This window comes from Rhodothermales bacterium (genome assembly GCA_017643395.1).
Classification (GTDB): domain Bacteria; phylum Bacteroidota; class Rhodothermia; order Rhodothermales; family UBA10348; genus JABDJZ01.
This window is the reverse complement of the sequence record JAEPNP010000001.1, coordinates 634,387-692,057: the sequence shown is the minus strand read 5'-3', so window position 1 is coordinate 692,057 and position 57,671 is coordinate 634,387. Positions and strand designations below refer to the sequence as shown.

General features: G+C 63.1%; 48 protein-coding genes and 1 tRNA gene (1 of these 49 running past the window's edge). 33 read left to right on the top strand and 16 right to left on the bottom strand.

Annotated features, from left to right (window positions below; translation table 11 throughout):
• Window positions 1-322 precede the first annotated feature (322 nt).
• Window positions 323-395: transfer RNA gene (locus JJ896_02690), tRNA-Ile, on the bottom strand.
• A gap of 312 nt (window positions 396-707) precedes the next feature.
• Between JJ896_02690 and JJ896_02685 the strand changes: the two genes are divergently transcribed.
• Genes JJ896_02685 through JJ896_02670 form a run of 4 tightly spaced genes read left to right on the top strand, consistent with a single transcriptional unit; the run spans window position 708 to window position 12,657 of the window.
• Complete coding sequence (locus JJ896_02685; protein MBO6778538.1) at window positions 708-3,146, top strand: tandem-95 repeat protein; 2,439 nt, start codon at window positions 708-710, stop codon at window positions 3,144-3,146.
• A gap of 22 nt (window positions 3,147-3,168) precedes the next feature.
• Entirely contained in the window at window positions 3,169-10,071 is a 6,903-nt protein-coding gene (locus JJ896_02680) for a T9SS type A sorting domain-containing protein (protein MBO6778537.1), read from the top strand.
• A 1-nt stretch (window position 10,072) separates the two neighbouring features.
• The gene (locus tag JJ896_02675; GenBank protein ID MBO6778536.1) at window positions 10,073-12,187 is read left to right on the top strand and encodes a hypothetical protein; all 2,115 of its coding nucleotides are present in this window, start codon (window positions 10,073-10,075) and stop codon (window positions 12,185-12,187) included.
• On the top strand, window positions 12,187-12,657 hold the full coding sequence (locus JJ896_02670; protein ID MBO6778535.1) for a T9SS type A sorting domain-containing protein: 471 nt from the start codon (window positions 12,187-12,189) through the stop codon (window positions 12,655-12,657). The genes JJ896_02675 and JJ896_02670 overlap by 1 nt, the downstream gene beginning before the upstream one ends.
• A gap of 30 nt (window positions 12,658-12,687) precedes the next feature.
• Here JJ896_02670 and JJ896_02665 read toward each other — a convergent pair whose 3' ends face one another.
• Window positions 12,688-15,642, bottom strand: a complete 2,955-nt coding sequence (locus JJ896_02665) for a right-handed parallel beta-helix repeat-containing protein (GenBank protein MBO6778534.1) — start codon at window positions 15,640-15,642, stop codon at window positions 12,688-12,690.
• Window positions 15,643-16,343: 701 nt separating this feature from the next.
• Here JJ896_02665 and JJ896_02660 point away from each other — a divergent pair.
• From JJ896_02660 to JJ896_02620, 9 genes are all read left to right on the top strand, one after another.
• Window positions 16,344-18,230: a T9SS type A sorting domain-containing protein gene (locus tag JJ896_02660; GenBank protein ID MBO6778533.1), complete on the top strand. Its 1,887-nt coding sequence runs from the start codon at window positions 16,344-16,346 to the stop codon at window positions 18,228-18,230.
• A 162-nt stretch (window positions 18,231-18,392) separates the two neighbouring features.
• Window positions 18,393-20,393 (top strand): S9 family peptidase, encoded by a 2,001-nt coding sequence (locus JJ896_02655; GenBank protein MBO6778532.1) that lies wholly within the window; start codon window positions 18,393-18,395, stop codon window positions 20,391-20,393.
• 263 nt (window positions 20,394-20,656) lie between these two features.
• On the top strand, window positions 20,657-21,151 hold the full coding sequence (locus tag JJ896_02650) for an Lrp/AsnC family transcriptional regulator (GenBank protein MBO6778531.1): 495 nt from the start codon (window positions 20,657-20,659) through the stop codon (window positions 21,149-21,151).
• A 38-nt stretch (window positions 21,152-21,189) separates the two neighbouring features.
• Window positions 21,190-23,361, top strand: a complete 2,172-nt coding sequence (locus JJ896_02645) for a glutamine synthetase III (protein MBO6778530.1) — start codon at window positions 21,190-21,192, stop codon at window positions 23,359-23,361.
• 255 nt (window positions 23,362-23,616) lie between these two features.
• Complete coding sequence (locus JJ896_02640; protein MBO6778529.1) at window positions 23,617-24,099, top strand: hypothetical protein; 483 nt, start codon at window positions 23,617-23,619, stop codon at window positions 24,097-24,099.
• 105 nt (window positions 24,100-24,204) lie between these two features.
• On the top strand, window positions 24,205-24,816 hold the full coding sequence (locus JJ896_02635; GenBank protein ID MBO6778528.1) for a sigma-70 family RNA polymerase sigma factor: 612 nt from the start codon (window positions 24,205-24,207) through the stop codon (window positions 24,814-24,816).
• A 19-nt stretch (window positions 24,817-24,835) separates the two neighbouring features.
• Entirely contained in the window at window positions 24,836-26,131 is a 1,296-nt protein-coding gene (purB, locus tag JJ896_02630) for an adenylosuccinate lyase (GenBank protein MBO6778527.1), read from the top strand.
• 78 nt (window positions 26,132-26,209) lie between these two features.
• Window positions 26,210-26,566 carry a helix-turn-helix transcriptional regulator gene (locus tag JJ896_02625; GenBank protein ID MBO6778526.1) on the top strand — a complete coding sequence of 119 codons (357 nt, stop codon included), beginning with the start codon at window positions 26,210-26,212 and terminating at the stop codon, window positions 26,564-26,566.
• Between the two features lie 3 nt (window positions 26,567-26,569).
• On the top strand, window positions 26,570-29,299 hold the full coding sequence (locus JJ896_02620; GenBank protein MBO6778525.1) for an ABC transporter permease: 2,730 nt from the start codon (window positions 26,570-26,572) through the stop codon (window positions 29,297-29,299).
• Window positions 29,300-29,301: 2 nt separating this feature from the next.
• On the opposite strand, the gene JJ896_02615 is transcribed toward JJ896_02620, so the two are convergent.
• Entirely contained in the window at window positions 29,302-29,799 is a 498-nt protein-coding gene (locus JJ896_02615; protein ID MBO6778524.1) for a dihydrofolate reductase, read from the bottom strand.
• Window positions 29,799-30,593, bottom strand: coding sequence for a thymidylate synthase (locus JJ896_02610; protein ID MBO6778523.1), 795 nt, complete (start codon window positions 30,591-30,593; stop codon window positions 29,799-29,801). The genes JJ896_02615 and JJ896_02610 overlap by 1 nt, the downstream gene beginning before the upstream one ends.
• 56 nt (window positions 30,594-30,649) lie before the next feature.
• On the opposite strand from JJ896_02610, the gene JJ896_02605 reads away from it, so the two are divergent.
• From JJ896_02605 to JJ896_02585, 5 genes are all read left to right on the top strand, one after another.
• On the top strand, window positions 30,650-30,910 hold the full coding sequence (locus JJ896_02605; GenBank protein ID MBO6778522.1) for a hypothetical protein: 261 nt from the start codon (window positions 30,650-30,652) through the stop codon (window positions 30,908-30,910).
• 3 nt (window positions 30,911-30,913) lie between these two features.
• Window positions 30,914-31,957 carry an HlyC/CorC family transporter gene (locus JJ896_02600; protein MBO6778521.1) on the top strand — a complete coding sequence of 348 codons (1,044 nt, stop codon included), beginning with the start codon at window positions 30,914-30,916 and terminating at the stop codon, window positions 31,955-31,957.
• A complete protein-coding gene (locus tag JJ896_02595) occupies window positions 31,954-32,871 on the top strand; it encodes a GNAT family N-acetyltransferase (GenBank protein MBO6778520.1) in 918 nt (305 codons plus the stop codon). Before JJ896_02600 ends, JJ896_02595 begins: the two co-directional genes overlap by 4 nt.
• Before the next feature lie 105 nt (window positions 32,872-32,976).
• Window positions 32,977-33,411, top strand: a complete 435-nt coding sequence (locus JJ896_02590) for a c-type cytochrome (protein MBO6778519.1) — start codon at window positions 32,977-32,979, stop codon at window positions 33,409-33,411.
• A gap of 430 nt (window positions 33,412-33,841) precedes the next feature.
• Complete coding sequence (locus JJ896_02585) at window positions 33,842-34,753, top strand: hypothetical protein (protein MBO6778518.1); 912 nt, start codon at window positions 33,842-33,844, stop codon at window positions 34,751-34,753.
• Here the strand turns inward: JJ896_02585 and JJ896_02580 are convergent.
• A complete protein-coding gene (locus tag JJ896_02580) occupies window positions 34,707-36,176 on the bottom strand; it encodes a hypothetical protein (protein MBO6778517.1) in 1,470 nt (489 codons plus the stop codon). The genes JJ896_02585 and JJ896_02580 overlap by 47 nt on opposite strands.
• A gap of 58 nt (window positions 36,177-36,234) precedes the next feature.
• On the opposite strand from JJ896_02580, the gene JJ896_02575 reads away from it, so the two are divergent.
• A complete protein-coding gene (locus tag JJ896_02575) occupies window positions 36,235-36,657 on the top strand; it encodes a nuclear transport factor 2 family protein (protein MBO6778516.1) in 423 nt (140 codons plus the stop codon).
• Here the strand turns inward: JJ896_02575 and apaG are convergent, their stop codons facing one another.
• From apaG to JJ896_02560, 3 genes are all read right to left on the bottom strand, one after another.
• Window positions 36,658-37,041 (bottom strand): Co2+/Mg2+ efflux protein ApaG, encoded by a 384-nt coding sequence (gene apaG / locus JJ896_02570; protein MBO6778515.1) that lies wholly within the window; start codon window positions 37,039-37,041, stop codon window positions 36,658-36,660.
• Between the two features lie 105 nt (window positions 37,042-37,146).
• The gene (locus JJ896_02565; protein ID MBO6778514.1) at window positions 37,147-37,977 is read right to left on the bottom strand and encodes a BtpA/SgcQ family protein; all 831 of its coding nucleotides are present in this window, start codon (window positions 37,975-37,977) and stop codon (window positions 37,147-37,149) included.
• 82 nt (window positions 37,978-38,059) lie between these two features.
• On the bottom strand, window positions 38,060-38,986 hold the full coding sequence (locus JJ896_02560) for a UbiA family prenyltransferase (GenBank protein ID MBO6778513.1): 927 nt from the start codon (window positions 38,984-38,986) through the stop codon (window positions 38,060-38,062).
• A 124-nt stretch (window positions 38,987-39,110) separates the two neighbouring features.
• On the opposite strand from JJ896_02560, the gene JJ896_02555 reads away from it, so the two are divergent.
• The 9 genes from JJ896_02555 (at window position 39,111) to JJ896_02515 (ending at window position 48,362) form a co-directional block, all read left to right on the top strand.
• Entirely contained in the window at window positions 39,111-40,970 is a 1,860-nt protein-coding gene (locus JJ896_02555) for a 2-oxoacid:acceptor oxidoreductase subunit alpha (GenBank protein MBO6778512.1), read from the top strand.
• Window positions 40,971-40,977: 7 nt separating this feature from the next.
• Window positions 40,978-42,237: a 2-oxoacid:ferredoxin oxidoreductase subunit beta gene (locus tag JJ896_02550; protein MBO6778511.1), complete on the top strand. Its 1,260-nt coding sequence runs from the start codon at window positions 40,978-40,980 to the stop codon at window positions 42,235-42,237.
• A gap of 166 nt (window positions 42,238-42,403) precedes the next feature.
• Window positions 42,404-42,610, top strand: a complete 207-nt coding sequence (gene rpmE, locus JJ896_02545) for a 50S ribosomal protein L31 (GenBank protein ID MBO6778510.1) — start codon at window positions 42,404-42,406, stop codon at window positions 42,608-42,610.
• 141 nt (window positions 42,611-42,751) lie between these two features.
• On the top strand, window positions 42,752-44,077 hold the full coding sequence (locus JJ896_02540; GenBank protein MBO6778509.1) for a thymidine phosphorylase: 1,326 nt from the start codon (window positions 42,752-42,754) through the stop codon (window positions 44,075-44,077).
• Window positions 44,078-44,166: 89 nt separating this feature from the next.
• Complete coding sequence (locus tag JJ896_02535) at window positions 44,167-44,937, top strand: PspA/IM30 family protein (GenBank protein MBO6778508.1); 771 nt, start codon at window positions 44,167-44,169, stop codon at window positions 44,935-44,937.
• A gap of 5 nt (window positions 44,938-44,942) precedes the next feature.
• Window positions 44,943-45,386 carry a hypothetical protein gene (locus JJ896_02530; protein MBO6778507.1) on the top strand — a complete coding sequence of 148 codons (444 nt, stop codon included), beginning with the start codon at window positions 44,943-44,945 and terminating at the stop codon, window positions 45,384-45,386.
• Between the two features lie 35 nt (window positions 45,387-45,421).
• The gene (locus JJ896_02525; protein MBO6778506.1) at window positions 45,422-46,288 is read left to right on the top strand and encodes a hypothetical protein; all 867 of its coding nucleotides are present in this window, start codon (window positions 45,422-45,424) and stop codon (window positions 46,286-46,288) included.
• Between the two features lie 20 nt (window positions 46,289-46,308).
• Window positions 46,309-47,088 (top strand): enoyl-CoA hydratase/isomerase family protein, encoded by a 780-nt coding sequence (locus JJ896_02520; protein MBO6778505.1) that lies wholly within the window; start codon window positions 46,309-46,311, stop codon window positions 47,086-47,088.
• Entirely contained in the window at window positions 47,088-48,362 is a 1,275-nt protein-coding gene (locus JJ896_02515; GenBank protein MBO6778504.1) for an HlyC/CorC family transporter, read from the top strand. Before JJ896_02520 ends, JJ896_02515 begins: the two co-directional genes overlap by 1 nt.
• A 33-nt stretch (window positions 48,363-48,395) precedes the next feature.
• On the opposite strand, the gene JJ896_02510 is transcribed toward JJ896_02515, so the two are convergent.
• From JJ896_02510 to rdgB, 8 genes are all read right to left on the bottom strand, one after another.
• A complete protein-coding gene (locus JJ896_02510; GenBank protein ID MBO6778503.1) occupies window positions 48,396-48,908 on the bottom strand; it encodes a hypothetical protein in 513 nt (170 codons plus the stop codon).
• A gap of 39 nt (window positions 48,909-48,947) precedes the next feature.
• Window positions 48,948-49,145 carry a dodecin domain-containing protein gene (locus tag JJ896_02505; GenBank protein MBO6778502.1) on the bottom strand — a complete coding sequence of 66 codons (198 nt, stop codon included), beginning with the start codon at window positions 49,143-49,145 and terminating at the stop codon, window positions 48,948-48,950.
• Between the two features lies 1 nt (window position 49,146).
• Window positions 49,147-50,136, bottom strand: coding sequence for a flotillin-like protein FloA (floA, locus tag JJ896_02500; protein MBO6778501.1), 990 nt, complete (start codon window positions 50,134-50,136; stop codon window positions 49,147-49,149).
• A gap of 2 nt (window positions 50,137-50,138) precedes the next feature.
• The gene (gene moaC, locus JJ896_02495; GenBank protein ID MBO6778500.1) at window positions 50,139-50,636 is read right to left on the bottom strand and encodes a cyclic pyranopterin monophosphate synthase MoaC; all 498 of its coding nucleotides are present in this window, start codon (window positions 50,634-50,636) and stop codon (window positions 50,139-50,141) included.
• A gap of 78 nt (window positions 50,637-50,714) precedes the next feature.
• Entirely contained in the window at window positions 50,715-51,728 is a 1,014-nt protein-coding gene (moaA, locus tag JJ896_02490) for a GTP 3',8-cyclase MoaA (protein ID MBO6778499.1), read from the bottom strand.
• Entirely contained in the window at window positions 51,725-53,368 is a 1,644-nt protein-coding gene (locus tag JJ896_02485) for an amidohydrolase (GenBank protein MBO6778498.1), read from the bottom strand. Before JJ896_02485 ends, moaA begins: the two co-directional genes overlap by 4 nt.
• Before the next feature lie 113 nt (window positions 53,369-53,481).
• Entirely contained in the window at window positions 53,482-53,937 is a 456-nt protein-coding gene (locus JJ896_02480; protein MBO6778497.1) for a D-tyrosyl-tRNA(Tyr) deacylase, read from the bottom strand.
• On the bottom strand, window positions 53,931-54,506 hold the full coding sequence (gene rdgB, locus JJ896_02475) for an RdgB/HAM1 family non-canonical purine NTP pyrophosphatase (GenBank protein MBO6778496.1): 576 nt from the start codon (window positions 54,504-54,506) through the stop codon (window positions 53,931-53,933). The genes JJ896_02480 and rdgB overlap by 7 nt, the downstream gene beginning before the upstream one ends.
• 174 nt (window positions 54,507-54,680) lie before the next feature.
• On the opposite strand from rdgB, the gene JJ896_02470 reads away from it, so the two are divergent.
• The 5 genes from JJ896_02470 to JJ896_02450 form a co-directional block, all read left to right on the top strand.
• A complete protein-coding gene (locus JJ896_02470; protein MBO6778495.1) occupies window positions 54,681-55,109 on the top strand; it encodes a hypothetical protein in 429 nt (142 codons plus the stop codon).
• Between the two features lie 89 nt (window positions 55,110-55,198).
• Entirely contained in the window at window positions 55,199-55,393 is a 195-nt protein-coding gene (gene rpsU, locus JJ896_02465) for a 30S ribosomal protein S21 (protein MBO6778494.1), read from the top strand.
• 177 nt (window positions 55,394-55,570) lie between these two features.
• Complete coding sequence (locus tag JJ896_02460) at window positions 55,571-56,368, top strand: hypothetical protein (protein MBO6778493.1); 798 nt, start codon at window positions 55,571-55,573, stop codon at window positions 56,366-56,368.
• A 94-nt stretch (window positions 56,369-56,462) separates the two neighbouring features.
• Complete coding sequence (locus tag JJ896_02455) at window positions 56,463-56,729, top strand: hypothetical protein (GenBank protein ID MBO6778492.1); 267 nt, start codon at window positions 56,463-56,465, stop codon at window positions 56,727-56,729.
• Window positions 56,729-57,671: the 5' portion of a hypothetical protein gene (locus JJ896_02450; protein MBO6778491.1), read on the top strand. 56 nt of this gene lie beyond the right edge of the window; 943 of the gene's 999 nt are visible here — the first part of the coding sequence; it begins with the start codon at window positions 56,729-56,731; its stop codon lies beyond the right edge, outside the window. The genes JJ896_02455 and JJ896_02450 overlap by 1 nt, the downstream gene beginning before the upstream one ends.

The window sequence follows — 57,671 nt, the reverse complement described above, 5'->3', positions numbered from 1 at the left end:
CGTTTCTAGCCCACCTCCTGGGGAGGTGTCCATGGGACCCGCTTGTTTTCGGCGTGGGGGCGGGTGCCTTTGTTCACATTTCGGTTTTTGCCAAAGCCGGTCGGGCCATGTGGTTTCATGCGTGGAAGCCCCGAAAGCGTGGTTCCGACGACTAGCTTTTCGGCTCTAATTGGCCTACCCCACAGCCTTAATCTGCATGTGCGAGGGAATCGCGACCTGTCTGCATATCGGGAGGGGACGACAAACCGTGGTGTAGGGGAGGGGTTTGTTGTCCCGTGAAAACGTAAGTCCCTGCCGCTTATTTGCTTACATGGTATTGATGTGGGCCCGGTAGGGTTCGAACCTACGACCAATCGATTATGAGTCGACTGCTCTAACCGCTGAGCTACGGGCCCTCGCGCCGAAAACAACGGCGCGGGCCGGGATGATCCAAGCGAAGCATCGGCGGATGTCGGCTCGCAGGACAAGAACGCGCGAACAACTGCGGTGCACTGACTTGTCACTGGTCCGGTTCGCCTGTGTCCGTTACTATCCGGCCCTTCGAAGCGGCCCTCTGGATAGCGAGGTCCACTCCGAATTATTGCTCTGGGCCCCGACTGAATCGTTGCTTCCCCTGCCTCCGGCGGGTCCTTTTCTTAACAGTTTTGAGTTTTTCGATCCGACTTCCCAGGCCGGGGAGCGCTCGGGCAATATTCCTGCTCGTGGGCATGCTGGTGCTGGGCACGGCTTCCGGGCAAAACACGGACATTCTGCCTCCGGTCCTGACCTCCTATTCGGTCGATCCGTCGACGGCCGATGTGCTGGCCGGTCCTGTCGAGGTTACGATCACCGCGGGCGTGTCGGACTCGGGCACCGGCGTGAAGTTGGTCACGGGCCTGGCAGTGAATCCGGTATTCGCCACACAGGAAACGTGCGTCGGTGAACTGACGGATGGAGACGAGTTCGATGGGACCTATGAGTGCGTGCTCGTCCTTCCAGAGGAATCCGCTCTCGGCGTCTGGGTACTCACGATTCTCCTGACCGACGAGGCAGACAATTTTTCTCTGGCCACGGGCAACGTGCTCACGGCGTTCGGGGCGCCTTCCTCCATTACGGTGATAGCGCTGATTCCGGCGCCCACCGCGACTCCCGACTCCTACTCCACGCCCGAGGATGTGCAGCTGGTGGGCAGCTCGGTCCTTGCCAACGACCAGGACGCGACCGAAGCCATTCTGGCATCGCCTCCGGAGCACGGCACACTCGCATTGTCGGCGGACGGCACCTTCACCTACGATCCGGACCCGGAATTTTCCGGGAGCGACCTCTTTCGCTACGTAGGCAAAGATGATACCCGCACTACCGACACCACCGACGTCTCGATCGATGTGGTTGCGGTAAATGACCTGCCCCTCGCCCCCGACACCTCCCTGGCCGTGCAGGAGGACCAGACGGCGACCCTGACCTTCCCCTCCCAGGATGTCGAGGGGGAGTCCGTTTCCTACCGGGTGACGGGACAGCCCTCCTCCGGGCAAGCCTCATTCGCCGGGGCGGTCTTTTCGTACACGCCGAACGCGGACTTCGAGGGCCAGGATGAAGTCCGCTACGTAGCGAGTGACGGAGTCGAAGACGCCCCCGAAGCCCGCATCGCAATCACAGTCGGTGGCTTGAACGATGGGCCCGCTGCCTCTGTCGACGCCTACACGCTGGATGAAGACACCGCTCTCCTCGTAAGCGCCGGCGAGGGTGTCCTGGCCAACGACACCGACGTGGATGGGGACGCCCTGACGGCCCAGCTGCTGGACAGACCACTATTCGGCGCCCTCGTTCTGAATCCGGATGGTTCGTTCGAGTACCAGCCCCAGCCCGACTTTCACGGCGAGGACGGGTTCACATATAGGGCCACTGACGCAAATACGGAGTCCCCGGCCGTCTCGGTGAGACTAATCATTGCCCCGGTCAATGATGCGCCTGTGGCCAGCGCTGCTCAGGCCTCGGTCGCCGCAGGAGAGTCTGTCACGCTTACACTGACGGCCTCGGACGTAGATGGAGACGCCCTGAGCTACTTCGTTCAGGCCCCCGGACCACAGAAGGGCTCACTTCAGTTGGCCGGAAACCTGGCTACCTACACGGCAACCGCGGGTAGCTCGGGCGAGGATGTTGTCGCCTACCGCGTGTTCGACGGTCAACTGTACAGCACTCCGGCCGAGATTCTCATAACCATCGGCGGCGTCAACCAGGCCCCGGTAACGCAGGCCGACTCGTACGCAACGCGCGAAGATCAGGTGCTGGAGGTCTCCGCAGCATCGGGGGTGCTGGCCAACGACACAGACCCTGACGGACAACCGCTATCAACGTCGCTGGAATCGCGTCCGTCACATGGCTCGCTGATTATCGATGCGGACGGCGGATTTCAGTACACGCCGGCAAAGGACTTCCATGGGCAGGACTCCTTCACCTACGTGGCCACGGATGGCAATGCGAGCGTTGTTGGAACCGTCTCGGTCCAGGTCTTGCCGGTGAACGACCCCCCGCATCCCGGACAGGTGGTGGCCCCAGGCCCGGGCGCGACGCTGATCCTGAGTGGAGATCCGAGCGGAGCAATCGAAATTCGCTGGGCCCGGGCTTTGGATCCGGAAGGCGACCCGGTCGAGTACCGCTGGGTGGTGGCTGACGACGTGCTTAAGGTGCTGTTCGCGTCCCCCTGGCTCACCAGCACATCGTTCGAAACCACGGTGGGAGAACTGGGCGCCGCGCTTACTGCCGGCGGAATCGACCGGGGAAGCGTAGTCCAGGGCTTCCAGTGGCTCGAAGTGTCGGACGGCGAGGCCGAGACGACATCCTCGCCGATTGAAATCACCCTGTTTCGCGGAGCAATCACGGGCGCCGAGTCCGACTCAGAGCTTCCTGCTGACCTGGGAGTGAGCGTCGCGCCGCAGCCGGTCTCGGGGATCGGCAGGGTGGCGCTGGAACTGCCGACCGCCGGCGCGGCGTCGGTGCGTGTTCTGGATCTCCTCGGGCGGTCGGTAGCCCGGATCCATGACGGCTATCTGGCGGCCGGTACCCACTACCTCAACCTGGATCTCTCCTCGCTCGGCGCGGGGGCTTACCTGCTGGTCTTCGACGCCGCCGAGCGCCGTCTGACCAAACCAATTCTGTTGATCAAGTAGCGTCTCCTTCTGGAGCTGGACAATGCATTCTTGTTTCCGATTCCTGGTACTGAGTATCTCCTTCGCCATTGCCGTCGTGCTGCCGGCGGCGGCTGCGGACATTTACGTTTCCTCCACCAATGGAGACGACGCGTTTGACGGGAGCCGCTTCGAGGTGCTCGGCGGAGGTGTCGGCCCCAAGCAGACACTTGAAGGAGCCTTGGACGCCGCGACGACCGGGGATGTGATCTTTGTGGAAGCGGGCACCTACGGCCCCTCTGGAGGGCTGCTGACGGTGGACAAGGCGGTCACGTTTCGTATCGAGGCGCTTGGCTCCGAGGTGATCGCGACCATCTCCGGAGACCTGGTCGTGATGCAGGACATCACGGTTTCCGGCGGAGCGAACGCCCTTGCCGTGGGTGCCGGAGGCAATCTCATTCTCCGGGGCGGCGATCTGACAGTGATTTCGCCAGGCGATCTCGTGCTGCCGGACGGGGTCACGATTACCAGGGAGCACGGGGCGATCCGCGGCAATGCACCATCATTCGGTGCCAATACTTTCGTCGTCTACAACGACGACGATCCGGGCCAGTCGACTACCGCGGGCCTGGAGTTGCCGGCCGACCTGGGCTCCGGAACGATAACCATCGACCAGGCCTCCGGGTCTCTCGACTTCCCGAATCCCATCTCGTTGAGCGGATTGACGGTCGCCCCCGGCACTTCCGTGGACGTCACCCTCTTCTCCACCGTCTCCAGCCGGGGGGACGCCCGCCGGTCCGATGGCGCCACCGGAGACCTGACGTTTACGGATCTCGAGCTCTTCGACAACCACCTGGTCAACGCCGAATCGGGAGGCACTCTTTCGGTGCTCGGCACGCTGTCGTTCACGGCCAATACCAACGATGAGGTCGCAAAGCCGGCCATTGATAACGCCGCGGGCGGCACCATGGCGTTGGGCAACGTGGTCTTCAGCGGCGTCGCGGGACCCAACCCCGGACTGGACCAGATGCGACTTCTCGTGAACGGAGTCGGCGGCTCGGTCACGGTCCGTGAGGAGATCCGCTCGGTGGCCGTGCCGACCACCAACGAGGCCACGACACAGGTCAATGACGTCGATGTGGCCATTTTCCAGAACCGCGGCGAAGTCATTGTGCGCGGCTCGGCTCAGGTGGAGCATGTCTACAACACACACGCGGACGCGCGAGTGGAATTCCATGCGGCCGCCGTCATCCACGCGGCGGTGGCACCAGGACTTTCGCCGAACTCGATCAACAATGTGCTCGGCCGGGTGGAGTTCTATGACGATGCAACCATCGAAGGTGCCCTGATCAACGCGTCCGGGCAACGCATCGTGTTTAACGGCAACGCTGGCATCGATGGGGACGTCAACAATGCCGGGACCATCGAGGTAGGCCCCAGCCTCACCGTTGAGTTGACCTCCAACGGCGACTTTACGGAGATCGGCCTGGTTTCGGGCGCAGATGGATCGGTGGTTGTTTCGGGCGATGGGGCCGTCGGCATGGCGAATGTTGAAGGCAACCTCACCATCTCCGGAAACGGCAACCTGGCCGCCAGCCTGACTGTGGGCGGGAATCTGGTTGTGTCGGGGTCAGGCGCCATCACCTCCGCGCTCGCCGTGGCTGGCAACCTCGAGCTGACAGGAAGCAATTCCTTCGGACCAGGGGCCGCCGGCACCGACGTCGGCGGGAATCTCGTGGTCGATGGGCTGACCGAGATCAGCCTGGGCGCGTCCCCTGACCCGGGCGTCGCGGCGGGCGGCGTGCAGATCCGCTCAGGAGGAGATCTCAGGGTTGCCGAATCCAACACCCTGGTGGTGCGAGGCTCATTCGACGACAGCCAGGGAGGTGCGTTTTCGGCCGCTGGTCCGGGGGCGACCCTTTCTTTTGAGCTGACCGACGACGCGACCTGGACACCGGGCACCAATCGTCAGGTAGATCGCCTAATGGTGGCTGGCCCAACCCACACGCTCACCATGCTGCAGAGCGTGGACGTGCTGTCGGTGTTGATGGTCTCGGCCGACGCAACCGTGGACGTGACCGACAAGCTGATCCGCCTGTCCAGCGTGGATGGTCGGGCCCAGGTGGACGGCACCGTGCTAGCCAGCCGGGTAACGGGTGCCCTGACCTTCAAGGCCAACGACCAGGAGCTCTCTGGCATGGGCCAGGTCACCAACCTGACCGTCAACAACGGAGACGACACTCCGTCGCCGCTTGCGCTGGCCAGCGACATGACCGTGACGAACAAGCTGCAGTTGTTCGACGGCGGACTCGATCTCGCTGGCAACGTGCTCACCCTGGGCGCGCCTCCTGCGCGCATCGAACGAAACATGGCGGGCACCGCCACGGAAATCGTCGATTCCGTAGGCGGAGGCTCGCTGGCAGGCACCTACGACCTCCTCTATTCGGGCGACATCTCCGGGCCGGTTGATGTGGCACGGGAATTCTCGGCTTCCGGCATAAATAGCCTCACGGTCGCCACCTCGGGCGGCGTGGTCCGCGTGGTAGACCCCGGCTCCTGGGGAGCGGCCACCCTCATATCTATCGCGGAGAACATCGAGGTGCTACCGGATGCAACGCTGGATCTGTCGGCCGGTCTGGGGTTCCTGATTGGGGGCGCCGTCGCGATTTCAGACGGGGGAACGCTCACGGGCTCGGACGTCCTCAATCTCGCCGGAAGCGACTCGGTGCACCTGCTGCACGGCGCGGTGCAGTTGACTTCTCCTGTGATTGTCTCCGGTACCAACGCCCGCATCGAAGGACCGGCGAGTGACGGCACGGTTGCGGGGCTGGGCGTCGGCGAATTGCCCGGATTGACGGTCCGGGCCACCGGTGTCAACCTGGTTCAGGTGCATGCCATTCGGGGCGACTTGACCCTGGATGCCGGTTCCGAGCTTGCCCTCGGCCTCGCCGCGGTTGAGGGGAGCGACACGAACAACGGGGTGGTCACGGGCAATCTGGTGATGGGGGGACAGACGCTCACCCTCACCACGGATCTAACCGTCCAGGGATCGGTGCTCCACACTGCGGGGCTGGTCAACATGGCCGACTCCAGGCTTGTCATGGAGACCGACGGCTCTTCCTTCACCGCGGTGCCGGGAGTGACCGGCATTGCCTACCAGGCGGCCGGAGGGCATCTGGATCTGTCGGGTGCCGTCCTGCTGGATGTGTCCGGACGCTCGATTCCCAGGGTTCGCGTCCGAGCTCCCATAACGCTTGCTTCGGATTGGCGGATTGAGCGTTGGCTGGACGCCGACGCCAATATTGCCGGGCCGTTCAGGACCGTGATCGCCGGAGACGCCTGGTTCGCGAGCAGCCTGACCATGGCGGGCATCCTCGAGACCGTTGGAACGACACTGACGCTCGAAGGAGACATGCAGGTGACAAGCCTTGAGATCAACTCGGCGACCACCACGCTCCTGGCTTCTGACAACGGCGACCGGCGCACGCTGTTTGTGGCGCGAGACTTCGTCCTGCGCCGCGGAACGCTGAATCTGGGCGTGCATGACCTCAATCTGAACGCCAATCTGCCCGGTGCCGCTCCGGCGTTAACCTACCATGACGGCGCTGTGACCGGGTCCGGCCGCGTGATCTTTGACGACAATACAGACGGGTCGTTCATTCCGGTGGCCACAGGCGGCGGTGACCTGACCATACCGAACGTGACGTTGCGCGTGGCAGGCGGCGAGGCCGCTGACCTGAACGACGGCATCTCCATCGCTGCAGGAGACGGCATTACCGTCACAGGCACGCTGACCCTGCAGGGTGGTGCGATTGAATTTGACGACACGCTGTCTCCCGCCCTGACGCTTGGGGATGGTGCCACGATTCATCGCATCCTCGGCGCCCTTCTCGACACGCCGACTTTCGGTGCGCTCGTCAACAACGTGTATGACCGCGCCGTCCTTACCGGGACGGAGTTGGCGCTGAGTGGCGGCTTGCTGGACGTAAACGCAAATCTGGTGCTGGCAGCCGGCGCGCGCCCGACGTTTCAAACCGTAGACCTGAATGCACGCCTCGATGCCAGCGTGCAGGATGCCACGTCTGTGGCTTCCTTGAACGTAGCGTCGGGCGGCTCCGTGCTCGTCGGTATCCAGGATCCGCTGACCGAGGCCTACTCGTCCGACGGTCCGATTACCCTCGTGTACGATGGACCCGTCGCCAGTCCGGGCACCACGCTTCGCGAGTGGCCGGCTTCCGTAGAGGTGGCGCGCCTGATTCTGAGGAGCTCCGTCGACCTGGGCGGCGACCACACCGCGCAGCACGTCACCGTGGAAGGGGTGGACCTGGACCTGGCTGGCGATCACGCCCTCAGGGTGACCGGTGATCTCACGCTCTCGGGTGCGGCGAGTCTCTCCAACACCCAGGGTGCGCCCGGATCAACCGGCGTGCTGGAATTTGCGGGCGACAAGCCGCAGCTGGTCACGCTTGCCGGAGCGTTTTCACCGGGCACGACGGCATCGCCCACCGGCTTCCTGCTGTCCGTTGACAACACGGCGGGTGTAACGGTGACTGGCGGTCACCTGGAAATGGATGCCCCCACTGAGCGCGTACGCTTTGTGCAGGGTGCCCTCGACGTCACCGATGCCGGACTGACCCTCTTTCATACCGACTCCGACAATCAGGGCTTTGTCATGGTCCGGGGCGGAGCGATCGGTCCGATTTCGAAGGAGGTGGTCAATGCCAACATTCCGGGATTCCCGCCGGTAAGCAGCCGGATGGAGTACCCCTTCTGCGGTCTCGGGTGCGATGCGCCCCGGTCTCTGGCGCTCACCCTGAATGATCCTTCCCAGGTTGGTGGTACGGGACGCACGGGTATTCTGCTGACAGCGACGCACGTAGAGTCCAGCCCGGGTGGAGAGTCCGGGCTGCCGATCGCGACGACGGATCCGGCCGGCAATGCGCTGACGGTGACCCGGTACCCCGACTTCCACTGGACGGTGGCCGCCAACGTGCTGCTTCCGTTGATCGACTACGATGTGGAGATGCGGGCCGGGGGATACGCCGACTTCGCGGCCGAACAGATTGATCGTGTGGTCGGGATCCGACGCGAGGCGCCCGCGACCTCTGCGTGGGAATTGCTGGGCGCACCGGATACCTACGGGAATTATCAGCTTTCGCCGACCGACCCTGTCGTCGTCGCCCGTTCCAGTATCGGCGACTTCGACATGAGTCCCGGCGCGCTGTTCACGCTCGGATTGGAGTCCACCATTACCGTGACGCATCCGGGCGCCGTCAACATGCAGGTTGGGGAATCGGCCCGGTTCACGCTGGACGGTGGCGTATTCAGTGGCGGCAACCCCGGTGATGTGTTCACCTATACCGTCGGCGTTTCCAATGCCGCGATCGCAACCGCGAGTGAGTCGGGCGGTGAGCTTACGATTTCAGGGGTTTCGAAGGGATTTGCGGACGTCAACGTCACCGCAACCGACGCCCTGGGGAATACGCGCACCATCGTGGTTCGAGTCAATGTGGGCTTTGTGGTCTCTGCCGTGCAGCCCGTCGTACAGCATATCGGTGGCTCCGCGCAGCTTGATCTCTCGACCGTCGTGCAGGGCGGAGCAACGCCGTACACCTACGTGGTTACCGTGGGCAACGTGGCCGTGGCTACTGCGGAGATGAACGGTGACGTGCTGACCGTGACGGCAGTCGGCGAGGGAACGACAACAGTCACCGTGGATGTCACGGACGCAGACGGTGCGGTGGCACGGGTAGAGATTCCCGTCATCGTGACAGCCGCGGTGTTTGTCTCGGATGCGCTTGCCGATGTCAACCTGAGGGTCGGCCAGCCCGCCATCACGACAGACCTGACCTCGGTGTTTTCGGGTTCCACATCCGCTCTCACATTCTCGGTTTCGTCCTCGGATGACGCCATGGTGCTCGCAGCTGTGGACCAGCAGGAGCTCTCGATTCTGACCCTTCAGGGAAGCCGGGAAGGCGTTCCGGTCCTGGTGCGGGTCACGGCAAGAGACGGTCTTGGCAATGAGGCTATCGACGAATTCGAGGTCGTGCCGCTTCCGCGCTGGGGTGACGGCAACGTGGACGATGCGGTCTCCGCGCTCGACGCGCGGTTGGCACTGCAGCACAACGTCGGGCAGATCCGGCAGCAGCCCGATCCGTTGACCTCGGTGCAGCTCGAGACGCTCAACGTCACGGGCGCGTCGCTCACGGCATTCGATGCTGCTCGCATCCTTCAGCATCACACGGGCTTTATCAGCTGCTTCAACGTGGAGCCGGGCTGCACGGCGGAGCTCGAAGCGACCGGGAGCGGTGTGCTCAGCTTCGCGGAGGCCGTGGCTGAGGGTGGTGATCAGATCTCTGTCCCCGTCACGCTGAGCGGTGATGTCCGGGATGTCTTTGCATTCCAGTTCGTGGCAGAGCTGGACCCTGCCCAGGTGACCTTTCTGTCGGCCAATACGGACTTGCCGTTTGGATGGGTCTCCGAACAGAGCCTTACTCCCTCGGGCGTGTTTTCGATGGCCATCGCCGGTCCCACAGCGATCTCGGATCCGGGTGCCTACGTGACGCTGAAATTCCAGTTGACCGGCACCTCGGGCACCGCCGTGTTCCGCGGGGAAGGGTTTATCAACGAGCAGATTGCCACCGAGCTCGGATCGGTGAGTACCTCGGCCGAGGCGACGGACTTGCCCGCGGCCTTTGCGCTGCACGGCAACTACCCGAACCCCTTCAATCCAGCGACCCGGATCAGCGTCGACATGCCGGAGGCCGGCTCCGTGGTGGTGACTGTCGTTGATGTTCTGGGCAGGGTGGTCCTGACCCATCGCGAAGCCATGGTCGAGGCCGGTTACGCCCGTGCAATTGGCCTGGACGGTTCAGCTTTGGCATCGGGGACCTACATGTACCGCGTGCAGGTCCAGCGGGGAAGCACGCTTCAGGCTGCCTCCGGCACGATGACGATTGTGAGATAAGATGGCTCGACTCGGTCTTTTCCTCGCCGCGGGGCTGATTGCCTCAAGCGCGCTTGCGCAGGTGCCCCGCACCGTCGGATACCAGGGCTACCTGACCGATCAACTCGGGCAGCCCGTGCCGGACGGCCGCTACGACGTCACATTCCGGCTGTATGACCACCCCAGCGAGGGCGAGTCCAGGTGGACGGAGACCCAGACAGTCGTCGTGTCGACCGGTTTGTTTTCTGCGCTGCTTGGAACGGTCGAGGAGCTCGATCTGCTTTTCGACCGGCAGTACTATCTGACCATCGAGCCCGGTGAGGAACCGGAATCCGAACGCCTGCCGCTCGCTGCAACGCCGTACAGCTTGACGGCCGGCGCAATCACACAGGGCGTCGCGGTTACCACACTGAATGGTCTGCAGGATGAGGTCGAACTCGTAGGTGCCGAGGGCATCCGCGTTACCACCGACCAGAATCAGATCGTTATTTCAGGGGCAGGCCTGACTCAGGACCCCGGCTGCTCTGGCGACGATTGCGGCGGTGTTTCTTCCGAGGTGGGTGTGCTGGGACAGGCCTCCGCGCAGGACGGGCGAGGTGTGTACGGCCTTGCTGAGGCAGCCGCCGGCCCGGCCGTGGGGGTGTATGGTCTCTCACGCAGTACCGAGGGTCGTGGTCTGCAGGCATACGCAAACGCGAAGACCGGGCTTACCTATGGCCTGCTTGCCGAGGCGGCGTCTCTGGAGGGCATTGGTGCCTATGGGCAGTCGCCCTCGCTCGGATTGCTGGGACTCTCCACCCTGCGCGCCGGCTTCGGAGTGGGCGTGCGCGGGAGATCGATGTCGGAGGATGGTGCCGGCGTGGAAGGCCTTGGCCCACGACTCGGTCTGCTGGGAATCGCGTCTTCCACCACCGATGTCAGCAAGGGTGTCGAGGGCCGCACGCCTTCCGTGGACGGCGCCGGTGTTCACGGGACGGCACTGTCATCCGCAGGGCAAGCGAGTGGTGTATTCGGTGAGGCCGCGTCATACGCCGGGTTCGGTGTGCAGGGACGGGCACCGACTTTCGGGGTTCGGGGCATCGCTCTGGCGCCTTCCGGTCGGAGTCACGGCGTTTACGGATCCGCCATTTCCCTGGACGGTCGAGGCGTGCACGGCCTCGCCCCGACCTATGGGGTCTATGGGCAGGCGGACGTGTACGGGGTATACGGGTCCAGCCGCGACCTGGAGCGGCCGGACGTTGCCGGAGTCTATGGAAAAGCGCTGTCGCCAGATGGCTTCGGTGTGCATGGCGTAGCGCCGAGAATTGGGGTGTTTGGCGTGGCCGACACCACCGACGGTGATGCGTACGGAGTCTGGGGACGCGCCTCGACACCGATCGGGATCGGCGTCTATGGAGAAGCCGACACCACCGAAGGCGCAAACTTCGGTGTCTATGGGAGTTCGAAATCTCCCGAGGGAACGGGTGTGTATGGCGTTGCCGACACGACCAGTGGCCGGAATTTCGGCGTGTTCGGCGAGACCAAATCCGACGCGGGGATCGGCGTGTATGGAAAGGCCAGCGGACAGGGATTCGCAGGCTGGTTTGAGGGCAAGACGTACTCGGACAGCGACCTGATCGTGAGTGGCTCGGGTGTTTTCGACAGCCTGATCAAGGCCGGAGGCATCTTTCTCATCGACCATCCGCTGGACCCGGAAAACAAGCTGCTGGCGCACAGCTTCGTGGAGAGCCCGGACATGATGAATATCTACACCGGAACGGTCGAGACGGACGCGGATGGCTTCGCCACGGTCACCATGCCTGACTGGTTCGAAGCGCTCAACAAGGACATCCGCTACCAGCTGACGGTCATCGGTCAGTTTGCCCAGGCCATCGTTGCGGAGGAGATGCAGGATCTCCAGTTCGTCATTCAGACCGACAAGCCGTCGGTCAAGGTGTCGTGGCAGGTCACCGGCGTTCGGCAGGACCGGTGGGCGCAGGAGAACCGGTTCATCGTTGAGCGGGACAAGGCGCCGGAATCACGCGGTCTATTCCTTCACCCGAGTGCCTACGGACTTCCCTCCCAGAGGGGAATGCGCCCCCGCCGTGCAGTTCCAATCGACCTCCTGGGGCGCCCCGGCCTTGAATTTCGCCGCTGATGCGGCTGGTCGCCGCGCTGATAGTGTCCACCTGTGTGGTGGGAGCCGCTGCGGCCCAGTGGAGCCCGGTTGCGCATTCCAGCCAGACGACGGTGGGAAGTTGGCGATTGCGCTCCGTGGTAGGCGCACCGGTCGCCTCGTTCGGGATGGCCGCGCTTCGCCGGCAGGACCTGCTGCTGGCAACCGATGAGCCGCCCGAACTGCCACTCGCAGTGACCGTGTCGACCGCCTGGCCAAACCCGAGCCACGACCGGGTCAGGCTGGAGTTGGCGCTGCCTTCCGACCTGTTTGTTACCGTCACGGTGTTCGACGTGCTGGGTCGTCGAGTCGCCACTCCGCTTTCCGAATCGCTTCCGGCCGGACGACACGTGGCCACCTGGCGCCCGAATGGAACTCCTGCCGGTGCCTACTTCGTGAGGATCAGTGCCGGGCAGGTGGTCGAAACCCGCCCCGTGGTGCTCGTACGCTAGCCGCGCGGCTGGCGCTTGCGAGGCGGGATATCAGCGAGCCACGACGACGGATCCGGTCGTGGTCTGATCACCGACCTGGAGCCGGTACAGGTATACCCCGGAGCGCCGCCCGGCGCCGAACTCGACTTCCCGGACGCCTGCAGAAAGGATTAGGTTCATCCGGTCCACCCGTCTACCCAGGAGATCGAACAACTCAAGCGTCACGGGGCGGCTGGCGGGCAGCCTGAGGTCGATCGTGAACGTGCCGGACGAGGGATTCGGGTACGGCAAGGAGGCCTCGAAGGCATCCGGCACGGAAGTGAGCCCCGTAGAACTCGTCGGGCTCAGCTCGGCCGTTGCAGTTCCACTCACGGTGACGGTTTGACCCGGCATCAGGGACTGTACATCCAGGGCAGAGGTCCAGCTGAGTGGCTCGCTCCCGTGCCAGAGCAGCCGCACCTCGTGCCCGATTCCTTGAAGCTGAACGGTTGCGCGGCCGTCGGCCCATCGGTGGACGAGGCCGCCGGAGCTGAGCCGAACATCGAACATATCCGAGGCCGGCAGCGGGGGCTGCATCCAGCCGGCCGGGCTTTCCGCCGCATGACCCAGGTAGATCCGGGTCGTAATGCCGGCCGAGGTCACCTCCAGGGTGGAATAACCCTCCGGAGGGTTCGGAGTTGGCGCCGGATCGGTGCTCTCGCATTGAATGGCCACGCTTCCCGGCGCGGTTGCCTGCAACCAGTATCCTCTGCCGGGACGCAGCATGGATGCCGGACGCAGATGTCCGTCAAAGTCGCGAAGTGAACCGGGCACCAGAACGCCCAGGTCATCCACCACGGCGGCCTGCTCACACGACGGTCCCGAGAACAGATTCCATCCACGGCGGACCGGGAGCCGGAACGGTGGCAAAGACGGGCCTTCCATGGTCACGGAAAGCGTAGAGTCTGCGTGCAACCAATAGCCCGCGCCCGGCTCGAGGGCACCCACCTCCGAGAATACCGAGGAATAGCCCATCGCCCGAATCCCGGGCCCGAACATAGATGCCTGTCGAGGGCCGGCGTGCGGAACGCCAACCAGATTCCATCCGGATTGCAGGGCGACGGTCCTGGAGGACGTCGCCGGAAGAATGCCGAAGAGAGGGCTTCTGTGGAGCTCCCGGGTTGTCGATGCCGCCCGGAGAATCAGTTCGTACGTGAACCCTCCCGGGGTGGCGGGGTCGATTTGCCACTGATACGATCCCGCCTGCGCTTGCACATCGCTCGCAATAATCTCCTCCTCACCGTTGGGCAGAAGGAGCACGATGTCCATCAGGAGGGAGTCGTCGGCGGGCCGGTTCCAGACGATGAGCTCCGAGGTGCCGGCGCGCCAGACGTCGGTCGCGCCCGGTCTGACTACCCGTACACTGTCCTCGTGCAGGTAATTCTCCAGCAGCCAGCCGGAGTAGTTTAGCAGGCCACTCTCCTGGTTGTCAAACACGTCAAAGACGCGCAGGAGATTCTTCGGATTGAAGCCCAGCTCGGAGATCTCCAGCGTGGTCTCCCGGCCCCACCAGTTGAAGCGGGCGTCGATTTCGTCCCAGGCCGATGCGTCGTTCCGAAAGTCGAATTCCGTGTTGGAGTGCACGTTGTTGAAGTGTGCCACAGTCTGGCCGCGGCCGTCATTGTGGATTCCTTCGCCCCCGTTGCCGGTGACCTCATTGTAGAGCAACGAGTCCACGGCAGGATGCTGCAGATCGGTGTAGACGTAGATGCCGCCTGCCCAGCCTTCGGTGGCATTGTTGAGAACCAGATTGCTGTCCACCATGGCCTGGCTCCGCACCAGTCTGAGTCCCCAGCCGCGATTTGCTTCGATGCGGTTGGCCCGCACAGTGCCAACCGAGACGCGGTCCAGATAGATGCCCCCGGCGTTGTCCGATAGCCTCGTGCCGTGAACCAGCAACGTGTCCACTTGCGACGTATGGATGCCCGTGCCACCGGAGCCCGATATCACGTTTCCTTCGATGCGATACCGTGCGGCCCGGTCGATGCTGATTGCAGGCCCGCCCAACCGGTGGAATTCGTTTTCGGTGAGAGTGCCGGTTGCCTCGGAATATCCGATTTCAACGCGCACACCGGAGCCTCCGAGATCCTGGAATCGGTTGCCGCTGACTTCCAGATGCCTTCTGCTGTAGCGGCTGTGCAGTCCCGTCTCTTCCAGCAGGCGGAACGTGGAGTTGGATACCCGGACCGTATCGCTCGGGGTGTCGAAGAAGCTCTGCAGGAACAGACCGTACCGTGCATGCTCGAAGATCACATGGTCGACTTCGACGGTGGCCAGCGAGTCTGCGAGCAGAATGCCGTACCAGTCGCCCGGCTCGGGCAGTTCGCTGTCGGAGGCGAATCGGATGGGCTCGGACTCGGTGCCTCTCAGTACGAGGCCCCCATGGACCGATACGTCCAGGCGCAGACTGTCCTGGCCTGCAGACATCGAGTCAGTCAGCGGGAGAAAAAGCACCTCGACACCCGGGTCAACGGTCAGGGTGAAGTCGGCCGGTACCAGAATGTCTCCCGTTACTACGATGGGCAGGGCATCGGTCGTCCAGGTGGTGTCCTGTCCGATCGCTCCCGAGATCAGGGTCGCTCCATAGTGCGCGGAGTCCCGAATTGTCCGGGCGTTGCCAAAACTGTCGGCGGGGTCGTCATATCGGACCCGGACCCGTTCGCCGAGCATGAAATCCGTGAGTTCGGCCTCACCCTCGAAGGTACCCGAATCCGGTTCGGTTTCCATGAGCGTGGCCTGCCGGGGCGACACCGAGGAGCTGTACAACTCCACCACGATGGAGTCCGTCTCCGCATCGTCAAGATTGCGGTCCGCATCAATGACCCGTACGTGTGCTTGGTCTCCATCCTCGTAGGTGATGACCTCGAGGCCGGAAGCGTCCACAAGCGCAACACGTCCCGTGGTGAACTGGCCGAAGGTGGGGATGGCGGAAAACAGCGCCAAAACCCCGGCGACTAACAAACGCAATGCAACTTTCAAACGACTACTACGCCAGCCGCAACATAGGCCCGGAAAGTATCGGGTTGAGGGTAATCTTCCGCTAATTGCGGGTGAGGGGATACGGTCCGTGCACGCAGCGCCGGGACCGCCCGATGGGACGCCAGTCGGCGTGCCGGGAGGAGCCGGACGTGGAATCCGGCCCCGGTGCGCAAGTCGGAGTCGGACGTGGAATGCGGGGGGCCGGCGTGCGGGGCGGCGCCGAACATGGAATCCGACCCCGGTGCGCAAGTCGGAGTCGGACGTGGAATGCGGCCCGGGTGCGCAAGTCGGAGTCGGACGTGGAATGCGGCCACCGGCGTGCCCGTGGGAGCCGAACATGGAATCCGGGGCCGATTCTCCATATGGCAGTCCCGCTGAATCGGCCGGGAGTGGAATCCGGCCCCCGATTACACCTCCGGGTCCCGCCGGCGGGGTCGAACGTGGAACCGGATGCCGCTTTTCCACCTTGCCGGCCTGGCGGACGTCCAGCCAGGCCGCCGGGGAGCGCCGGGGAGCGCATCGCGACCACGCCAGGCGCGCGCGGTCGCTGGCAACGCCGACCACGCCACGCCAGACGCCCCCGGCCCCTTGCACCACCACACCCGCCCCGCCTATCGTTAGCCACTCCCACCACTTCCTCCCGCCATGAAGCGCGTTACCCTCGCGATGGGGTTCACAGCGGAACTCCCGTGGCGGCACGGATTGGAGAATCGGCAAAGTCTACGGTCCGACTCAGGCAAGCCCCCGGGAGGTCCAGGCTGAAGAAGAACACGAGCATCCAACCAGCCCTGCTTCAAAAGGCTGACACGACAGGGGTCGACTTAGCCACCAGCTCCGCCCCAGCGGGGTGCCTGCTGATCATTCTGGCTTCACTGATCCCGAATCTTGCCCTTGGGCAGGGCGTGGTCTACGTGGACCGCGACGCCACAGGAGCCAGCGATGGTAGCTCATGGAGGGACGCATTCGTCTCGCTTCAGGACGCGCTGGCCATCGCGGAACCCGGGGGGCAGGTTTGGATCGCCGAGGGCGAGTACCGGGTCGACCAAGGGTTTGGAATAGCTGAAGGCGACCGGACTGCGCTGTTCGAGCCAACCGCGGGCGTGTCCCTGTTGGGCGGCTTCAGCGGTACGGAAGCGGATTCTTCAGACCGAGTACTGGGGCCAGAGGCAACCGTGTTAACTGGTGACCTCGGTGAGAACGATCCCAATGGCGTCGTCCCTGACCCTGCGGAAGCCGCATTTACGGACAACGCACCACGCGTGCTGCGACTCATCGGAGCGGAGGGCTTTCCGTCGCTGTTGGATCGTTTGACGATTACCGGAGGCGTTGGGACCAGTCAAAATGATACAGCGGTGCTGGTGCAAGCCCCTTGCATCCTGCGAAACGTCTCCATCGTCGCCAACGCGGGCTTTCGGGCCGCCTTTCTTTCGGAGTGTGACGTGGATGGGCTGACCGCCATCCGGAATCGATCTGCCCAGAGAGGCTCCATCGGGGTATCCGGTCCCATCACCATCTCAGATGCTGAGTTCATCGGAAACGTTGCCGAGGAGGGGGGAGGAGGGTTGTATATCGCCGCCGGGCCGGCAACTGTTTCACGGTCAGCCTTCGTCGGAAACCAGGCCTTCAACGGTGGCGCCATACTGGTCAATGGCTCGGTTACCCTGATTTCCGTTCGATTCATCTCGAACCAGGCAACCTGCAACGGGGGTGCAGTTGCGATCGGGGAGTTCTCCGCGGTGTCCGCTCACAACTCGCTGTTCGCTTCCAACACTGCTTGGGCTGATTGCTCTTTCAGTCATGGTGCTGGCGCCATCTCCGTGGCGTACGCCTCGTTGGATGTCGCAAACACAACATTTGTTGGCAACTCGGCCCGGTATCCCGGCGATGTGATCTCGTCCACAGGCGGGAAGGTCACGTTGCACAATTCGATACTTCAGGGGAACGGTTCAATCACTCAGCACGACCTGACATTCGAGATGGATACCGTCCTCAGTGATTCGACCGAGTTGGCCTACGTGGTCCACGATGAGCCCAATCTTGGGCAGGTTCGACCTATCGGGCCCGTCAGATTTGCCCGCGTTGGTTTTCCGGCCGCGATAGGCAGGGACGGTCTGCCTGGGACCCTGGACGATGACTACACGCCAAACAGCCATTCAGCAGGCCTCGACTGGGGGAGTAATGGCCTTATTCCTTCTGATGTCGCCGATCTAGACTCGGACGGCGACATCGACGAGGCCATCCCACTTGACCTGAATGGCAATCCCAGAATTCTGGGCGCGCAAGTGGATGTCGGCGCTTTCGAGACACCGGCAGCGACTGGAACGGACGTTCATCCGCAACCGGCCTCCACGTGTCAATTCGAGCTATATCCGAATCCTACGAGCGACTCGGTGTGGCTCTCGGGTACGGCTGGCCGGATAGGCCGAATCAGTCTCTACGACTCCACGGGTCGCCGCTACGGAACCTGGAACGGTCCCTCAATCGACCTCTCCGAAAGTCCACCAGGCTTGTACCTCATCCGGATCGAGACCATAAGCGCCCAAACCGTCTGTACCAAGACCGTCCTGAAGCAATGAGTCCTGTGGCGATCATGCGATACTCCTAACTGTCGTACTCACACCCCACTGGTCAGCCAATTCGCGACCTCCACAGAGAGGCCCGCCGCTCCCCTTCGCCGACGCTTGCACCACCACACCCGCCCCGCCTATCGTTAGGCACTCCCACCACTTCCTCCCGCCATGAAGCGCGTTACCCTCGCGATGGCCGCGTTTGCCATCGCCCTTCCCCTGTCCGCTCAGGACCAGGTGTGGACCCCCGAATTCGGGATGCAATTCCACAACGTCGGCAGCCCGGAAATCAGTCCTGACGGCTCCCTGGTGGCCTACACCATTTCCGAGGCCCTCATGGAGGGCGAGAAGTCCGAGTACCTCACCCATATCTGGGTGGCGGCGTCTGACGGGTCGTGGAACCGGCAGTTCACGTTCGGCGACAAGTCCACCGGCAATCCGACCTTCACTCCGGACGGAGGCGCCATCGCCTTCTCGACTTCCCGCAGCGGAAAAAACCAGGTCTGGCTGCTGCCGATCATGGGCGGAGAGGCCCAGCAGCTCACCGACATCGAACAGGGCGTCGGCTCATGGGCATTCTCCCCGGACGGCGCCCGTCTGGCCTTCACGGCCCGCGACCCGGACACCGAAGAAGACAAGGCGCGCAAGAAGGAAAAGCGCGATGTCATTCTGGTGGATCAGGACTTCAAGTACAGCCACCTCTACACGGTGGATGCCGACCCGGCAACCGACGACGACGCGCAACGCATCACCGAGGGCGATTTCCACGTCACGGAATTCGACTGGTCCCCGGACGGCAGCACGATCGCGTTTTCGCATGCCTCCGACCCGCGCATCAACAGCTCGATCACACGAGACATATCCACGGTGCCTTCTGACTCCGGCGCTGTGACGCTGGTCGTGGACTGGGAGGGTGCCGATCGCTCGCCGAGGTTCTCGCCGGACGGGCGGACCATCGCATTCGTCAGCGACGGCGGACAGGTGGAGCGCGTGGGACTCGGGGACGTCTACACGGTCCCGGCCACCGGCGGCGAGGTCACCGCGCTCGCCCACACGTACAACCGCAGCGCCGGTTTGCTGGACTGGATGGTCGATGGCACGGCCGTCATCGTATCGGAGTCCAGGCGCACGTATCGCACGCTGTACCGCCTGCCGGTGGACGGCAGCGAGCCCAGCCTGCTGCTCCCCGAGGACGTGGTGGCCGGCGGGTTCTCGTTCACGCCGAATCAGACCGCCATGGCCATGGTCATGCAGGACCCGGACACGCCGGCGGATGTGTACTTCGTGGACACGACCACCGACTACGAAGCCCGCAGGCTGTCCGATGCCAACGGCCACCTGGAGATTCCCCCGATCGGCCGCACCGAACTCCTGAGCTGGACCAGCCCGGACGGACTCGAGATTGAAGGACTGCTGACGTATCCCATCGGATATACGGCGGGCGATGAGGTCCCGCTGGTCCTGCAGGTACATGGCGGCCCGGCGGGCGTCTTTTCCCAGACCTACACGGGAGGTCGCCAGCTGTACATGACGCAGGTGTTTGCGCAGCGCGGGTACGCCGTTCTTCGCCCGAATCCGCGTGGTTCCACCGGCTACGGCAAGGAGTTTCGCTACGCCAACATCATGGATTGGGGCTACGGGGACTTCGAGGACCTGATGTCGGGCGTGGACCATGTACTCGACATGGGTGTGGCCCACCCGGACAGCCTGCTCCTCATGGGCTGGAGCTACGGCGGCTACATGACGTCGTTTGCCGTTACCAAGACCGATCGCTTCCAGGCCGCTTCGATGGGGGCAGGGCTGCCGAACCTGATTTCCATGGTCACGACGACGGACATCCCGGACTACCTGGCCGCCCACATGGGGGGCGAGTTCTGGGATGACTACGAGACGTACGAAAAGCACTCGGCCATGTACCGCATCAAGAACGTGGTGACGCCGACACAGGTCATCCACGGGGCCAATGACCTGAGGGTGCCATTCACACAGGGCCAGGAGTTCTACGTGGCGCTCAAGCGCCTCGGCGTGGACACGGAGTTTGTCGTGTATCCGCGCACGCCTCACGGGCCGCGCGAACCCAAGCTGCTCATGGACGTGACGCCGCGCATTCTTACGTGGTTCGAGAAGCACATGGAACGGGAGGGGTCCCGACCGCCTGCCGACACCGACTAAGCGGGCTCAAGCCCTGCCTCTGCGCGTAGCGCCACTCCGCGTTGGCTGATTCAGATGAAGGCCAAGGCCCGGAAAGACCTAATTCTTTTCAGGGCCTTGGCCTGAATTGTGAAAAAAGTATGCCGATGAACGGACAAAGCGGCCCAAACCGGCGGAATCACACGTATTCGGTTTCGTTGACTTAGGTGTTGACAACTGAAGGACTCGAAAGTCAGTTCTGGTTTTTACCTTCAGCCTAAATTTGTAAGGCAACGCCCGCATACGTGGAACGAATCGACGAAATAGACGCACGCATCCTGGAGCTGCTTCAGGAGCACGGAAGGATGAAGCGCAACCGCATTGCCGAGGATGTCGGCATGTCCCTGCCCTCGGTTTCGGACCGCATGCGCAAGCTGGAAGAGCGCGGTGTCATAAAGGGCTATCACGCCGTTCTTGATGCCAAGCGCCTGCAGGTAGATATCACGGCGTTCATCCGCGTCAACGTCGACGGCTCGTCCAACTATCGGGGATTCGTGGAGCGGGCCACCTCCATGCCGGAGGTCCAGGAGCTGCACTCGATTACCGGTGAAGGATCCCACATCCTGAAAGTCCGGACCCGCAACACCACCAGCCTGGAGCTCCTGTTGTCCGCCATTCAGGGCATGCCGGGAGTGCACGGCACCTCCTCAAGCATTGTGCTCTCCACCTACAAGGAGACGCGCGCCCTCAAAGCAACTCCGATGGTTCTCGTCTCCCACGAGGAGGCCGAGGCCGTCTGACCCATTCCCACTGCAAGCCAGAACCACGCACTGATCTCATGAGTCGCACACTCGCCGACTACAACGTCCTTGCTGCCACGAAACACGTGAACGGCAACGGCAAGTCCTCCAAATCCGCCATGGACATCGAACGCATCTTTGGCGAGAACACGTTCGGACTGACCGAAATGCAGGCGCGTCTTCCAAAGGCCGTCTACAAGTCCATCCTGGCCACCATCGAGAAAGGGGCCATCCTGGACGCGACCATTGCCGACACGGTAGCTCTCGCGATGAAGGAATGGGCCGTCGAACGCGGTGCCACACACTTCACGCACTGGTTCCAGCCGCTGACCGGGTTCACGGCCGAGAAGCACGACAGCTTTATCACGCCCAACGAGGGCGGAGGGGCCATCGCCCAATTCTCCGGCAAGGATCTGATCCAGGGCGAGCCGGATGCTTCCAGCTTCCCTTCCGGCGGCGTGCGCGCCACGTTTGAGGCCCGCGGTTACACCGCCTGGGACCCGACGTCGCCGGCCTTCATCATCGAGAACAAGAACGGCTCCTACCTTGCCATTCCGACGGCGTTTGCGTCCTGGACGGGCGAGGCTCTGGACCACAAGACGCCGCTCTTGCGCTCCATGCACACGCTGGACGATGCGGCCTCGCGCGTGCTGAAGCTCTTCGGAGTCCGGGACTTTCACAAGGTCTACTCCACGGTCGGTGCCGAGCAGGAGTACTTCCTGATCGATGAGGAATTCTACTATCGTCGTCCCGACATCGTGACCACCGGCCGCACGCTGTTCGGCGCCAAGCCGCCGCGTGGCCAGGAGCTGGACGACCACTACTTCGGCTCGATTCCCGACCGTGTGCTGGCTTGCATGCTGGAGACGGAAAAGGAACTCTACCGCCTGGGAGTGCCGGTAAAGACCCGCCACAATGAAGTGGCTCCCGGCCAGTACGAGATCGCACCGATCTTCGAGAATACCAACGTGGCCGCGGACCACCAGCAGCTGATCATGCTGACCCTGGAGCGCGTGGCTCGTCATCACGGCCTGGTTTGCCTGCTGCACGAGAAGCCGTTCGCAGGAGTGAACGGCTCCGGCAAGCACAACAACTGGTCGATGGCCACCGACACGGGCATGAACCTGCTCGAGCCGGGCGACAATCCGCATGACAACATGCAGTTCCTGTTCTTCTGCTCGGCGGTTATCCGCGCCGTGTACAGGCATCAGGATCTTCTGCGCATTTCGGTGGCTTCCTCCGGGAATGACCACCGACTGGGGGCCAATGAGGCGCCGCCGGCCATCATCTCGATCTTCCTCGGCGAGCAGCTCGAGGACGTCTTCAAGCAGCTCGAGAAGGGCGCTGCCAAGAGCTCCAAGCAGGGTGGCCTGATGGGCCTGGGCGTTCCCGTGCTGCCGAATCTGCCTCGTCACGCCGGTGACCGCAACCGCACCAGCCCGTTTGCTTTCACGGGCAACAAGTTCGAATTCCGCGCCGTCGGTTCGACGCAGACGATCTCCTGGTGCAACCAGGTACTGAACGTCATCGTGGCCGAATCGCTTGTCGAGATGGGCGATATGCTGGAGGCAGAGCTGGCCGGCAAGAAGAAGAACAAGGCCGTCTTCGAGGAGGCTGTCGCCACCGTCATCAAGAAGGTGATCAAGGGTGCCAAGCCCATCATCTTCGGCGGCGACAACTACTCGGACGAGTGGCACGCCGAAGCCGAAGAGCGTGGTCTGCTCAACCTGCGCACGACGATGGACGCGCTCCATCACCTGCTGGATGAGAAGAACATCAAGCTCTTCGAGCGCGCCAACGTGCTGAGCGAGGTGGAGCTGCGGGCCCGTGAGGAGATCCTGGTCGAGCAATACTTCATCAAGATCAACATCGAAGCCGAGACGACCGAGTACCTGGCAAAGACCTACATCCTGCCCGCTTGCGTGCGCTATCTCAACGAGCTGAGCGCCGGTTCGGCGAGCAAGGGCATCAAGGCTGTGGCGGGTGATGTGGCCGGCAAGGTCGATGCGCTTTGCGACGCCGTGGACGCGCTGCACACGCAGAACGTCGAGCTTGGCGGAGACTCCGTGCACGACAAGGCCTGGCACATGAAGGACAACGTCATCCCGGCGATGAACGAAGTCCGGGCCGCGGCAGACGCGCTCGAGGCCGTCGTGGCCCACGACCTGTGGCCGCTGCCGACCTACCGGGAGATTCTCTGGGTTAAGTAGGCCCACCCGAAGCGGGGCCGCTCAGCCTGAACAACCGAAAACGCCCGTCCCCACTCCGGGGGCGGGCGTTTTTCGTCGCTCGCTGCGGCAAACGCCTTAAGTCCAGTCCCAAGCTGCCGATACCCTCATTGGAATCCCTATTCCAGGATTCCGGGACGTACCCACTTGGTAGGTCCAACCCAGATCAACGCCCCCCCGAAGAACAGCTACCAATCATGCTGGGTGCCGCGTCGCGGCGCCGTCAAAGGAGGAGTAATGGGACCGAATTCGGTGGTGGGGAGCGCCTTTTCCCGGGAGCGGGAAGGCGAGGTGGTCGAATACACATTCACCTTTGACCGCTGGTATTGCGGCTGGGACGCGCTGCGTCTGGATGTTTATGAGGGGCTGCGATTTACCCAGAACACCCACTTCGCATGGTGCGGTCCCCTGCTGGGCCTGACTCCCTCCAATCACGGAGAGGCCACCGACACCATCATTCATCTGCCTCGACGGGCAGAGCGTGTGGTGATTCACGGTCACCGTGCCAACGAGCACTACAGTTTCCCGGGTGGAGATGAGCCGATTGAGGCGCTGGATGCGGCGGGCAGTGTGATTGCCAGCGGTCACCTGGAGCCCTGGTTCAAGCGCTTGCGGCGTGGGTTGGTACTTCATGGCCGGGACATCAGCCGGATCCGCATGCCGTCCTCGAAGCCGGTGTTTTTCCTGCGCAGGATCAAGGTGTACTTCCAGGCTGAGTAGCCGACACGGCACCGACTGCGGAATCGCAAAGAACTGCGGCGGCAGGGGTTCGTTGGACCGCCCGCGTTCCTGTATCTTCCGCGCTCGTTCCGCACCCACCCCTGAATGGCCAGAAAGAACCCCCAGACCACGCCCTCGCAGTCCAGCGAGCAGGATCGTGAGTTGGTGGCTGCCGCGCTCTCGGGGCGCCAGAGTGCCTACCAGGAGCTCATGGAGAAGTACAAGGGTGCGTTGACGCGCCATGTACAGCGCATGGTGCGGAGCTCCACAGAGATCGACGACCTGGTCCAGGAGTGCTTCATCAAGGCGTTTTCCGCGCTGAAGTCCTACTCCTCGGACTATGCGTTTTCGACGTGGCTCTACAAGATTGCCACTAACCACACGATCGACTACCTGCGAAAGAAACGTCTGCAGACGTTCTCGATCGATCGCCCCATTCAGACCAAGGATGGGGAAGTGGAGTACGAAATCCCGGATACGGACTATCGGCCCGACCGGCATATTGTCCAGGATCAGCGTCGCGAACTCATCCAGGAGGCCATCGACGCTCTGCCGCCGAAGTATCACACCGTGATCGTGATGCGGCATCAGCAGGAGAAGTCCTACGAGGAAATCGCCCGAGAACTGGACCTGCCCCTGGGCACGGTAAAGGCGCACATATTCAGGGCGCGCGCGCTGCTCTACAAACACCTGAGGGACCAGCGCGACACCATCTGATCGCGCGGCCCGGACTGACATGATCGAGCGATACTCGCGGCCGGAGATGGCTGCGCTATGGACCGAAGAGGCCCAATTCGACGCCTGGCTGGAGGTAGAACTCGCTGCCTGCTGGGCATGGAGCCAATTGGGCGTGATTCCGGCAGAAGACGTGGAGAAGCTCTACGCGAAGGCCTCCTTCAACGTGGAACGCATCCACGAGATCGAAGAGACCACGCGGCACGACGTGGTTGCCTTCACGCGCTCGGTGAGCGAATCCCTGGGTCCGGAGCGGAAATGGGTGCACTACGGACTCACGTCTTCCGATGTGGTGGATACGGCCTGGTCCGTGCGGCTCAAGAAAGCCAATGCGCTTCTGCTGGACCGCATCGACCATATGATCGATGTGCTGGCCAGACGCGCCCGCGAACACAAGTACACCCTGATGATGGGGCGCACGCACGGCGTGCATGCGGAGCCTACCACGTTCGGGCTGAAGATGGCACTCTATTACGCGGAAATGCGGCGCAATCGCGCGAGGTTCACGGCAGCGGCCGAGGACTTGCGCGTGGGCAAGATCTCGGGATCGGTGGGCACGTTTGCCCACCTGCCGACCGACGTGGAGCGCCTCACGTGTGAGCGGCTGGGCCTGGAGGCCGCGCCCATCTCCACGCAAGTGTTGCAGCGGGACCGACATGCCCACTACCTGTCCGTGCTGGCCCTGATTGGTGCCACCATGGAGAAGATGGCGGTGGAGGTGCGCGGCCTCCAGAAATCCGAGGTTCGCGAGGTCGAAGAGGCATTCCGCAAAGGCCAGAAGGGCTCCAGTTCCATGCCGCACAAGCGGAATCCGGTGGGCTCGGAGAACATCACCGGTTGTGCCCGCCTGTTACGCGGCTACATGATCCCCGCGTTCGAAAACGTGGCGCTCTGGCACGAGCGGGATATCAGCCACTCCAGCGCCGAGCGAGTCATACTGCCGGACGCGACCACCGTGCTGCACTACGCGCTCGACCGCCAGGGTCGACTCATGGACAACCTGGTCGTTTTTCCGGAGAACATGCGCGAGAACATGGAGCGCACGTTCGGCCTCTACAACAGCCAGCGTGTGCTCAACGCCCTGATCAACAAGGGGCTGGTCCGGGAAAAAGCCTACGACGCCGTGCAGCCGCTGGCCATGAAAGCATGGACCGAAAAGCGGTCATTCCGGGATCTCGTGGACGCATCGCCGGAGATTGCAGAGTACCTCTCGGGCGATGAGATCGCTGCCGAGTTCGACGTGGAGTATCACCTGCAGCGGGTGGACGAGATCTTCGAACGAGTAGGACTGGGGTAGGGGCAGCCGCGCGGCCCGACTGTAACATATCTAGAAGTTCAAGGTATAGCAGGCATACCTAGAACTTCTAGATAAGCCATGTCCCCGATTTCGAAGGAGCTGGTGGGTGCCTCTGCCAGGCCCATCCTGCTCTCGATTCTTTCTCGCGGCGAGTCCTACGGGTACGCCATTCTGCAGCGCGTGCACGACCTGTCGGACGGGCAGCTGGCATGGAAGGACGGCACGCTCTATCCGGTGTTGCACCGGCTTTGCGACGAGCGACTCATCACGTACGAATGGCGCAAGGCCGAGACGGGGCGCCGCCGCAAGTACTACGCGATCACGCCGCGCGGCGAGGCCGCGCTGGCTGTCGAAAAGCGGCAGTGGCTGTCCGTGGACGCCATTCTGGCTCGCTTGTGGGGACTCGAACACCGCCTGGCGGCACTTCCGGGATAGGCCATGTACACCTTTGATCTGGACAAGGCCATCCGGGTCTGGCGCGACGGCCTGAAGGCCAATCGGTCTATCTCTCGCGATGATCTTGACGAGCTTGCCGAGCATCTCCGGGACCACGTGCAGGCACTCATGCAGGAGGGGGTCGAGCCGCGAGAGGCCTTCAGGCAGGCGGCGGCTCGCCTCGGCACGTCTACCGAGTTCGAATCGGAGTTTCGCAAGGTCCGATACGGTGCCCACAAGCGGCGCACAAGTCTGCGCAGGGAAGCAGCCTGGAAGGCCGTGATGATCCGCAATTACCTCACGATCGGGGTACGCAATCTCAGCCGGCAGAAATTCTTTTCGGCCCTGAATGTGGGCGGCTTGTCCATCGCGCTCGCGAGCTGCCTGCTGATCATGCTCTACGTGGTGGATCAGCGCAGCTATGACCGATTCCACGACCACGCCGAGCAGATCTATCGGCTGAACTGGGACTTTAGCTGGAACGGAAGGCAGGGAATCGGCTCCGGAACGCCGCCTCCACTGGCCGCCGCCATGGTAAGTCAAGTCCCCGGCGTCACCGGCGCGGTGCGCGTCTACCCGGTCTCAGACATGATTGTGCGTCGGGGGGACGCCTTCTTCACGGAATCCCGGATCCTGGCCGTCGACACGACCTTTTTTGAGGTGTTCTCCTTCCCGGTTGTTGAAGGTGACCCCGCAACCGCGCTGCAGGCTCCGCAGAGTGTGGTGCTGACAGAGACGGCGGCGCGCAAGTATTTCGGGGGCAGCTCGCCCGTAGGTCAGATGCTGACGCTTGGTGAGGACCGCACCAGCTTTGCCGGCTCCTACGCCAGCGACTTCCAGGTGACTGGCGTCGTGGCCGATCCGCCCGAGAAGTCCCACATCCAGTTCGACATGGTGACGTCGATGGCGTCGCATCCGCACGTGGCCTATTTCGACTGGAGCTGGATCTGGATGCAGGTGGTCACCTACGTCACCATCGAAGAGACCGCATCGCTCGACGTCATGAGCGCTCGGCTGGCCGAACTGGTAGCGGAACGCGCGCCGGCTGCGTTCGCCCGGGTCGGCTTCTCGTACGATGAGCTGGTGGACTCCGGCGGATACTGGGACTTTGTTTTTCAGCCCCTCTCTGACATTTACCTGGGCTCGGCGGCGATCGGCAATCGGATCGGGCCGTCCGGTAGCCGCAGCACGTTGAACATACTTACGGTGGTGGCCCTGTTCATCCTGCTCATCGCCTGTGTGAATGCCACCAACCTCTCCACCGCGAGAGCGGCGAGCCGTGCTGGCGAAGTGGGCGTGAGAAAAGCCCTGGGCTCACGACGGGGTGAGCTGGTGACGCAATTTCTGGTCGAGTCGGCGGCGCTGAGCGCTCTCGCGGTGCTGACGGCTCTTGGACTGGCGGCGGTCCTCTATGGCCCTTTTGCTTCGATCGCCGGTCGGGCACCCGATTTGGGCGTGCTCGCAGGCTGGCAGCTGCTTCTGGTCATGCTAGGGATGACTGCACTTGTCACGTTGCTGACAGGTGCCTACCCGGCGCTCTATCTGTCCGGGTTTCGACCGATTGCGGTCCTGAAAGGGCGCTTGAACACGGGGCGTTCAGGGCAGCGGCTGCGCAATGGGCTGGTGGTGCTCCAGTTTGCCCTTTCCATAACCCTGATCGTCTGCACGCTGCTGGTTCAGCAGCAGATGCACCTGTTCCAGACGGCTGACATGGGGTTTGACCGCGATCACCTGCTTGTAGTATCCAACGAGAACGACAGGCTGGGCGGACGGGCTGAGTCCTTCCGGCAGGCGGCGCTGCAGCAGGCATCGGTGACGCATGCTTCGCTGACTACCAGCGTGCCCACGTATTTCGCATTTCAGGACTACTACAAGGCGGAAGGTCACGGCGAGGAGCAGTTCGAACTCTCCTCCTACATGGTCGACGAGGCGTACCTGGAAACGCTGGGACTTGAACTGGTCGCCGGCCGGGGGTTCGAAGAAGGGCGACCTGCCGACTCGGCTGCGGTCATCCTGAATGAGGCCGCCGTTGCCCTGTTCGGGTGGGATATGCCGCTCGGGAGGTCGGTGCACTATCCCGGCGTTGGCGACTTCGATGTGATCGGGGTGGTGCGGGACTTCAACTTTCGCACGCTGCAGCAGCCCATCCGCCCCTTCGCGTTCTTCCACCATCGGTCCGCGTCATACAGCATCCCCAACTCGAGCGTGGTGGTGCGTCTGGAGGCCGGCAATCCCGCACCCGCCCTGGCGACCCTGGAGGAACTCTGGGCCACCTTTGCTCCGGCGACGCCCTTTGAATACACATTCCTGGATGAGGCGATCGCCTCCCGGTATCGCAGCGAAGCGCGACTCGCGGTGTTGTTCAGGCTCTTCGCAGGCCTGGCCATCTTGATCGCATGCCTGGGGCTGCTCGGCCTGGCCGCCTACGCGGCGCAGCGACGCACCAAGGAGATCGGGATCCGAAAAACGCTGGGCGCCTCGGAGCAGAGTGTACTGATCCTGCTTGTCCGGGACTTTACCCGTTGGGTCCTGGTGGCCAATGTCATTGCCTGGCCGCTCGCGTGGTACTGGGCAGACCGCTGGCTGGAGGAGTTCGCGTTCCGCATAGAGATCGGACTGGTGCCGTTTCTGATCTCCGGGGCGCTTGCCTTTGCTATCGCAGTGCTGACCGTGGCCTGGCAGGCCTCTCGGGCCGCCCGCGCGAATCCGGTGACCGCACTGAGGTACGAGTAAGCCTACCTGCGCACGAACGTAATGAAGCGAAATCCGTCTCGGCGGTCCGTATTGGCGATGCGGTAGCGTGTCCCTATGAAGTGGTTGTACTTCGGGAAGTACGTGTCTCCATCATGGTCGCCCTCGACCAGGGTCAATTCCATGCGGTCCGCCTTGTCCAGGAAGTGCGCATAGATGGACGCACCTCCGGCGATGATCAGCTCCGGCGCACCCCCCGCGGCAGCGACCGCATCGTCAATTGAGTGGAAGACGTCAGCCTGGTCTGTTGTGTAGTCGGAATTTCGGGTTACGACAAGATGCCGCCGACCCGGTAGCGGCCCCCCGAATTGCTCCACCAGACTCTGAAACGTCTTGCGACCCATGACCATCGGCTTGCCCATCGTCAGTCTCTTGAAGTGCTTCAGGTCTTCCGGAATGTGCCAGGGCAATTGCATTCCGTTGCCGATGAGACGGTCTTTTTCCGCCACCGCCGCAACGATGACGATCTCAGGTCGGTTCATCACACTGCCACCGGGGCCTTGATGGCAGGGTGGTACTGGTAGTCCACCAGCTCGAAGTCCTCAAATGCGTAGTCGAAGATGCTCGCGGGACGGCAATTGATCTTCAGTTGCGGCAGGGGATATGGCGTGCGGGCCAACTGCTCCTCAATCTGGTCGAGATGGTTGAGGTAAATGTGAGCGTCGCCGATGGTGTAGACGAGCTCACCGACATCGAGATCGCACTGCTGGGCGACCATGTGGGTGAGCAGCGCATACTCAGCGATGTTGAACGGGGCGCCAAGGAAGAGGTCATTGGAGCGCACGTATAGCTGGCAGCTGAGCCGTCCATCGCCCACCCAGAACTGGTAGAACATGTGGCACGGCGGGAGCGCCATCTGCTCTACCTCCCCGGCATTCCAGGCGTTGACGATGTGGCGCCGCGAATCCGGGTTGTTGCGAATGGAATCGATCACCCGCTCGATCTGGTTCACACTTGAGCCGTCGGGCCGCGTCCAGTTGACCCACTGCTTGCCGTACACAGGCCCCAGGTTGCCGTCTTCATCCGCCCAAGGGTCCCAGATGTGTACCCGGTGTTCATTGAGGTAGTCGATGTTGGTGCCGCCTCGCAGGAACCACAACATCTCCACGGCCAGGCCGCGAAAGTAGACCTTCTTGGTGGTCACCAGCGGGAATGCCTCGGACAGGTCGAAGCGCATCTGATGGCCAAACACGCTCAGAGTGCCGGTGCCCGTGCGATCAGTTTTCCGAAGGCCGTGGTCACGCACATGGCGCAGAAGGTCGAGGTATTGCCGCATTTGGGATCTTTTGGCGTTCGCGGGGCGTGAGGGCTCTTCACACCTGAATGCACAAAATGGATCCCAACCTCCACCAGAAACAAGGCATCAATCACCTGAACAAGGTGCTGAATTATGCACAATTCGTGCGGGAGGGAGATCGTGCGCAGGTCCATTTGACTACCGAGGATTGGCACGTGGTAGCTGATACCCTCTTCCAGATGGAGACCCCTCGAGAGATGCTGCCGGAGGCGATTACGGAATTTCGCCTCACCTCGGAGAACCAGATCATCGAGTTGGAGACGGAAGGGCTCACGATCGATCTGGAAAAGATCTAGGCGATGACCCTTCTGATTTTCTATGTCGCCCTGGCGCTGGGCGTATCGTTCATGTGCAGCATCATGGAGGCGGTGCTGCTCTCGGTGTCTCCGGCATATGTGGCGGCCGCCAAAGAGGAGGGAAGCCGAGTCGGCCACAAACTGGCCGAATTCAAGCAGGATGTGGACCGGCCTCTCGCCGCGATCCTCAGTCTGAACACCATCGCCCATACCGTGGGAGCGGCCGGTGCCGGCGCTCAGGCCGCGAACGTGTTCGGCAGTGCGTATCTGGGCATTGCTTCGGCGATCCTGACGATGTTGATTCTGGTCGTCTCCGAGATCATTCCGAAGACGCTGGGCGCGATATACTGGCGGGGGCTTGCCCCGAGTGTCGCGCGGCTGCTGACCCCCACGATGTGGTCCATGTGGCCTCTGGTTAAACTCGCGCAGGGTCTAACCCTGTTGATCGCCCGCGGAAAGGTGCACGGCACGCTGAGGCGAGACGAGTTTCCAGCGCTTGCGGACGTTGGTGTGGCTGAAGGCGTATTGCACGAGGAGGAATCCCGCATCATGCGCTCCCTGCTCAAGTTCGGCGAGCTGACGGTGGCCGATGTGATGACGCCGCGCACGGTGGTGTTCGCCGTCGAGGCCGGCAAGTCCGCCTCCGAAATCGTGGACGAGCACCCGAATCTGATCTTTTCCCGCATCCCGGTCTACGAGGGCGAGGTGGATCAAGTCACCGGAATCGCGCTGCGCAAGGATATCCTGCAGTCGGTCGCGCAGGGCCAGGGAGAGGCGACCATGGGAGAGTTGCGGCGTCCGGTGATGTCCGTGCCCGCAGGCATGGGGCTGCGCCCGCTCATGACCCGCCTCACAGAGGGTCGCTCTCACATGGCCATTGTCGTCGGGGAATACGGAGACTTGCTGGGCGTGGTCACGCTGGAAGACGCCATCGAAACCCTGATCGGCCTGGAGATCATGGACGAGGTCGACACCGTGCAGGACATGCAGCTTTTTGCCCGTGAGCGCTGGGAGAAGCGTCGCGCCCGCCTTGAGGAGATGACGTGATTCGTGCCCTGCATGAGGACGACGCGTCCGCCTGCATTCGGCTGCTTGCCGATACGGGCCAGGACGTCGCGCCTCATGGATTGCGCAGGTTTCTGGCCCAGCGCCCTCGCCTCTCATTTGTCGCAGAGTCCTCAGGCGATGTGGTTGGCTGCGTGTTGGCGTCCTTCAATGGACTGACGGCATTTCTTCAGCATCTGGCTGTTTCCCAGCCAGGGGAGGGCCTTGGTCGCTCGCTGATTGCTGCGGTGGAGGAAGCAGCGCACGCGGCCGGAGCCTCCGAGATCATGCTGCTGAGCACCGAATCGGCATCGGTGTTCTACACCACGCTCGGCTACGAACTGAGCCCCGCACATGTAGCGAGGAAACGCTTGCCCCCCGTCGCGGACCTCCCGGCGGAGTCGTTCAGTCACGCCGACGTGGTAGCGGTGCTCAGTGCCACACCCGGAACCCTGCGTTCCATGCTGGCGGGGCTTCCGGACGATTGGCTCCATGCCGTGCCGGCGGGCGAGTCGTGGTCGCCCTATGAAACCGTTGGGCACCTGGCGCATGGCGAAGTCACCGATTGGATGACACGCGTGCGGCACATCCTCGAGCATGGCGATTCCAGGCCCTTCGTTCCGTTTGATCGGGCGGGTCGTGGCTCCGAGGGCAGTTCACTGGAGGACCTGCTGCAGGAGTTCGAGCAGCTGCGCCGGAGCAATCTGCGTGACCTGGAGCGCCTTGCACTCGGCGATTCGGACATGCAGCGGCCGGGGCTTCATCCAGCCTTGGGGTCCGTGACGATGGGCCAGTTGCTGTCGACCTGGGCGGTGCATGACCTCAGCCACATCGCGCAAATATCGAGGGTGTTGGCCGCCCGCTATCGGGTGGCGGTTGGGCCCTGGCGCAGCTATTTGGCGATTCTGGATCGGTAGATCCGGTCGAGGTAGGGGAATTCCCCTCAAGCTTCTGCGGGGTGACCCGTCAGCATTTCCGCGCCGTGAGAGGCACGCTGTTGCGGACCTAACCGAACAGTCCCTATGACCCTCCGCATGCTGCTCCCGATCGCCCTCCTCGTGGCCGCCTGTGCTCCGGAAGACCCACACCTGGCGCCCGTGGAACCCGTTTTGTCCCCGCTCGAACAGGGCGAGGCACTGTATCTCCAGTACTGCCAGAACTGCCACGGCACCGACGCACGCGGGACCGGCCCGGTGGCCGACATGCTGCGTATCCCGCCGACTGACCTTACGCTGATCGCGGAACGCAACATGGGCCCGTATCCGGCGGATGAGGTAGCGTCTTATATCGATGGTCGGCGCGACACCGACGCCCACGGACCTCGCAGCATGCCCGTCTGGGGCAACATCTGGACAGACACCGACGGCAGTCCCGAGGCCGAAGCGGAGGTGCAGCGGCAGATTAACCTGATTGTTGAGTACCTGCGCACTCTGCAGGAAGACATTCCGGACCTGTAGGGGAGCCGGGGCGCGCGAGTGCCTGCCTGGTGGGGCCGGGGGGCGCCAAGCCCGCGGAGCCGGGGGTGCCAACCTTGCTGCACCGCACCCGCTACATGGAACGGGGGGGTCACTTTCCACTTCTGCGGACTCCGGGATTTCGCCCACGTGTAATTACCCCGCCGGATTCCACGTAAGGGCGCTGCGCCGGAGGCCCGGGGTCGAATCAGGGGGCGATTTTCCACATCAGGGGCCTGCCCGCGCCAGGCCGCGCGGCGGCAGGCTTGCCGTTCACGAGAGCGGGCCGCTAGACCCGCGCCAGGCCCCCTCGGCGGCAGACTTGCCGTCCGCGTGAGCGGGCCGCCAACCGCCGGGCCCGGCGCCCCGTCGCGCCGACAGACTTGCCGTTCCCCTGAATGGGGCGTTAACTCGGGGCAGCCCCGCATCGCCCATGAGAAACATCAGCCTGCTCTTCCTGGCCCTGGCCTTGGCGGCCTGTGCCACGAGCGAGCCGGAGCAAGAGCCGGCACGCATGACTGCACAGCATCCGTCGCCCATGACGGAGCATGTGCGGGCGCACGACCGCATTGTGGAGCAGGCTCGGACAGGCGAGCGCCGCGTCCTGGGTAGGCTGCTGCCAAGGCCGGTGGAAGTGCTGCTGCCCGCGCAGGCGCCACAGGCGCAACCAGGTGGCATCCTCATCCATTTCCACGGCTCGGCCCATGTGCCTTTCGCAGCCGAAGGGCCTGCGGCCATCGCGAGCGTGAACCTGGGCGCCGGCTCCAGTGCCTACGAACGACCGTTTGAGGATCCAGAGGTGCTGCCCGCCCTGCTGGACTCGCTGCAGGTGTGGACGGGGTCGCAGAATCGTCCGGTCACCATTTCCAGCTGGAGCGCGGGCTATGGCGCGGTGCGGGCCATCCTGCGGCAGCATGCAGCGCTCATCGACCATCTCATCCTGCTGGACGGGCTGCACACCGACTACCTGCCGGCTGGTGTCACGCTGCACGAAGGCGGTCGACTCAACACGGAAAAACTGGAGCCTTTCGCGGACTTTGCCCGGGCCGCAGCGCGCGACGAGAAGGCCTTGCTCATCACGCATTCCGCGGTCTTTCCGGGCACCTACGCGTCCACGACGGAAACCGCCCGATACCTGACGGAGGTCACCGGCGCCGAGACCAGCGCGGTGCTGGCCTGGGGCCCTGTCGGCATGCAGCTACTCGGTCGGGCTGAAAGAGGCGGGTTTACCGTGCTCACGTTCGCGGGAAATACCGCTCCCGATCACGTGGATCACCTGCACGCCCTGCCCGCCTTGATCAATAGCGCGCCGGAGTACTCGCCGTTTCCAGCGCCTCGGCAATGAACTCGCGGATGTGCTCGTTGGAGGTCACCAGGTCCTCGGCGCGCAGGTACATCATGTGGCCACTGCGGTAGCCCTCGAAGCGCATGCGGTCCTGCAACCGGCCTGACGGGTCCATCTGCCACATGTTGTACTTGGCATCAAAATATTGCGTGGCGCCGTCGTAGTAGCCCGACTGCACGAGCACGTGCAGGTTCGGGTTTCTGGCCATGGCGCTGCGCAGGCGCTCCCCTGTATTGTCGCCTGAGCGATTCCAGGGGCTCACAGGGCCGAAAACGAAGTACCGCAGATCGGTCTTGAAGCCGAGCTCTTCCCGCAGGTAGTAGTTGGCCGCCGGGGCAAACGCGTGGTTCCAGGAGATCAGCTCCTGATTGTGGTCGGAACGGTCTCCCGCCGCCTCCCGGTCGATGCCCCGATACCGGGAGTCGAGCCGGCCGACGGTATACCCCTCGTCGCGAAGCAGCTCTTTCCAGAACTCGCCGGCGGAGACCTCGAGGTTGCGGTCCATCCACCAATCCACCGAAACACCCGAGTAGCGGGCCGCCTGCGTCGCGACCTCCATGCGGTCCCCCATCGGTGCGGAGCCGCCGCGTGTCAGCATCGGAATGAGTACCTCGATGGTCCACTCTTCCACCTCCGGCAGCAGCTCGTCCAGGTCCATGGACTGCAGGTCATCCGGCAGCTGTTCGTGGTACCACGCCGTAGCCGCCATGTACGGCAGGTTCAGCGCCGTCCCGACGGGCCCGTCCCGATCAATGCCGAGGCCAGTCGGGGACACCAGGATCACACCGTTCAGAAATACCCAGTGACGGTCCTGCAGCTGGCCCGCCAGGCCAGACACACGCGTGGTCCCGTACGACTCGCCGATCAGAAACTTCGGGCTGCGCCAGCGATCCTGCCGCGTGATGAAGTTCTCGATCCAGGCCGCCAGGTACGTAATGTCCTCATTGACTCCGAAGAACTGCTCGCGGTCCGCATCGCCCACAATGCGGGAGAAGCCCACGTTGACGGGGTTGACGAACACGATGTCCGCCACATCCAGGATCGAACTCGGGTTGTCGCGCACGCCATACGGCTGCACCGGGTAGCCTTCGTCATCGATCAGCAACTGCTTGGGTCCCGTGTATCCCAGGTGCATCCACAGGCTTGCCGAACCCGGCCCACCGTTGAAACTGAAGACGAGCGGCCGGTTGACCTTGTCCTGCACATCGGTGCGTTCGTAGTACGTGTAATGCAGACTGGCGATGGCCTCTCCGGTGTCCCCCCAAACCGGTTGTGTCCCCGTGGTCGCGCTGTAGGGCACGCGCTCACCTTTGATGGTCACCGAGTTGGTGCTGGTAATGGTGGTGTCGACAGGAAGTCGAGCGTCCTGAGCGGCGGCGGGCAGCACGACGAGTGCGGCCAGGAGGCAGAGGGAGAGGCGCATGGCAGGTGGGTAGTGAGAGAGGCGTATGTTACCGAAGCACCACGCATCCGCGCAGCTTATGCCCCATCGTCTGCTCCTTCTTTCCGTTCTGCTAACCGGAGCCGGATGTTCGGCACCCCAATCGCCGGATTCTGCTGAAGCCCAGACGGTCCGCGCGTTTACGCAGGCCTTCAACGAGCACGACGTGGCGGCCATGGCGCTGTTTCTCCATGAGGATGCCCACTGGATCTATCTCATGGACGATTCGCTCTACACCGAAGCCGAAAGCCGAGAGGCGATCACAACCTCCATGGCCGGCTACTTCGAAGCCTATTCCGACGTGAACTCAAGCCTGGAGTCGGTGCATTCGTTGGGTCCGTTCGTGACTGCCGTCGAGCGGGTAAGCTGGAACGGAGGACAGAATGCACAGAGCGCAACGGTGGTCTACGAGCTCGAAAACGACCTCATCCGCCGGGTCTGGTACCACGACGCGGTGCGCTGACTAATTGGCCGCTGCCCGCAGGTCAAATCGGGGGATGCTGACCTTGAATCGGCTGCCCCCCTCGCGCTGCATGAGATAGGTGCCTTCCATCGACCCCTCAAAGGTTTCGATGATGCAGAAGGAGTTGTATTCGTGGCTGTCGCCCGGTGCAATCACAGGGGTCTGGCCGACGACCCCTTCGCCCTCGACCTCCTGCACCCGGCCTCGTGAGTCCTGGATGTGCCAGTGGCGGCGAAGCAACTGCACTTCCGCGCGGCCTTCGTTTTCGATGCGCACGAAGTAGCCGAACACAAAGCGCTTGTTCAGTACGTCGGACTGCCCGTCGAGATAGACGGGGCGCACCGTGACCGTGATGTCTTCCGTTGTGGCTACGTAAGGGACCATGCGGCGATCAACCCTCGGCCCGGGAGAGGGATCCGGGGATCACATTCGATTCATGCGACCGGCGTCATGCAGGGGGCCGTGCGATGCGAAGGCCGTCCAGCCTGATCAGGCGGTGGGTGCCTCCGCGCGGACCCGGCGTGCGGCTTCCATGATCTCCGCCACGGCCGTGTCGCAAACAGGCGCGTCCCAGTGACCGTTTTCCTTCATGGCGGAGCCGATAATGAATCCGTCCGCAAAGGGGGCATACTCGGCAAGATTCTCCGTGGAGAGGCCGCTTCCAATCAGGATGGGCAGTTCGGTGGCGTGCCGCACGGCGACCAGGTCCTCGGGGTCCGGGGCCGAACCCGTGTGGCTGCCGGTCACGATTACAGCATCCGATCGGTGCAGCGTCATACCGTAGGCCACGTCGCCGATGTCGAGATCGCCGGTGATGGCGTGGGACGCGTGCTTCTTCTGCACGTCGGTAAATATGGGAATGTGGTCGGCGCCGATCATGTGGCGATAGCGGATGCTCTCGCCGGCGCACGCCTCGGCCATGCCCTTGTCTGAGATGTGGGCATAGGTCCATCCCTCGGCGCGCACAAAGTCGCATCCGGCGCCCAGCGCCACGGCCAACGCGGTGCGATTGCCCTGGAACAGTACCTGGATTCCGACCGGCAGCCGGCTCGCACGCCGCTTGACCGCGCGGGCCACGCGCGTCATAAACGCGGCGATCTCCGGCCCCATCTCCCGCTCATGCACACACGGGAAGTCGTGCATGTTTTCGATGATGATGCCGTCGACCCCACCTTCGACATAGGCCTCGGCTTCAGCAAAAGCGCGGTCCACACAACTGTCGACGCAGATGAATCCGGGCACGCCGGGAGACGGGCCCGTGTGGATTACCCCGATGACAGGCCGCTCGTTGGGAAAGAGATCGTAGAAGTCCTTCTGCATGCGCGTCGCTCGGGTGGGTGGGTGAGCGTCCTAAAGCTCAACGGGGCACCGCAGTTCCACGCAGAGCGCCCCAGAACGCGGTTCAGACGGCCCCGGAGAGCGCAGGGAGCATCAGCAGACCACCCAACATGGTCAGCTTGGCGAGCAGGCTGACCCGCGCATACTCCGCCGGCATCCTGGCCGCGCGCACCCGGACGAGCGCCACCCCGGTTGGCATGCCCACGCCGACCACACCAATGAGCCACGCCAGCCAGCCGCCGAGCGGCCACATCACCAAAAACGCCAGCACGGCGACCAACAACATGACCGCGGCCCCCTGCGCCACAAGGTTGGCGCGATCCCGAGCAATCACGGCGAGCGTGCGGCAGCCGAAGACCTCATCGCCCGAGACGTCCTCCAGGTCTTTCACAACCTCCCTGAAAAGCGAGGCCAGGAACGCGAACAGCGCGAACCCGGAGATCAGAGCCGTGCCGGGCGCCAGGTTGCTCGCGGCCAGGGCCGGCCGGTCGGCAGACAGCACGAGCAGCGGAACGAACGCCGAGAGCAGCGACACCACCACGTTTCCGGCCACCGGCACGCACTTGAGTCTGAACGCATACGCGATCAGCAGCACGGCGGACACCGGATAGAGCGTCATCCACCAGTAGAAGCCGACCTGCCGGACCAGCGGCAGGAGGCAGACAGCTGCAGCCACGATCAGGCCGGCCGTCAGGCTCCATGCCTGCTCAATGCGCATCGCTCGCCCGATGAAGACGCGGCCGGGTTTGTTGATTTCGTCGATGCCGCGGTCGACGATGTCGTTGGCCACGTAGCCGGCCGCCGCAATCAGCAGCGTGGCCAGCACCATGCCCGCGAAAGCGAGGTGGGAGACCCCCCACACGCCCGGATTGCCAAGGAGCGGCCCCATGCCCGTCCACCGCACCAACACCATGGTCAGCGCGATGATCGCGAGGTTCGGCCAGCGCAGGAATCGCAGCCATTGAAGCACGGTTGGCGTGTTTTCGGGCACCAGTGCGGATCGGGGGCGGGAATGCGTCGTTTACGTTTTGTAACCGGAGAACCGCTATCATCAGCGGCAATCCCGACGATCTCCAAACCAATCCGGGGCGGCACAGGCAGCTCCGGCCGCGTTCATGGCTCAGAAAACCGTCGAGTCCATCCCCGAAGCCACGATTCTGTTCGCAGGCGATTCGGGAGACGGCATGCAGTTGACGGGATCGCAGTTCACGCTGGCAACGGCGTATGCGATGAACGACCTCGCGACCCTGCCAGACTTCCCTGCGGAGATCCGCGCTCCCGCCGGCACCACCTACGGAGTCAGTGGATTCCAGCTGCACTTCGGGTCTGTCAATATCCGCACACCGGGAGACGAAGTCGATCTTCTGGTGGCCATGAATCCGGCCGCCCTGAAGGTCAATCTGGACCGGGTGCGCAAGGGCGGCTCGGTGCTGGTCAATACCAGCGCGTTCGACAAACGCTCGCTGGACCTGGCCGGGTACGACGCGAATCCGCTGGAGGACGACTCGCTGGACGGATACCAGCTCATCCGGGTGGAGCTGACCAAGCTCACTCGCGAGGCGCTCAAGGACAGTCCGCTGAACCAGAAGGAGATCGACCGCTCCAAGAACATGTTCGCGCTGGGCCTGGCGCTGTGGCTGTACTCGCGGCCCACGGAGCCGGCGGAGCGCTGGATCAGCCAGAAGTTTGCCAAGAAGCCGGACATCCTGGCGGCGAACCTGCACCTGCTCAAGAAGGGTTACCACTACGGAGAGACCACCGAGCAGTTTGTGGTTCGGTTCGAAGTGGATCCGGCATCGCTGGCACCCGGGCGGTATCGCGCCATCCAGGGCGTGCATGCACTGGCGATGGGGTTGGTGGCGGCCTCCGTGGAATCCGGGCTTCCCCTGTTCTACGGATCGTACCCGATTACGCCGGCTTCGGACCTGCTGCACACGCTCAGTCGGTACAAGCATTTCGGGGTGATGACCTTCCAGGCCGAGGATGAGATTGCGGCTGTCGGCGCGACGATCGGTGCGGCGTTTGGCGGTTCGCTCGCTGTAACCGGAACGTCCGGGCCTGGCGTGGCCCTGAAGGCGGAGGCGATCGGACTCGCGCAGATCACCGAGTTGCCGATGGTGATCGTCAACATGCAGCGGGGCGGACCGTCCACCGGCTTGCCGACCAAGACCGAGCAGAGTGATCTGCTCCAGGCCATGTTCGGCCGCAATGGGGATTCGGCGATGCCGATTGTGGCGCCGTCCACGCCCGGCGACTGTTTTGAGGCGGCGTACGAGGCGGCGCGCATCGCGGTCACCTACATGACGCCGGTCATGCTGCTGTCGGACGGGTATCTCGCCAACGGCTCTGCTCCGTGGCTCATCCCGGACCCGGACAAACTGCCGTCCTTCAAGCCGGGCTTTGCCAAAGAGACCAACGCCGAGGTGAACGGCGAGCAGGTTTTCCTGCCCTATGTGCGCGACAAGGAGACGCTCTCCCGTCCGTGGGCCAAGCCCGGCACCAAGGGGCTCGAGCATCGCATCGGCGGTCTGGAGAAAGAGGACGAGACCGGCAACGTCTCCTACGACCCCGCCAATCACGAGTTGATGACCAAGATCCGGGCGGAGAAGGTGGAGCGCGTGGCGCGCGATCTGCCCCCGCTGGACGTATACGGGGAAGTGGAGGGCGATGTGCTCCTGCTCGGCTGGGGCTCCACGCGGGGCTCGATCGAGGCGGCGGTAGATCGCTTGCGATCGGCGGGTCACTTCGTCGGCTCTGTGCATCTGCGCCACGTCTGTCCCTTCCCGCTGGACCTGGAGTCCGTGGTGAAGCGCTACAGGCACGTCATCGTGCCCGAGCTCAACAACGGACAGCTGGTGCGCGTGCTGCGTGACCGGTATCTGCTGCCGTTCCGCTCCTTCACCAAAATCCAGGGTCGCCCCTTCCAGGCGGGCGAGCTCGTGTCGTTTGTCGAATCGGTGCTCGCCGGAAACTGAATCAAGCATGGCTGACGAGAACAAGAAGCCCCGCAAGCCGACGCTGCCTCCGGGCATGGAGAAGCGCAAACCGACGCTTCCTCCCGGATCCGAGAAGCGGCAACCGACCATGCCGCCCGGTGCCCCGGCAGGGCGCAAGGCCACGCTGCCTCCGGGAATGAAACCGGGTGGCCAGCCCGCGGGCAAGCGCACCCCCAATCGTCCGCCAGGTGGCAACCTCCCGCCCGGCAAGAAGGCCAAGTTGCCGCCCGGAATGGGTGGAGACGGCGCTTCCGTTCTGACGCGCGCGGACTTCACCAGCGACCAGGACGTGCGCTGGTGCCCGGGGTGCGGGGACTACGCCATCCTGGCCACCGTGCAGCGGCTCATGCCGGAGATCGACACGCCGAAGGAGAACGTGGTGTTCATCAGCGGCATCGGCTGCTCGAGCCGCTTTCCGTACTACATGAAGACGTACGGCATGCACTCCATCCACGGACGCGCGCCGACGATTGCCACGGGCCTGAAGGCCTCACGGCCGGAGCTGGATGTGTGGATTGTCACGGGCGATGGGGATGGTCTGTCCATCGGCGGCAACCACCTGATTCACCTGATGCGGCGCAACGTCAACGTGCAGCTGTTGCTGTTCAACAACCAGATCTACGGGTTGACCAAGGGGCAGTACAGCCCGACGTCGGAGACCGGCAAGGTGACCAAATCCACGCCGTTCGGTTCGATTGACCACCCGTTCAATCCGACGGCGCTGGTGCTGGGTGCGGATGCCACGTTCGTGGCGCGCACCATGGACAGGGATCCCAAGCACATGAAGAAGCACCTCAAGGCGGCACACGCCCACCGGGGTACCTCTTTCCTGGAGATCTACCAGAACTGCAACATCTTCAATGACGGCGCCTTCTTCGAGTACACCGAGAAGGCCACCAAGTCAGACCGGGCGATCTTCATTGAGCACGGCAAACCGCTGACCTACGCCGGCGGCACCAAGGGACTTAGGCTGGAAGGCTTCCACCTCGAGGCCGTGGACCTGGGCGACAAATGGTCGGCCTCGGACTGCGTGGTCTATGACGAGACCAGCGTGGAGCTGGCCGGAATCGTGGGACGCATGTTCCGCGATGCGGTCCTGCCGCAGCCGTTCGGCGTGTTCTATCGCGTGGAGCGGCCCACCTATGAGGACCAGTTGCACGCGCAGATCAAAGATGTGACCGGTCGTCGCGGAAAGGGAGAACTGAAGGCGCTCCTGAACGCGGGGGATACCTGGGAGGTGGCGTAGGGAGGCCGCGAGTGCGCCGCGGCCGTGCGATGAGACCTCGGCCGTGCACGCGAACTTCCCGCGTAGACGCGAACCCGCCTTGCAGAAGCCGGTTGGCCGCGATACATTTTGAAGCTCTGCAAAAACCAAAGACGTGTACGCCAAACCACGTGCACGCACTGAGATCATGAAGAAGGACACGCACCCGGATTACAAGTTCATTACGGTGCAGCTGGCCGACGGAACCAGCTTCAAGACCCGCTCCACCATGGGCGGCGACGAGTACAAGTCGGAGGTCGACTCCACGAACCACCCGTTCTACACGGGTAAGCGTCAGTACGTGGACACCGCTGGCCGCGTCGAGAAGTTCAGACGGCGCTACGGCAAGAAGTAAGCTGCCGCCGATTCAGGCTTTGGAGGGGCGATTCGCTTGGGCGGGTCGCCCCTTTCTGCTTCCATTACCCCGGCCTCGCCGAGCCCATTTCGTAATCTACGTTTCGTAAAGTGTGAAACAGGTTTTACGAAACCCACCTGCATGACCCCACTCGAAATCATTCGCCTGAAGCGTGAGGGCGGCTCCATCCCGGCGCCGGCCCTGCGCGAACTGGTCCTGGCCTACACGCGGGACGAGGTGCCGGACTATCAGATGAGCGCGTTCCTGATGGCCGCGTTTCTGAAAGGCATGACGGGCGATGAGACCGAGACCCTGGTGGAGGCCATGCTGCGTTCGGGGGAGGTACTGGACCTGTCTGCCATCCCTGGCGCGAAGGTGGACAAGCACTCGACGGGCGGCGTTGGTGACAAAATTTCCCTGATCCTTGCGCCGCTGGTGGCTTGCCTGGGCGTGAACGTGCCCATGATTTCCGGGCGCGGCCTGGGGCACTCCGGCGGCACGCTGGACAAGCTGGAGTCCATACCGGGATTCCGTACGGACTTGTCCATCGCCAGGATGAAAGAGCAGTTGGCGGACCTGAACGTGGCCATGATCGGCCAGACGGCCGAGATCGCACCAGCCGACAAGCGCCTCTACGCCTTGCGCGATGTCACGGCCACCGTCGAGTTCATCCCGTTCATCGCCGCGTCGATCATGAGCAAGAAGCTTGCAGAGGGGCTGGACGGACTCGTGCTCGACGTCAAAGTCGGCAACGGCGCTTTCATGAAGACTGAGGAGCAGGCGCAGGAGTTGGCAGAAGCACTGGCCAATGTAGGCAACAGCCGTGGCTGCCAGACCGTGGCCCTGATGACGTCGATGGAAGAGCCGCTCGGACATGCCATCGGCAACTGGCTGGAAGTCGCCGAGTCCGTGGATGTGCTGCGAGGGGCCGGCCCGGCCGACGTAGCCGAGCTGAGCTGCGTGCTGGCCGGAGAGATGCTGGCTATCGGCGGCAAGAGCCCATCGCCCGAAGAAGGAGCCGAGGAAGCGCGCGAGGCGTTGAGAGATGGCAGGGCGTTCTCCAGGTTCGCGGCCCTGGTGACCGCGCAGGGTGGCGATGCGGCCTCGCTGGAAGCGTGCTGGGAGCGCGAGGGCATTGCTCCCGTTGGAGATGTGACGGCGCCGGAGGATGGCTACGTAACCGCCATCGACGCATTCCAGTTGGGCATGGCCGGCGTACGCATGGGAGCCGGAAGAATGCGGAAAGAGGACGCTGTAGACCCGTTTGCGGGCATCACCCTCAACAAAAAGGTGGGAGACCCCGTAAGAGCCGGGGAGACGCTCGCCCGACTGCATGGATCGGACCCCTCACGCGTGACGGATCAGGCCCGTGAAGTGGGGCAAGCGTTCACCCTCGGGCAAGAGCGCCCGACTCCCCAGGCCCTGGTTCGTGGGAGGTATTCCGACGGAGGGTGGAGCTATGTGTGAGCTCACCCTCCTTCGGAACCCCATCCGCCGATTCCGGGCCGTATATTGAATTTTGCGGTCCCCCGCACGTAAAAACCCACGTTGAGCACATGTCCATCTGGTCACGATTCAAGCGCCTGATGAAGTCCATCTTCGGCGGTGCGATTTCATCGCTTGAAGACCCCAAACTCATCCTCGAGCAGAACATCCGGGAACTGAATGATCAGGTCCCGAAGATGAACGAGAACATCGCGACGGTGAAGGCCAACGTGATGCTGCTCCAGAAGGAACACAAGAAGTACCAGTCGGAAGTCGCCGACCTGACGGCCAAGATCAAGGCAGGCATCCAGGCCGGCCGCGACGACATCGCCGAGAAGTACGCCCTGCGTCTGCAGAACACGCAGGAAAGCATGCAGCGCACGCAGGAGCAGCTGACCTACGCGTCGGCGGCCTACGACAAGGCGCTGCAGGTCAAGAAGGCGTTCATGCGCGAGAAGGAGCGCAAGATTGCCGAGGCCAAGGAGGCCCTGCGCGCCCACGAGCGGGCCAAGTGGCAGGCCAAGGTCGCCGATACGCTCGAGAGCTTCGAAGTGACCGGTGTCGATCAGACGCACGACGAGATGATCAACCGGATCCAGGAGCAGACGGCCAAGAACGAGGCGCGCATGGAAATGGCCCTGGACTCCATCGATACGCAGGCCATGCAGATCGAGGAGGACGCCCAAGCTATCCGCGCGGCCGAGCTGGTCAAACAGTTCAAGCTGGAAATGGGCGTGGGCGATACGAGCAATGCCCAGGGCGAACCGCAGCTGGAAGTCCCCGAGGCCGAAGCCGAGGCGGGCGCCAAGACCATCGGCAAGCAGCGGTCCAAGACTGACTGACGCCGGTGACGCCAGAAGAATATCAGCGACTGAAGGAGGCTGAGAAGGAACACCTGCGTTCGCTTCGCAAGCTGAAGCAGGCCGTTCGCAGTCTGGAGTCGCAGAAGAAGCTGACGGATGCGGTCACCCGGGTGACCGAGCCGCTGGACGCGCTGGACAAGCACGATGCGCTTGTGCGGGATCTGGCCATGGAAACCGCGCGCAACGAGGCCAAGCTCGACGTGGCGCTGGAATCCGTGGCGCAGGACCGTGCGGCTGAAGTGGCCCGCGACATGGCGGATGAGGAGGCCCTGCGCAAGGCACGCGCGGCCGACCTGGTGCGCCAGTTGCGTGAGCAGGCCGCGAGCCCATCGCCCGAAAAGACAGCCGCGGCCACACCCGCGCAGTCCACCGAGAAGAAGCCCCCGAGCCCACTCCCGGAAAAGACCATCGGCCGGATGAAACCCTGAAGCCCGCGCGCCCTCCCCAACGGCGCGGACTGTTTATGACGGATGTTCAGTTGAACTATAGCAAGGAAGCATTCCTTCACCCCTGGAACCTGACGTTCCTGATCGTGGGCATGTTGTCGGCATTTGCGGTGAGCTCGTTTGCACCGGGGAGTCCGCTTTTTGAGACGATTCTCCTGTTTGCGGCGGCCATCGAGCTCATGTACCTGGGGTGGATGCCCCGGCAGGAGCGGTTCCGGCGGGCGGTGAAGTCGCGGCGCGCGGCTGAGCACGCCAAGCCGCCGAGCCAGAAGGAAATCTTCCAGCATCTGACCAAGCACAGCCAGCGGCGCTACGCGCGGCTGCGCAAGCTGGAGAAGGAGATCCGCTCCAACTATCGCAAGCTCAGCTACGCGTCGCAGGGCATGCTGGACAGTCACCTCAAGAAGGTGAACTCGCTGCTGGATTCGTACCTCAATCTGCTCTACCAGAAAGAGCGCTACGAACTCACCGCGCACTCCACAACAGAAACGGAGGTGGTGCGCGCCATCGAGACGCTGCGCGAGGACATGGAGGATGACTCGGACCGGGTCCGGGCGATCAAAATGCGTCGCATGCGCATCCTTGAGCAGCGTCTGGAGCGGTCCAAGAAGGGACAGGAGAACCTCGAAATCATCGAGGCGCAGATGGAGACCATCGAGGATGTGGTGCTCTACATCCACGAGCAGTCGCTGACGCTGCGCAATCCCGAGGAGATCTCCTTCCAGCTGGATACACTGCTCAGCGAGGTCGAGGAGACCCAGGCGTCCGTTGAAGAACTTGAGGCGGTATTCGCCTCGCCGACCGATCTTCTTTCGGATCTTGATACGTTTGAGGCGCCCACGTCCTCTACCAGTAGCGCGGATCGCACCCGCGAGGGCGCCTGACCTCTTCCTCCCCCGACTGAATGGATTTCGAGACGCTCCTCCTGGAGATCGAAGACGGCATTGCCGTCGTCACCATCAATCGTCCGGACAAGCTGAATGCGCTGAATGCGCAGGTTCTGGATGACCTCGATGCCTGTTTCACTGCCCTGGCCACAAACGATGCGGTGCGCGCAGTCGTGCTGACCGGCGCCGGCGAGAAGGCCTTCGTGGCAGGCGCCGACATCACGCAGTTCACGCGGCTGGACGCACAGACCGCTACGGGCTTTGCACTTCGCGGCCAGGAGGTGTTTGGCAAGATCGAGAACCTCGGCAAGCCGGTCATTGCGGCCATCAACGGCTTTGCGCTAGGTGGTGGGTGTGAAATCGCGATTGCGTGTCACATGCGTGTGGCCTCTTCGAATGCGCGTTTGGGGCAGCCTGAAGTCGGACTGGGGCTCATGTGCGGCTATGGCGGCACACAGCGCCTGCCACGTATTGTCGGACTCGGACATGCCATGGAGCTTCTGACGACCGGAGCGCACATCACGGCAGAGCGTGCGCATGAGATCGGCCTGGTGAACAAGCTGGTTGAGCCGGGTCAGGCGTTGGCTGCGGCGCGGGAGATGGCTGCAGTGATCGCGCGGCAGGCGCCCATCGGCGTGAAGCTCTCCCTGGAAGCTGCGCTCGCTGCGGATCAGCGGTTGTCGGACGGCCTTCAGATGGAGGCCGAGCTGTTTGGCCGCACGTTCGACACCGAAGACCTCACCGAAGGGGTGTCGGCGTTTCTTGAACGCAGAAAACCCACGTTCCAGGGCCGTTAGTGCTGTATGTGATCCTGATCGTGGTGACGCTGGCGCTGAGCGCCTTCTTCTCGGGATCCGAGATCGCATTCGTTACGGCCAACCGGCTGCGCGTGGAAGTGGTGGCCCGGCGTTCCGGTTTCTCAGGCCCGCTGGTCCAGCGCTTCCTCAAGGATCCATCGACGTTGCTCACCACCACCCTTGTGGGCAACAACCTGGCGCTGGTCACCTACTCCACGCTGTTGGCGCTCTTTCTGGAGCCGCCGCTCTCGGAGCTGTTCACGCAGACCATGGGCGTCTCCGAGCAGGCCTCCGACGTGCTCGTGCTCATGGTTCAGACGCTGATCGGCTCGGCCGTGGTGCTGGTCGTCGGCGAGATCATTCCGAAGAGTCTGATGCGGGAGGTAGCCAGCCAGGCCGTCTTTGCCCTGGCACTGCCACTGCGCATCACCTACATCGTGCTTCTGCCGTTCATCAAAGTCGCGGGCCTCGCGGCCGGCATGATCATCCGGTTCGCGAAAGGGGACGGAGACACGCTGTCCCGATTCATCCGGCGGGACTTCGAGTTGATGATTGAAGAGAGCAAGCTGTCCGGCGAGCTGGATCTGGACGAGGAGGAGACGGCGCTGTTGTCCAACGTGTTTGCGATGGGCTCAATCCGGGTAAAGGAGTCCATGGTGCCCCGTACGGAAATTGCAGCCGTGGAGGAGAACACGCCGATCGAGGAGCTGATGGGCGAGTTCGTGCGCACCGGACATTCGAAGCTGCCCGTCTATCGCGAGAACATCGACAACGTGGTCGGGGTGGTCTTTGCCTACGATCTCTTCAGCGATCCTGCTTCGTTGCAGGAGATGCTGCGGGAGCCGACCTTCATCCCGGAAACGAAACTCTCGAAGGACCAGCTGCGGGATTTCCTCGAGGCGAAAACGTCCATTGCGATTGTGATCGACGAGTACGGCGGAACGGCCGGACTGGTCACTGCCGAAGATCTGCTGGAAGAGTTGTTCGGCGATATCCAGGACGAATTCGACACCGAGACGGAGATCATCCGGCAGTTGGACGAACGCACCATCGTCGCCTCGGCCAGGCTGGAGCTCGACGAGTTGGAAGCAAAAATGGGCTGGAAGCTGCCGCCGGGCGACTACGAAACCGTGTCCGGATACCTGCTATCCAGACTGGGCACGATTCCGGCGATGCGGGAGGAGTTCGACGAAGATGGTTTCCGCTTCACGGTGCTGGAGGCGACGGCCAACCGCCTTGAGCTGCTGCGCATCCGGCATTTGGAGGGCGAGTAGGCGGGGGCGCGGCCCGCAGGTCCTTGATGGTCCCTATGCCCGGTCCTGCTCGGCGAAGGCGCGCACCAGCTTGAGGTGGGTTTCGACCACGCTTACCAGCTGCAGCTTTTCCATGCGCTTCCTGGGAGACTCCGGCAGCCCCGGGGGCGATATGCGCCCCATCCACAGTTCCATCTTGTCTTTGAGCGCGCGCGGGCCGGGCAGTTTTCCCGGAGGGAAGTGTGCTTCATAGAACGAGAGCTTGCGACCCAATCGTTCGTAGGAGGCGGTCTCGGCGCTCAGAATCGCCTCCGATTGATCTTCAGCCGACAGCACGGCACCTCCCACCACGTAGTCGCGGTAGGTGAGTGGTAGTTGAGCCAGAGTCTCGGCAACCAGAGCATGTTCGCGCAGCGTCCTGGCCGTGGTGACAGACAGGAGCGCCAGCGTCTCTTCCGCCACCAGTTCGGGGTCTGCCCCCTCCATGGATTCCAGGCACCGGCCGGCGATCTGCTGCGCTGTGGTGACCGCTCCCAGGACGGCGAACGATGTGAGGGTTGCCGTCATAGGGCTAGTCTCGGACTTCTGGACAGACGTCCAGACGGTCTAGTCGACGACGAACGTGACCTTTGCGTTGACGCGATACTCGACAATCTTGCCGTCGCGTACCCGGCCCTGAATGTTCTTGGCGTACACGCTTCGGATTCCGCGAACGGACTTCCCCGCTTCAGCGACAGCAGCCTCCAGGGCCTGCTCGATGGTGGAGCCTTCTGCGATCACTTCGATGACTTTGGCGATCGACATGCTATTCCTCTGACTGGTCTTCTTCCGTGCGGCCGATGGACGTACGCATGTTCGTATCGGCCTGGATGTTCTTGAGATTGTAGTAGTCCATTACACCCAGATTGCCGTCGAGAAACGCCTGGGAGATGGCCTTCGGGATCTCGGCCTCGGCCAAGACCACTTTGGCGCGGGCTTCCTGGACGGAGGCACGCATCTCCTGCTCGGCGGCCACGGCGGCGGCGCGACGCTCTTCCGCTTTGGCGCGTGCGATCTTCAGGTCGGCGTCGGCCTGATCGGTCTGCAGCTTGGCTCCGATGTTCTCGCCGACATCCACGTCTGCGATGTCGATGGACAGAATCTCGAATGCCGTGCCGGAGTCGAGCCCCTTGGCCAGTACCACCTTCGAGATGGAGTCCGGATTCTCGAGCACCACGGCATGGGTCGCAGACGAGCCAATCGTCGATACGATACCCTCGCCGACACGGGCGATGATGGTTTCTTCCCCGGCTCCACCGACGAGTCGCTCGATGTTGGCTCGCACCGTCACGCGGGCAATGGCGCGCACCTGAATGCCGTCCTTGGCCACTGCGGACACGGCCGGGGTCTCAATCACCTTCGGGTTCACAGACACCTGAACGGCCTCGAACACGTCGCGACCAGCCAGATCAATGGCGGTGGCCCGCTCAAACGACAGGTCGATGTTCGCCTTGTCGGCCGAGATGAGCGCGTTCACGACCGATTGCACGTGCCCCCCGGCCAGGTAATGCGCCTCCAGCTGCGGGGTGTCCAGGTAAATCCCCGCCTTGTACGCCGTGATGAGAGGGCGCACGATCTGGGTCGGCGGCACCTTGCGAAGGCGCATGCCCACAAGATCTCTGAAGAGCTTGAGCCGCACTCCGGAGAAGTAGGCGGTCACAAAGAGCCCGACCGGGATGAAGTACAGGAAAATCATCACGCCGATCAGGATCAGCGCGATCAAGAGCAGGCCGCCGGCCGAAAACACTACGTCCATGGTCAGGGGGTGTCCTTGCGGTAATTGCCGCTCTGGCCGCCGGTCTTGGCCACCAGATGAATGTCATGAATGCGGATGCCCTTGCTCACCGACTTGCACATGTCGTACAGGGTGAGCGCGGCCACGGAGACGGCCGTCAGGGCTTCCATCTCGACGCCGGTTGCGCCGACAGTCTTGGCGAACGCACGAATCGTGACCGAGTCTGTGTCCTCGTCCAGGCTCAGGTCCACATCGATGCCCCGCAGGTTTACCGCGTGGCAGAGCGGAATGAGCCGACTGGTCTCCTTGGCCCCCATGATCCCGGCGAGCTGGGCCGTTGAAATCACGTCGCCCTTCCGGATGCGCTGCTCCTTGACTGCCTCAAATGCATCGGCACCCAGCAGCACCTTGCCCTCAGCCACCGCCGTGCGCACGGTATCGGATTTGGAGGAAGTGTCGACCATGTGAACCCCACCCTCGGGGTCCAGGTGAGTCAGAATCGGGGCGTCCGGGGTGTCCATGAATCAGGCGGAAAGGAAGGCGTTCAAGATAGCGGGACGGGTCGGGAGCGGCAACGTGATTCGGCGCACCACAAGAGGTCAGCCTCCGATCAGAATCATGGGGCGATCTGGGCGGTCGGCCAGCGCAAACATGCCCGCGTGTGCGGCCTTCTTGGCACGCACCGTGCTCGCGACGAGCTGCTCCAGTTCCGCGTCCGTCGCACCGGCTCGCAGCGCATCGCGCAAGCTGACTCCATCCTGGCCAAACAGGCAGTTGCGTAACCGTCCATCGGCCGTGAGACGAATTCGATTGCACGAGCCGCAGAACTTGTCCGTCATCGAACTGATGAAGCCCACGGTGCCACGCGCCCCGGGAATGCGCCAATCTGTGCTGACTGCGTTGGCCCCACGGGCGATGGGCTCCAGCCGAGGCCACCGGTCTCGCACCCGCTCCAGCATCTCCGCATACGGAACCAGCTCGCCGGAATCCCACCCGTTGCCGGAGAAAGGCATGTACTCGATGAAGCGCATACCGAGTGGCCGGTCGATGGACATGGCAGCGAAGTCGAGCAGCTCGTCCTCATTGCTGCCGCGTAGCACCACGCAATTCACCTTGGTGCCGGAATAGCCGTGGGCCAGCGCCGCGTCGATGGCACCCAATACGCGGTCCAGGCCTGGTCGCCGGGTCATCTCACGGAATCGATCCTCGCGCAGCGTGTCCAGAGAGATGTTGAGGTGGGTCAGGCCCGCGTCCTTGAGGTCAGGGAGTTTCTGTTCGAGCAGCAGGCCGTTTGTGGTCATGGCTAGCGTCTCGATGCCTGGCAGCGCAGCCAGCATGCGGACCAGCTCCACCGCGTCCTTGCGCACCAGCGGCTCGCCGCCGGTCAGCCGGATCTTGCGAACGCCGCGCTCGGCGAAGAACCGGGCCAGGCGTTCGATCTCCTCAAACGTGAGCATGTCGGCTCGAGGCTTGAGTGGCACGCCGGCGGCCGGCATGCAATAGACGCAGCGCAGGTTGCACCGCTCCGTGAGGGCGATGCGCAGGTAGTCGTGGAAGCGCGCAAACGTGTCCGTCAGAAGCGGCGCCGGGCTATGTTCAGAAGGGGCCGTCAACGCTGATAGACTGCCTCTCCACCGACGTAGGTAGCCTGGACCTCTGCGTCCAGAATGTCAGGGCCCGGCAGGCGCATGATGTCGGCGCTCAGGACGACGAAGTCGGCCCACTTGCCGGGAGACAGCGAACCAAGTTTGTCCTCCTGGAAGGCGGCATAGGCCCCATCGATCGTGAATCCGCGAAGGGCCTCCTCACGGCTCAGGGCCTCGCCCGGATACCATCCGCCTTCCGGCCAGCTTGCCGCGTCCTGGCGGGTTACGGCTGCGTAGTAACCCAGCAGCGGGTCGACTTGCTCCACCGGGAAATCGGAGCCGAGGGCGAGACGAACGCCGGAATCCAGCATGGTGCGCCATGCATAGGCTCCCCGGATGCGGCCGGGCCCGACGCGATCCTCCGCCCAGTACATATCGCTGGTGGCGTGGGTGGGCTGCATGGAAGCGATGACGCCGAGCTGGGCGTGACGCTCGATGTCACCGGGGGCTACGACCTGCGCGTGTTCGTTGCGGTGGCGCTGGTCCGGACTGATGCCGGCCTGCTCGTAGGTGTCGAGCAGCAGGCGGTTGCCCGCATCGCCAATGGCGTGGCTGTTTATCTGGTATCCACAGTCGAGAGCCTGCTGGACAAGGACGGCGTAGTCCGCAGGCGTCGTTCGGAGCAGGCCGCGGTTGCCCGGATCGTCGGCGTAGTCCTCCAGCAGGGCGGCCCCGCGACTGCCCAGGGCACCGTCCAGGTACATTTTGACCGAACGGACCGTGAGACGGTCACCGTAGTCGATCAGGTGGTTGTTGCAGTAGTGCTCAAAACTCGGCCCCGGCTCCGTCATCGCATACAGGCGAGCGGTGAATCGGTCCTCATCAATGAATCGCTTGACGCGCTCCAGGAACGCCATGTCCGCGCCGGCCTCGTGAACCGAGGTGATCCCGAACCGAGCCATTTCGGATAACGCGGCCTCCAGTCCACGCTCCAAATCCTCCTCGGAAAACGAGGGCTGGTACTCGCCGACGAGGTGTTCAGCATTGTCGATAAAGACGCCGGTCGGCGCCCCGGACGCGTCGCGCAGAATCACTCCCCCGGGCGGGTCCTCGGATTCGGCGATGGTTTCAAATCCTGCTGCCCGCATGGCTGCGGTGTTGGCCCACATCGCGTGACCATCGATGCGCTCCAGCCACACCGGCCGGTCGGGAAACGCGTCATCCAGATCGAGACGGGTCGGAAAATCGGTTACGGCCCAATCATTCTGATCCCAGCCTCGGCCCAGCAGCCACGCATCGTCTGGAACGCGCTCGGAATGCGCCTGGAGGCGAGCAATGATCTCCTGCACACTCTGAGTGCCCACCAGGTCTGCCGAAAGGCGCATGGTCGAGAGATTGCGAACGTGCGCATGGGAATCGACCAGGCCGGGGATGACCACCGCACCGCCGAGATCTACCTCGTCGGCGTCATCGACCTGGGCGCGCAGCTCCTCGGTCTCGCCGACGGCCGTGATCACGCCGTCCTGGACGAGCATGGCGCTGACCTGCGGCTGGTCCTCGTCAACGGTGTAGATCACACCGGAGTGGAAGAGCGTGGGAGTGGGCTCCGGGGCCTGTTGGGCACACGCGGCAAGCCCCAGGAGGAGGAGGGGGATCAGTCGACGCATCATCACAAGGTGGGTGGGACATCCCTGAACGCGTCGGGGCGAAAGGGTTTCAGTCGGGCTGGTGAGCATGCCCGAGACAATCACTGCCTAACGGGGGCTCGGTGGCCGTCCGGTCACCCCTGCTCGGCGCGCCGTTCTACCCAGAGCGTCACCGGGCCGTCGTTGACAAGTCGAACATCCATCATTGCACCGAAGCGGCCTGTGGGCACGGACTTTCCGATGTGTTCCGCCATGCGCTGCGCGAAGGCCAGGTAGAGCGGTTCGGCCGTTTCAGGTGGCGCGGATTCGACGAACGATGGGCGATTGCCCTTTCGCGTATTGCCGTACAGCGTGAACTGAGACACCACCAGGACTTCGCCTCCGACATCGGCCACACTCCGGTTCATCAAGCCGTTCTCATCCGGAAAGATGCGCAGGTTCGCGCACTTGCGGCTCAGCCACTCGACTTCGGCAGCCGTGTCGGTGCGATGCACACCCAGCAGGATGAGAAGGCCCTTCCCGATCTCTCCGACCACGTCTCCCGAGACGGCGACCGAGGCCTGAGAGACGCGCTGCAGCAGGGCTACCATGGAATGGCCTCCAGGAGCGCCTGCAGGGCGCGTCCCCTGTGGGAGATGACATTCTTGCGCTCAGCCGGCAATTGGGCAAAGGTGAGCGTCTCTCCGTCAGGTTGAAAGATCGGGTCGTAGCCGAAGCCGCCCTCTCCAAGGGGAGACCTGAGAATGGTGCCGGCGCAGATTCCTTCGACGACTGTTTCGCCCTGGTCCGAAACAAGTGCGATGGCGGTGCGGAAGCGGGCGCTCCGGTCGGAGGCATGCTCCAACTCGCCAAGCAGTTTGCGGATGTTGTCCTGAGGCGAGCAGTCCGGGCCGGCGTAGCGGGCCGAGTACACTCCGGGCCGCCCATCAAGAGAGGTGACCTCGAGGCCCGTATCGTCTGCCAGAGCGGGGAGGCCCGTGAAGCGGTGCAGCGTTCGAGCCTTCTTCAGCGCATTGCCTTCGAGCGTTGGTTGGTCTTCCACGACCTCAGGGGCCGCAACATCTGCTGAGGACAGGATGTGCTCCACCCTCCCCAAGAGCAGTTGCCTGAACTCGGCGAGTTTGCCCGGATTGCCTGTGGCCACGACCAATTGGTTCATGGCGCCAAAGCTAGCTACCGGCAGGCCCCCTGGGCCACCGCCTGTCCCAACCGGGTGGCCGTTCGCCGTGCGTTACCGACCGTTCGTCCCGTTGCAGTAACCGGTGGCCGGTCGCCCCGTAGCTGGGTCTGTTACCAATTGCCAAATCATCTGCTAACTCTGGGGAGGGTCATAATGCAGATTCTTAACACCGTTCGCCGGGGCGCCTGCCTCGCTCTTCTAGTTGCCCTCGTCGGCTCATCAACTGCATTCGCACAGGCCTACGCCGAAAAGGATCAGCAGTGGTGGAATATGCTCGAGGCCCAGCTCGTCGAGTCAGCCCAGTCCGACATTGATCAGGTGCGCCATGAGGCCTTCCAGCACATCATCTTCTTCGCGGAGAACTATGATCAATTCGTCAACTTTGACGACGCAGCGTTTGAGATCATGGGCCGCTTCGAAGCTTCGGATTCCGTTGAGGAGCGTCTGCTCGCACTGGCCGCATTGAACGCAATCGGCGAAGAGGCCACGATTTCCCGTCTTATGGAAGTCGCTGACGCCGAATCTTCTGAGCGCGTGAGAGCCGTTGCTGCCAAGGTGCTGCTCAATCACGCCGCAGGCTGAGTTCCGCGGGCCAGGCTTTCGAGTTGACAAAGCGGGTCGATACGCCTACATTGAAAGGCTCCACCAACCCTTTTGCTGATTCAGAACCTGTGGCCGTAGGAATAAAAGTCCGCGACAACGAGTCGATTGATCGCGCCCTCCGTCGTTTCAAGCGCGCTGTGAACCGCAGCCGAGTGCTTCGCATCTACCGTTCCAACATGGCATATACCAAGCCATCCGAGGAGCGTCGCCTCGCACGCCAGAAGGCGCTTCGGAACGCACGCAAGCGGAATCGCTACTACTAGGCGCATCGGCAGGAGCTACGGCTCCGCATAGATTGAAAAAGGGGTGTCACCTTGGGTGGCACCCCTTTTCTTATGGCGGCAGATTCCGCGCGGTGGCAGTTCAAACCTCGGCCCGTGTCGTAGGTCGCCGCGATTCTACGTGTTCCATGGTGAAGTCCTGGATCACAAGTACCGACGATGCGCCTGCCCCTCAGCGTATTGGTGGCGGACGACCATCCGGCCGTCCACGAAACCCTGTCGCTGCTGGCAGCAAAGTCAGGCAAAATTGTTCTCCTGGACCCTGCCTTTACGCGGAACGGAATATCCGCAGACCAGGAGCCGGACATAGTCGTCCTGGACGTTCGACTTCCCAATCTACCCGGCGGTCGAATCACAAGCATGGCGACGGAGGAGCTGGAGGAAATAGCCGGGCGCTTCCGGCCCGATACACGCATTCTCCTGTACACGGCACAGCTGTCTCTCCCCACGTTGTCGCTTTGGCAGGCAGGAATAGTCTCCGGCCTGGCGTATAAGGGTGATAGCCTGAATACGCTGCTCTCCAGCATCGAGGATCTGGGTTTACGGAGAGTCGAGCGGGCTGTGACTCCTGCGGTCCGAGCATGGTTGGAGCGAATCAACGATCCCCGCGCAGTCTTGCGGGATATTGAGGACGACCTGATCCACTTGCCGGAGGTTTCATGGCCGGCGGATGTGCAGGAGCTTCTGATCTACCTGAATGCCCATGTCTGGAGTGAACACTGCACGATCAGCAGTGCAATTCGCAGCACTCGTTCAGGTCGCGGAGTACCCGGAAGATTCAGGCGGTATGTGGGCAAGTACCCCAAGGAGTACTTGCAGATGATCCGGGTGCGAGCCTTGGTGGATCTGCGAAACCAGTGTGGGCTCAGTATATCCGAAGCCGCAGCCTGGGCCGGATATGCCAGCGAATCTGCTGGACGGAAGGCGCTATCCCGCTCACTGGATCAGAATTCCTGACAAAAGTGCGGACTCAATTCCCACCGAAAGTGCCATCCACCGGAACATGATAGCGCTAATCTCCGGGACACTATCACCAACCCTGAGGTTACCCATGCGAGTCGTTCTACTGCTTCTTTCTGCTTTGGCCCTCGTTCTTGTGCTGGACATTTCTTCAGACGCAACAGCGCGCGTACCCGCGGGTGACTGTGGCGGGCTGCAAGACGGCCTCTATCTGTATGCATGCTCCGGGGGAGATCTGGGCATCTACAACATTCTGGGTCAGCAGGAGGTATCCTACTGCAGCGATTGCTGCGCGGGAGACGAGTTTGCCTACGCGTTCGTGGTCATCGATGAAACCTGTCACGGAGGCGTGATCTAGTGCCTCGCCGCCTGACCACCTGGATCCTGGCTTGCGGGCTGTTGCTCTTCGGGGCAACAGCCTGCTCGTCGGGCGACTCCGGTGCTGACGAGGATGGCCAGCCGACGGTTCAGGTCGAGCGCGTTTGGGCGCTTGGTTCCGCCGAATCAGCCGACTTTGGGGTGATTGAGGCGATTGAGGTGGACGAAGACGGCACCGTCTATATCGCCGACCGCGGCTTTCATCAGGTGATCAAGGTGTCGCCGGATGGCCAGATCCTGAAGAGAGTTGGGCAGCGTGGTGCTGGTCCGGGCGAGTTCGCGGTGGGGCCACGGTTTCTTCGCGTTAGCAATGCCTCCGTCTTCGTTCTGGAAGGCGAGGTTGGCTCCGACCGGATGCACGAGTTCGACAAGGACCTCAACTGGATTGCCACACATTCGCTGAACCCGGAGGTTCGGCCTACGAATGGTTTGGCGATCTCCGGGGGAGGTCATCCTGTGGTAGTGCGATCGGGACTCCTCGGGGCGCATTTTGTCGAACTCCGGGACGGCCAGGAGGTCGAGCTCCAACCCATACACCCCCCGCGAAAGGGACCCTGGAGCAGCATCTTTTTCGACGTCGCGCCCTCAGGTGCTCTGGTCGTTCAGTACCGGTTTCTGAATCGCACGGAAGTGCACGCGGGAAGTGCCTCGAGCGTGCACCGGCTGGCCGGACTGCCGGCGCAGGCCGATTCCGCAGAAGTCGGTGCAGGTATGAGGCAATCGCCCGTCACGGCAGGGTTGAGTGCGTACCCGACCAATCTTCTGGTCTCTCACATGAGCAGCGGGGGCGAGCAGGTCTGGATGCTGGGTGCTCACAAGGCGCGCATGCCCCATCGCACGGCCTTTCGTTTCGACCTGGCTACAGGCGACACCCAGGAGCTGGTTCTTCCCGTGGAGCGGGCAAACGCACTGGGGGCAAACA

Coding starts and splice junctions, on each gene's coding strand:
- JJ896_02505 (MBO6778502.1), bottom strand. CDS start 49,145: ATGTCGATCGCCAAAGTCATCGAAGTGATCGCAGAAGGCTCCACCATC.
- rdgB (MBO6778496.1), bottom strand. CDS start 54,506: ATGAACCAATTGGTCGTGGCCACAGGCAATCCGGGCAAACTCGCCGAG.
- JJ896_02535 (MBO6778508.1), top strand. CDS start 44,167: ATGTCCATCTGGTCACGATTCAAGCGCCTGATGAAGTCCATCTTCGGC.
- JJ896_02585 (MBO6778518.1), top strand. CDS start 33,842: ATGAGAAACATCAGCCTGCTCTTCCTGGCCCTGGCCTTGGCGGCCTGT.
- JJ896_02645 (MBO6778530.1), top strand. CDS start 21,190: ATGAGTCGCACACTCGCCGACTACAACGTCCTTGCTGCCACGAAACAC.
- apaG (MBO6778515.1), bottom strand. CDS start 37,041: ATGGTCCCTTACGTAGCCACAACGGAAGACATCACGGTCACGGTGCGC.
- JJ896_02550 (MBO6778511.1), top strand. CDS start 40,978: ATGGCTGACGAGAACAAGAAGCCCCGCAAGCCGACGCTGCCTCCGGGC.
- JJ896_02540 (MBO6778509.1), top strand. CDS start 42,752: ATGACCCCACTCGAAATCATTCGCCTGAAGCGTGAGGGCGGCTCCATC.
- JJ896_02510 (MBO6778503.1), bottom strand. CDS start 48,908: ATGACGGCAACCCTCACATCGTTCGCCGTCCTGGGAGCGGTCACCACA.
- JJ896_02635 (MBO6778528.1), top strand. CDS start 24,205: ATGGCCAGAAAGAACCCCCAGACCACGCCCTCGCAGTCCAGCGAGCAG.
- JJ896_02675 (MBO6778536.1), top strand. CDS start 10,073: ATGGCTCGACTCGGTCTTTTCCTCGCCGCGGGGCTGATTGCCTCAAGC.
- JJ896_02525 (MBO6778506.1), top strand. CDS start 45,422: ATGACGGATGTTCAGTTGAACTATAGCAAGGAAGCATTCCTTCACCCC.
- JJ896_02625 (MBO6778526.1), top strand. CDS start 26,210: ATGTCCCCGATTTCGAAGGAGCTGGTGGGTGCCTCTGCCAGGCCCATC.
- JJ896_02600 (MBO6778521.1), top strand. CDS start 30,914: ATGACCCTTCTGATTTTCTATGTCGCCCTGGCGCTGGGCGTATCGTTC.
- JJ896_02455 (MBO6778492.1), top strand. CDS start 56,463: ATGCGAGTCGTTCTACTGCTTCTTTCTGCTTTGGCCCTCGTTCTTGTG.
- moaC (MBO6778500.1), bottom strand. CDS start 50,636: ATGGACACCCCGGACGCCCCGATTCTGACTCACCTGGACCCCGAGGGT.
- JJ896_02470 (MBO6778495.1), top strand. CDS start 54,681: ATGCAGATTCTTAACACCGTTCGCCGGGGCGCCTGCCTCGCTCTTCTA.
- JJ896_02460 (MBO6778493.1), top strand. CDS start 55,571: ATGCGCCTGCCCCTCAGCGTATTGGTGGCGGACGACCATCCGGCCGTC.
- JJ896_02565 (MBO6778514.1), bottom strand. CDS start 37,977: ATGCAGAAGGACTTCTACGATCTCTTTCCCAACGAGCGGCCTGTCATC.
- JJ896_02640 (MBO6778529.1), top strand. CDS start 23,617: ATGGGACCGAATTCGGTGGTGGGGAGCGCCTTTTCCCGGGAGCGGGAA.
- JJ896_02520 (MBO6778505.1), top strand. CDS start 46,309: ATGGATTTCGAGACGCTCCTCCTGGAGATCGAAGACGGCATTGCCGTC.
- floA (MBO6778501.1), bottom strand. CDS start 50,136: ATGGACGTAGTGTTTTCGGCCGGCGGCCTGCTCTTGATCGCGCTGATC.
- JJ896_02590 (MBO6778519.1), top strand. CDS start 32,977: ATGACCCTCCGCATGCTGCTCCCGATCGCCCTCCTCGTGGCCGCCTGT.
- JJ896_02575 (MBO6778516.1), top strand. CDS start 36,235: ATGCCCCATCGTCTGCTCCTTCTTTCCGTTCTGCTAACCGGAGCCGGA.
- JJ896_02685 (MBO6778538.1), top strand. CDS start 708: ATGCTGGTGCTGGGCACGGCTTCCGGGCAAAACACGGACATTCTGCCT.
- JJ896_02620 (MBO6778525.1), top strand. CDS start 26,570: ATGTACACCTTTGATCTGGACAAGGCCATCCGGGTCTGGCGCGACGGC.
- JJ896_02480 (MBO6778497.1), bottom strand. CDS start 53,937: ATGGTAGCCCTGCTGCAGCGCGTCTCTCAGGCCTCGGTCGCCGTCTCG.
- purB (MBO6778527.1), top strand. CDS start 24,836: ATGATCGAGCGATACTCGCGGCCGGAGATGGCTGCGCTATGGACCGAA.
- JJ896_02615 (MBO6778524.1), bottom strand. CDS start 29,799: ATGAACCGACCTGAGATCGTCATCGTTGCGGCGGTGGCGGAAAAAGAC.
- JJ896_02580 (MBO6778517.1), bottom strand. CDS start 36,176: ATGCGCCTCTCCCTCTGCCTCCTGGCCGCACTCGTCGTGCTGCCCGCC.
- rpmE (MBO6778510.1), top strand. CDS start 42,404: ATGAAGAAGGACACGCACCCGGATTACAAGTTCATTACGGTGCAGCTG.
- JJ896_02680 (MBO6778537.1), top strand. CDS start 3,169: ATGCATTCTTGTTTCCGATTCCTGGTACTGAGTATCTCCTTCGCCATT.
- JJ896_02605 (MBO6778522.1), top strand. CDS start 30,650: ATGGATCCCAACCTCCACCAGAAACAAGGCATCAATCACCTGAACAAG.
- JJ896_02485 (MBO6778498.1), bottom strand. CDS start 53,368: ATGCGTCGACTGATCCCCCTCCTCCTCCTGGGGCTTGCCGCGTGTGCC.
- JJ896_02610 (MBO6778523.1), bottom strand. CDS start 30,593: ATGCGGCAATACCTCGACCTTCTGCGCCATGTGCGTGACCACGGCCTT.
- JJ896_02655 (MBO6778532.1), top strand. CDS start 18,393: ATGAAGCGCGTTACCCTCGCGATGGCCGCGTTTGCCATCGCCCTTCCC.
- JJ896_02670 (MBO6778535.1), top strand. CDS start 12,187: ATGCGGCTGGTCGCCGCGCTGATAGTGTCCACCTGTGTGGTGGGAGCC.
- JJ896_02555 (MBO6778512.1), top strand. CDS start 39,111: ATGGCTCAGAAAACCGTCGAGTCCATCCCCGAAGCCACGATTCTGTTC.